The sequence below is a fragment of the Streptomyces sp. ISL-66 genome (assembly GCF_018614135.1).
Classification (GTDB): domain Bacteria; phylum Actinomycetota; class Actinomycetes; order Streptomycetales; family Streptomycetaceae; genus Streptomyces.
In genome coordinates this window covers 1-57,423 of the sequence record NZ_JAGGOW010000065.1, presented here as the reverse complement: position 1 = coordinate 57,423, position 57,423 = coordinate 1, and the positions used below count along the sequence as shown (strand labels likewise).

The window sequence follows — 57,423 nt, the reverse complement described above, 5'->3', positions numbered from 1 at the left end:
CGTCGTGGACGCAAGAGCGGGGCGTGGACCTGACCAAGCCGACGACGCTGAACGCGGCGCTGGGCGGTCAGATGAAGCGCGAACTGCGCCAGCAGATCATGAAGCGGATGTTCCGCAACCTGCCGAACCTGATGCCCTTCATGGTCGGCGCGGCCGTCGGCGCGGTCATGAACCGCCGCGACACCCGCAAACTCGCCGAGAAGGTGCGTGCGGACCTGCGCGGACGGGCCGTGCCCTGGGACGCGCTGCCGCAGCTCCCGCCCCTCGAGCAGCCCGCCGAAGGTCTTCCCGGGGCCGTCAGGGCAGCCATCGAGGGCCCCGGGGCCGACCCGCGCGCCTGAAGCCCCCCGGCCGCCTCCCCGCCAGGATCCGGCCGAGCGTGCCGAGAGGCCCGGCGCAGACGCCGGACGTCAGGCCTCGGCCTGCGCCGCGCGGATGGCCGCCGCGAGGGCCTGGGGCTCGCGCGTGGACACGTAGACGTAGGGGGTCGGGTCCGCCGGGTCGGTGACCTCGACGCGGACCGCCGTCGGCACGTAGCCGCGCATCAGCATGAAGGCGCGGGTGTCGGCCTTGTACGTCCGCCAGGCGCGCGCCTCCTCGGCGTCCAGGACCTCCGGATCGCCCAGGGCGGCCACCGGGATCCGCGCGTCCCCCGCGGCCAGCGCGCCGCCCACCACGCGCACGCGCTGGGAACCGTACGAACTCACCAGCAGCCCCGTCAGCGCGGTGCCGCCGACCAGCCCGGCCAGCAGCGGCATCGTCCCCAGCGGCAGCAGCATCAGCGCGCACGCGAGACCGGTCAATGCGGCGATGCCCCACCAGGAAGCGGGGGCGGTCAGGCGTTCGTCGTGGTGCGCGGGCGAGAGCTGCATGCCGTCAAGCCTCCCACGGGGCGACCGGCGGGTAGCCGCGCGGGTAAGGTCTGCGGCTGTGAGTGGACGAAAGACAGCGTTGACGCCCCCGGCCGATGCCACCGTGCCGGTGAGGCACCCCGAGGCCCCCGCGCCCGGCGAGCTCCTCGGGGCGCACTACGAGCACTGCTTCGGCTGCGGCGACGGCCAGCCCCACGGACTCCACCTGGAGGCCCGCGCGGGGGAGGGCGTGCGCGTCACCGCCGAGTTCACCGTCAAGCGCGCCCACCAGGGCGCGCCCGGCCTCGCCCACGGCGGCGTCCTCGCCACCGCGCTCGACGAGACCCTCGGCTCCCTGAACTGGCTGCTGCGCGTCATCGCCGTCACCGGCCGGCTGGAGACGGACTTCGTCCGGCCCGTGCCCGTGGACACCGTGCTGTACCTGGAGGCCGAGGTCACCGCCGTCGCCGGCCGGAAGATCTACTCCAGCGCGGTCGGTCGAATAGGCGGTCCGCAGGGGCCCGTCGCGCTGCGCGCGGACGCCCTCTTCATCGAGGTGAAGGTCGACCACTTCATCGACAACGGACGGCCCGAGGAGATCCGGGCGGCGATGGCCGACCCGGACCAGGTCAGGCGCGCACGCGCCTTCGAGGTGAACCCCTGATGTCTGACAACCACAGCGCCCGTGCCGACGTCGACGTGCTGATCAGGCGCATCGACCCGGAGGTGCCGGTCCCCGCCTACGGGCACCCCGGCGACGCCGGCTGCGATCTGGTCACCACCGTGGCCGCCGAACTGGAGCCCGGCGAGCGGACCGTGCTGCCCACCGGAGTCTCCATCGCGCTGCCCGACGGGTACGCGGCCTTCGTGCACCCGCGCTCCGGCCTGGCCGCCCGCTGCGGGCTCGCGCTCGTGAATGCCCCCGGGACGGTGGATGCCGGGTACCGTGGGGAGATCAAGGTGATCGTGGTCAATCTCGACCCGCGCGAGAGCGTCAGGTTCGAGCGTTTCGACCGCATTGCCCAGCTGGTTGTCCAGCGGGTCGAGAAGGTGCGCTTCCACGAGGTGGCGGAACTTCCCGACTCGGCGCGGGCCGAGGGGGGTTTCGGCTCCACCGGTGGTCATGCGGCCGTGGCCGGATCCGGCGCTGGTCAGCAGGGTGGGAATGGCTACGCTTCGGTCGTATCCGACCGGGAAGGACAGTGACGTGTTCGGACGTCGCAAGAAGAACGACTCCGTCAAGGACGGCGGCGCGGCCGAGCAGGTCGTCGACGGCGTCGGCGCCGATGAGCAGGACGGCACGCCGGAGAGCGACGGGGTACAGCCGCGCAGGGTGAACCTGCCGCCGGCCCCGCGGCCCGACGGCCCGTGGGACGTCGCGGAGGTCCCCGGCAACCCCGAGGACGGCCGGGTCGACCTCGGCGGCATCCTCGTACCGGGTGTCGACGGCATGGAGCTGCGCGTCGAGGTCGCCGGTGACGCGATCGTCGCCGCGACCGTGGTGCTCGGGGACAGCGCCGTGCAGCTGCAGGCCTTCGCCGCCCCCCGCAGGGAGGGCATCTGGGGCGAGGTCCGCGAGGAGATCGCCGAGGGCATCACCAAGCAGGGCGGCATCATCGACGAGGTCGAGGGTCCGCTGGGCTGGGAGCTGCGCGCGCAGGTGCCCGTACCGCTCCCGGACGGGCAGACCGGCGCCCAGCTGGTCCGCTTCGTCGGTGTGGACGGCCCGCGCTGGTTCCTGCGCGGTGTCATCTCCGGCCAGGGCGCGGTGCGTCCCGAGTCGGCCGGCGTGCTGGAGCGGATCTTCCTGGACACCGTCGTGGTCCGCGGCGACGGCCCGATGGCCCCGCGCGACCCGATCGTCCTGAAGCTGCCGAACGACGCGCAGATGGTGCCGGACGGCGTGCAGACCGAGGAGCAGGGCCCGGAAGGCTCCCGCTTCGGCGGTGGCATGGGCCAGCTGGAGCGCGGCCCGGAGATCACCGAGGTCCGCTGACCCCGGCGTGAACCCGTACGGCCGGCCGTGGGCCGCGCCCCTGCCGGGGTGCGGCCCACGGCCGTTTCCGGGGCGCCCGTCCGCGCGTGTCGGGCAAGGTGCCGGACAGGTGCCGGACAAGGGCGTCAGGGATCCGTCAGGATCGGCGCATACGCCCCGATCGGCGCGTGAACGGGGTGGACGTCCCGGAGAATGAGCGCATGGGACGCGGCAAGCTAAGGATCTATCTCGGCTCGGCACCCGGAGTGGGCAAGACGTACGCCATGCTCGCGGAGGGCCACCGCCGGGTGGAGCGCGGCGCCGATGTCGTCGTCGGATTCGTGGAGCACCACGGGCGGCCGCGCACCGAGGTCATGCTGCACGGTCTGGAACAGGTGGAGCGCCGCGAGCTCGCCTACCGGGGCGCCGCCTTCACCGAGATGGACGTGGACGCGCTCCTCGCCCGGGGGCCGGCCATAGCCCTGGTGGACGAGCTGGCGCACACCAACGTCCCCGGCTCGCGCAACGCCAAGCGCTGGCAGGACGTCGAGGAGCTGCTGCGGGCCGGGATCGACGTGATCACCACCGTGAACGTCCAGCACCTGGAGTCGCTCGGCGACGTGGTGGAGTCGATCACGGGCGTGCGGCAGCGGGAGACCGTCCCTGACGAGGTGGTGCGCCGCGCCGACCAGATCGAGCTGGTCGACATGTCCCCGCAGGCGCTGCGCCGCCGCATGGCGCACGGCAACATCTACACGTCGGACAAGGTCGACGCGGCCCTGTCCAAGTACTTCCGCCCCGGGAACCTGACCGCGCTGCGCGAGCTCGCGCTGCTCTGGGTCGCCGACCGGGCGGACGAGTACCTCCAGCAGTACCGGGGCGAGCACGACATCCGCTCCACCTGGCAGGCTCGCGAACGGATCGTCGTGGGCCTCACCGGCGGACCCGAGGGGCGCACCCTGATCCGGCGCGCGTCCCGGGTGGCCGCGAAGGGCTCCGGCAGCGAGATCCTGGCCGTCTACATCGCCCGCGGCGACGGGCTGACCGCGGCCTCGCCCAAGGAGCTCGCGGTCCAGCGGACGCTGGTCGAAGACCTCGGCGGAACGTTTCACCATGTGATCGGCGACAACGTCCCCGAAGCGCTCCTCGCCTTCGCCCGCGGGGTCAACGCCACCCAGATCGTGCTCGGCTCCAGCCGCCACCGCTCCTGGCGGAACGTCTTCGGTCCCGGGGTCGGGGCCACCGTCGCCCGCGACTCGGGGCCCGACCTCGACGTGCACATCGTCACGCACGAGGAGGTCGCCAAGGGGCGCGGCCTGCCCCTGGTCCGCTCGGCGGCCCGGCTCGGCCGGGCCAGGCGGGTGGCCGGCTGGGTGGCCGGGGTGGTGCTGCCGCTGGTGCTCGCGACGCTGCTCACCCACATCGACAACGACCCCGGCCTCGCCAACGAGATGCTGCTGTTCCTGGCGTTGACCGTGGCCTCCGCGCTGCTCGGCGGGCTCTACCCGGCGCTGGCCTCGGCCGCCGTCGGATCCCTGCTGCTGAACTACTACTTCGCCCCGCCCCTCCACCGCTTCACCATCTCGGACCCGAAGAACATCGTGGCCATCGCCGTCTTCTTCGGCGTCGCGGGCTCCGTGGCCTCGGTCGTCGACGCGGCCGCCCGCCGCACCCACCAGGCCGCCCGGCTGCGCGCCGAGTCCGAGATCCTCTCCTTCCTGGCCGGCAGCGTGCTGCGCGGCGAGACCACCCTGGACGCGCTGCTGGAGCGGATGCGCGAGACCTTCGCCATGGAGTCCGTGGCCCTGCTGGAGCGGGAGGGCGAGGTCGAGCCCTGGCAGTCCGCCGGCAGCGTCGGCCCCCACCCGGTCACCCGCCCCGAGGACGCCGACGTGGCACTGCCGATCAGCGACCACATGGCGCTGGCCCTGTCCGGGCGGGTGCTGCCCGCGGAGGACCGCCGGGTGCTCGGCGCCTTCGCCGCCCAGGCCGCCGTCGTGCTCGACCGCCAGCGGCTGGTCGGGGAGGCGGAGGAGGCCCGCCGGATGGCGGAGGGCAACCGGATCCGGACCGCGCTGCTGGCCGCCGTCAGCCACGACCTGCGGACGCCGCTGGCCTCGATCAAGGCCTCCGTCAGCTCCCTGCGCTCCGACGACGTGGAGTGGTCCGAGGAGGACCGGGCGGAGCTCCTCGAGGGCATCGAGGCCGGCGCCGACCGGCTCGACCACCTGGTGGGCAACCTGCTGGACATGTCACGGCTGCAGACCGGCACGGTGACCCCGCTGATCCGCGAGATCGACCTCGACGAGGTGGTCCCGATGGCGCTGGGCGGCGTACCCGAGGGAAGCGTGCTGCTGGACGTTCCGGAGACCCTGCCGATGGTGGCGGTGGATCCGGGGCTCCTGGAGCGGACCGTGGCCAACGTGGTCGAGAACGCCGTCAAGTACAGCCCGGCGGGGGAGCCGGTGCTGGTGGCGGCCAGCTTCCTGGGCGACCGGGTCGAGGTACGGGTCGTCGACCGTGGGCCGGGAGTGCCCGACGAGGCCAAGGAGCGGATCTTCGCCCCCTTCCAACGGCACGGCGACGCGCCGCGCGGAGCCGGCGTCGGGCTGGGGCTGGCGGTCGCGCGCGGCTTCGCCGAGGCCATGGACGGCACCCTCGCCGCCGAGGACACCCCCGGCGGCGGGCTGACCATGGTGCTCACCCTGAGGGCGGCGGCCGGCGGGCGGCCGCAGGTCCACGTGAGCGTGGACGGCGAGGGGCGCAGCGCGCCGTCGGGGCGGGCGGGGCCGTCGGGGCGGGCGGGGCCGGCCGGGCCGGCCGGGCCCGAGGGATCCGGAGACGGCCTCGCGCGGAGCCCCGTAGATCTTGATCTTGATTCGATACGGCAGAAGGCAGGACCTCGATGACCCGGGTGCTCGTGGTGGAAGACGAACCCCAGATCGTCCGAGCCCTCGTGATCAACCTGAAGGCGCGCAAGTACGAGGTCGACGCGGCCGGCGACGGGGCGAGCGCCCTGGAGCTGGCGGCCGCCCGCCACCCCGACGTCGTCGTCCTCGACCTCGGCCTGCCCGACATGGACGGGGTCGAGGTGATCAAGGGACTGCGCGGCTGGACCCGCGTCCCGATCCTCGTGCTGTCCGCCCGGCACAGCTCCGACGAGAAGGTCGAGGCCCTGGACGCGGGCGCCGACGACTACGTCACCAAGCCCTTCGGCATGGACGAGCTGATGGCCAGGCTGCGCGCGGCCGTCCGGCGGGCGGAACCCTCCGCCGGGGCCGGCGACGGCGAGGTGATCGTCGAGACCGAGGGCTTCACGGTCGACCTCGCGGCGAAGAAGGCGGTGCGCGAAGGACGCGACGTACGCCTCACACCCACGGAGTGGCACCTGCTGGAGGTCCTGGTCCGCAACGGCGGCAAGCTGGTCAGCCAGAAGCAGCTGCTGCGGGAGGTCTGGGGCCCCTCGTACGGGACCGAGACCAACTACTTGCGGGTCTACATGGCGCAGCTCCGCCGCAAGCTGGAGGCCGACCCCTCCCACCCGAGGCACTTCATCACCGAACCCGGCATGGGATACCGCTTCGAGAGGTAGTGGGCGCGCCGGTAGGCTTCCTGTATGAGTGCTGAACCGCGTCCCGAGAAGTCCGCCAAGCCGGCGAAACCCGCCAGGCCGGCGGGCCGGTTCCGCCGGATGATAGAGCGGCTGTCCACCTCGCAGGAGGACCTGCACTCGGCTGAGCTGCAGGAGGACGCGGAAGCCGCGGGGTGCACGCGGATCTACGACTGCCACGACCGGCAGATCGTCAAGGTGACCGGCACCCTGCGGACCGTCACCCTGCGGCCCCGCGCGGGCGTCCCCGCTCTGGAGGCCGAGCTGTTCGACGGCTCGGCCGCGCTGGACGTCGTATGGCTCGGGCGTCGCTCGATCGTGGGAATCGAACCCGGCCGTCGCATGATCGCCTCCGGGCGGATCTCGATGAGCCACGGCCGTCGGGTGCTCTTCAACCCGAAGTACGAACTCCGACCGCTCGGACAGGAGCACTGACGGTGACGTCACTCGACAAACCGACCACGCCGACCTCGCCGACCTCGCCGACCACGCCGAATTCGGCCGGCACGCCGGTTACGCCCAACACGCCGGTTACGCCCAACACGCCGGTTACGCCCAACACGCCGGTTACGCCCAACACGCCGGTTACGCCCAACACGCCGGGCACGCCCAACACGGCCGGCACGCCGACGACGCCGACCACGCCGGCCGTGGATCCCGCCGCCGAGCCGTCGGCGGACCAGAAGGCCGTGACGCAGGCGGCCCTCTTCGATGCCTTCGGCGGCATCCGGGGCACCGTGGAGACGATGCTTCCCGGGCTGCTCTTCGTCATGATCTACACGGTCAACAAGGACGTGAAGCTGTCCGCGATCGCCGCGGGCGCCGTCGCGGTCCTGCTGGTGATCGTGCGGCTGCTGCGCAAGGACACGGTCAAGCACGCCTTCAGCGGGGTCTTCGGCGTGGGCGTCGGCGTCGCCTTCGCCCTGTTCACGGGCAGCGCCAAGGGCTTCTACCTGCCGGGCATGATCTACGGGGCCGGGCTGGGCGTGGCCTTCACGCTGTCCGCGCTGGTGGGCTTCCCGCTGCTGGGCGTCGTACTGGGACCCGTGTTCAAGGAGAACCTGTCCTGGCGCACGCGCAACCCGGGGCGCAAGAAGGCGTACACCAAGGCCTCTCTGGCCTGGGGGATCATCTTCCTCGCGAAGTACGCGATCCTCTTCCCGCTGTACTGGTGGGGGGACGCCACGCAGCTGGGCTGGGTGCTGATCGCCCTGAAGCTGCCGCCGATGGTGCTGGCGGTGTACTTCACGTGGGTCTTCCTGGCGAAGGCGCCGCCGCCGATCGACGTGATCGCGGAATGGGAGGCGGCGGAAGCCGCCGAGAAGGCGGCCAAGGCCGCCGCCAAGGGCCACGGGGCCTGAGCACCCGCGTAGTACCCCTAGTACCCCCGCCTAGTACCCCGGAACGCACGAAGGGGCGGCCGACCAGGAATGGTCGGCCGCCCCTTCCACGCGTTCCGCGCTCCGGGGTACTACGGGTCAGTCCGCGGCCTGGAGGAGGTCCTCCAGCTGCTCCTCGCGGGCCTGGGCGGAGACGAAGAGGAGCTCGTCGCCCGGCTCCAGGGTCTCCTCGCCGTGCGGGGTGAGCACCCGGTTGCCGCGGATGATCGTGACCAGCGAGGTGTCCTCGGGCCAGGTGATCTCGCTGATCTGCTTGCCGGCGACCTGGGAGTCGGCGGGCAGGGTCAGCTCGACCAGGTTGGCGTCGCCGTGGCTGAAGCGCAGCAGCCGTACGAGGTCGCCGACGCTGACGGCCTCCTCGACGAGTGCCGACATCAGGCGCGGCGTGGAGACGGCGACGTCCACGCCCCAGGACTCGTTGAAGAGCCACTCGTTCTTCGGGTTGTTCACGCGGGCGACGACCCGGGGGACCCCGTACTCGGTCTTGGCCAGCAGCGAGACGACGAGGTTGACCTTGTCGTCACCCGTCGCGGCGATGACCACGTTGCACCGCTGCAGCGCCGCCTCGTCGAGCGAGGTGATCTCGCACGCGTCGGCCAGCAGCCACTCGGCCTGCGGCACCCGCTCGACCGAGATGGCGGTCGGCGCCTTGTCCACGAGGAGCACCTCGTGGCCGTTCTCCAAGAGCTCGCCCGCGATGGAGCGGCCCACCGCACCGGCTCCGGCGATCGCGACCCTCATGCGTGTGCCTCCTCAGGACCCTCGGCGAAGGACGCCTCCACCTTGTCGATCTCGTCCGTGCGCATCATCACGTGGACGAGGTCGCCCTCCTGGAGGACGGTCGCCGACGTCGGCAGCATGGCCTCGCCCAGCCGGGTGAGGAAGGCGACGCGGACGCCGGTCTCCTCCTGCAAATGGCTGACCTTGTGGCCGATCCAGGCGGCGGAGGTGTGCACCTCGGCGAGCTGGACACCGCCGCTCGGGTCGCGCCACAGCGGCTCGGCGCCCGACGGCAGCAGCCGGCGGAGCATCTGGTCGGCGGTCCACCGCACGGTCGCGACGGTGGGGATGCCCAGACGCTGGTAGACCTCGGCGCGCTTGGGGTCGTAGATGCGGGCGGCGACGTTCTCGACGCCGAACATCTCACGGGCCACGCGGGCGGCGATGATGTTGGAATTGTCACCGCTGCTGACCGCCGCGAAGGCGCCCGCCTCCTCGATGCCGGCCTCGCGAAGGGTGTCCTGGTCGAAGCCGACTCCGGTGACGCGGCGGCCGCCGAAGGATGCCCCCAGCCGGCGGAAGGCGGTGGGGTCCTGGTCGATGACGGCGACCGTATGCCCCTGCTGTTCCAGGGTCTGTGCGAGAGCGGAGCCCACTCTTCCGCAGCCCATGATGACGATGTGCACGGCCGTCCTTCCGGCTGTCAGCGGCTCGCTGGTTTCCAGCCTCTTTGCTGCTCTGGCTTAACAGGGTCTCAGACCATGGCCCAAGCTACACACGGGCGGTCACCAGTGTGACCATTTGCGCCGGAGGGGGTGTCTCTTTGCCCTGGATGCGGAGGGACTTCATGCGAGATGGGGGTGGGGGGTTCGTCAGTCTGATTTCGAACGCTTACGATCCTCTGCGTGTCCAAACTGACCGACGTGCCCAAACGGATCCTGATCGGCAGGGCGCTACGCAGCGACCGCCTCGGAGAAACACTCCTTCCCAAGCGGATCGCCCTTCCTGTCTTCGCATCCGACCCGCTCTCCTCGGTGGCGTACGCCCCCGGCGAGGTACTGCTGGTCCTGTCGATCGCGGGTGTGTCGGCGTACCACTTCAGCCCTTGGATCGCCGTCGCGGTCGTGGTGCTGATGTTCACGGTGGTCGCCTCCTACCGGCAGAACGTCCATGCCTATCCGAGCGGCGGCGGTGACTACGAGGTCGCCAACACCAATCTCGGGCCCAAGGCCGGTCTGACCGTCGCGAGCGCCCTGCTCGTCGACTACGTCCTCACGGTCGCCGTTTCGATCTCCTCCGGAGTGGAAAACCTCGGCTCCGCCGTCGATTTCGTCATCGAGCACAAGGTGCTCTCGGCGATGATCATGATCATTCTCCTCACGCTGATGAATCTGCGCGGCGTGAAGGAATCCGGGAATCTCTTCGCCATCCCCACCTACGTGTTCGTCGGCGCGGTATTCGTGATGATCGCCTGGGGCGCCTGGCGCGGCCTCGTCATGGACGACACGATGCGTGCCCCGACGGCCGATCTGGAGATCAAGCCCGAACACCAGGGCCTGGCCGGTTTCGCACTGGTCTTCCTGCTGCTGCGGGCCTTCTCCTCCGGCTGCGCCGCCCTGACCGGCGTCGAGGCCATCAGCAACGGCGTCCCGGCCTTCCGCAAGCCCAAGAGCAAGAACGCGGCCACCACCCTCGCCCTCATGGGCGCCCTGGCCGTCACGATGTTCTGCGGGATCATCGGCCTGGCCATGGCCACCGACGTCAAGATGGCGGAGAAGCCCGCCACGGACCTCCTGGAGAACGGCGTCCCGGTCGGCACGGACTTCGTCCAGCACCCGGTCATCTCCCAGGTCGCCGAGGCCGTCTTCGGCAACGGCAGCTTCCTCTTCATCGTGCTCGCCGCGGCCACCGCGCTCGTCCTCTTCCTCGCCGCCAACACCGCGTACAACGGCTTCCCGCTGCTCGGCTCGATCCTCGCCCAGGACCGCTACCTGCCGCGCCAGCTGCACACGCGCGGCGACCGGCTCGCCTTCTCCAACGGCATCGTGCTGCTCGCGGGCGCCGCGATGCTGCTGGTGTGGGTCTACGACGCGGACTCCACGAAGCTGATCCAGCTCTACATCGTCGGCGTCTTCGTCTCCTTCACCCTGAGCCAGATCGGCATGGTCCGGCACTGGAACCGCCACCTGCGCTCCGAGCGCGACCCCGCCGCCCGCCGCCGGATGCACCGCTCACGGGCGATCAACACCTTCGGCGCCTTCTTCACCGGCATGGTGCTGGTCGTCGTACTGGCCACCAAGTTCATCCACGGCGCCTGGGTCGCCCTGCTGGGCATGGTCATCTTCTACGGAACGATGACCGCGATCCGCAAGCACTACGACCGCGTCTCCAGCGAGATCGCGGCCGCCGAGGGCCCCAGCGAGGACAGCGTGCGCCCCTCACGGGTCCACTCCATCGTCCTGGTCTCCAAGGTCCACAAACCCACCCTGCGGGCCCTGGCCTTCGCCAAGCTGACCCGGTCGGACACCCTGGAGGCGCTCAGCATCAGCGTCGACCCGGTCGAGACCAAGGCGCTGCGCGAGGAGTGGGAGCGGCGCGGGATCAACGTCCCGCTGAAGATCCTCGACTCGCCGTACCGGGAGATCACCCGCCCCGTCGTGGAGTACGTGAAGGGCCTGCGCAGCGAGAACCCGCGCGACGCGGTCAGCGTGTACATCCCCGAGTACGTCGTCGGGCGCTGGTACGAGCACCTGCTGCACAATCAGAGCGCCCTGCGGCTCAAGGGGCGGCTGCTGTTCACTCCCGGTGTGATGGTCACATCGGTGCCGTACCAGCTGGAGTCCTCGGAGCTCGCGAAGAAGCGGGCGAAGAAGCGGGCGGAGTGGAACGCCCCGGGCGCGGTGCGCCGCGGCCCGGTCGACACTCCGCGTACGCGGCCGAAGGACCCCGCGGGGAAGTAGTCCCCGTACAGAAGTAGTCCCCGTACAGGGGTGGCGAACGGCCGGACGAGATCCACGTAAACTGGTGGGTCGGTCGTCCGGCCGTTCCGCATTTTGCCTTCCTTACTTAGCCTTGGAGCTTTCCCACCATGACGGAGCAGAACGAGAAGCAGTCACTGGTCGGGGAGGAGTACGAGGTCGAGGTCGGCCCCGTCGCACACGGCGGGCACTGCATCGCCCGGACCGCCGAGGGCCGCGTCCTGTTCGTCCGCCACACCCTGCCCGGCGAGAAGGTCGTGGCCCGCGTGACCGAGGGCGACGCGGACTCCCGCTTCCTGCGCGCCGACGCCGTCACCGTCCTGGACCCCTCCAAGGACCGCACCCCGGCCCCGTGCCCGTACGCCGGCCCCGGCAAGTGCGGCGGCTGCGACTGGCAGCACGCCAAGCCGGGCGCCCAGCGCCGGCTCAAGGGCGAGGTCATCGCCGAACAGCTGCTGCGGCTCGCCGGGCTCACCCCGGAGCAGGCCGGCTGGGACGGCACCGTCATGCCGGCCGAGGGCGACAAGGTGCCCGCCGGCGAGGTCCCGCAGTGGCGCACGCGCGTACAGTTCGCCATCGACGAGGACGGCCGCGTCGGCCTGCGCAAGCACCGCTCGCACGACATCGAGCCGATCGACCACTGCATGATCGCGGCGCCGGGCGTCAGCGAGCTCGGCATCGAGCAGCAGGACTGGCCCCAGATGGCCACCGTCGAGGCCATCGCCGCGTCCGGCTCGGGCGACCGCCAGGTCGTCCTCACTCCCCGCCCCGGCGGCCGCCTTCCGCTCGTGGAGCTGGACAAGCCGGTCTCCGTCCTGCGCGTCGAGGAGAAGGACGGCGGCGTCCACCGCGTCCACGGCCGCCCCTTCGTCCGCGAGCGTGCGGACGGCCGCACCTACCGCGTCGGCATGGGCGGCTTCTGGCAGGTCCACCCGCAGGCCGCGGACACCCTGATCAAGGCCGTCATGCAGGGCCTGATGCCGCGCAAGGGCGAGATGGCCCTCGACCTCTACTGCGGCGTCGGCATCTTCGCGGGCGCCCTCGCCGAGCGCCTCGGCGACACCGGCGCGGTGCTCGGCATCGAGTCGACGAAGCGCGCGGTCGAGGACGCCCGGCACAACCTGGCCGACTTCCCGCGGGTGCGCATCGAGCAGGGCAAGGTCGAGCAGATCCTCCCCAAGACGGGCATCACCGAGTGCGACCTCGTCGTCCTCGACCCGCCCCGCGCGGGCGCCGGCAAGCAGACGGTCCGCCACGTGGCGGGCCTCAACCCGCGCCGCATCGCCTACGTGGCATGCGACCCGGCGGCCCTGGCCCGCGACCTCGCCTACTTCCAGGAGAACGGCTACAAGGTCCGCACCCTGCGCGCCTTCGACCTGTTCCCGATGACGCACCACGTGGAGTGCGTGGCCATCCTGGAGCGGGTGGCCAAGGACGCCTGACCTGCGGGTCAGGGCGGTGTGCATGACGTGCGGTGTGTGCGTTACGGGCGATGTCTTGGCGCCCGTGATGCACGTTTGACGGACGCCCGACGCGCTTTCCTGATGGTGCGTCAGAAGGAAAAGCCGCCTTCCGCACGAGGACGAACCCTCGTGCGGAAGGCGGCATTGATCTGCGCGCTGGACTTGGTGGGGCCCGATTCCGGCCAAGCTCTCGAACTCCTCGCCTGAACACGTACGGTGACGGCCGGGAGAAGGTTCCAACTCCCCTTGCGTCTACGCGAACTTCAACGACTGGTCGGTCCGCGACTTGCAGTCCGCCGAGATGAAGGTGGGACTGGGGCCCCTGCAAGGGCAAGGACCCGGCCGTGCCGTGACACGGCTCGCCGGAGAGGTCGTGGTCGTCACCGGCACGAGGGGAGGTCGGCATCGCGGCAGGGCGAACAGCGGGGAGGCGAGGGGGAGTCAGGCCGCCGGGCTGTCGACTCCCGCATCCTGCCGCTCCAGCCGCCGGACGCGTTCGGCGTCGGATGTGCGCGGGCAGGTGACGCAGGCCTCGGCGGGGCGGATGGCGTAGTACAGGCAGCAGCCGAGCCGTGTGCGGGTCTGGTGGGTACGGCCGTCCGTGCCCGGCAGGCGACGGAACGACGCGGCGCCGGGGAAGGGCGGGGTATCGCCCGGCAGTACGGCGCCGGCCGCGCGGACGGCGGCATCCTCCTCGCAGAGCATGCGCCCCAGATGCCAGATGCCGGATACCAGGTCGTCGGTGACCATGCCCCACAGGGCACGCGGGCCGCGCTTCAACGCGCTCTGGAAGACGGCGAGTAGGGGTGTGACGTGTTCGGCGACGACGGCCCGCAGTTCGGCCCGGAGCTCGTCCTCCCCGGCGAGGACCCGGACGCCGGGCAGGCCGGCCGCGAGGTCGCCGGCCAGGCATGCGAAATCGCCGGGGCGAAGCGCGAGGTCACCGGTACGGGAGTCGATCCACACGTCCTCGGGCCGGATCCGGGGCACCCTGCGGTCCAGATACCAGGGGCCGCTGACCAGCAGACAGAGCGACCACAGGTAATGGTGCAGCAGTCGGGAGGCCGCCACGTGTCGGCGGGGAACGCAGTCGTATCCGGCCTGGATGCGGGCCGTCTCCTCGGCGATCAGCCGCTCGTGGCAGCGGTCGAGGTCGGCCACGCTGATCCAGTCGCGCCCGGCTTCCGCGGGCGGCTCCGTGGTGGTCAATTCGACGTGCAGGCCGGGGGATCGCTCCGTGAGACGCCGGTAGGTTCCGCCCGGCAGATCGACGGCGCACGGCCGGATCAGCTGCGTCTCGGGCATGACGGCTCCAAACCTTGACCAACATCGACTAAGGTGAGGCTCACCTTATAGTTACGGGCAGATCGATGCGCGCACCGACTTCTCGGTACGGAACAGGACTTGACGAACTTAGGTAAACCTACCCTAATATTACGTCTCGTGCTGAAACTCGATCTACCGGCTTCCACAGCGCCGACGGCGCAGGGGTCCTCAGCGGTACGGCGGCTCCTGCTGCTGACCGCGGGCCTTTGCGCGCTCGTGCTGTGCACGGCCATGAGCCTCGCCCTCGGAACGCGTCCGATCCCGCTGCCCACCGTGCTCGACGCACTGTTCGGCGGCGGGCGCGGCGGCGACGCCGATGTGGTGACGGGGCTTCGGGTTCCGCGCACCCTCATCGGTCTGGTGGTCGGGGGCGCTCTCGGGGTGGCCGGGGCCGTCGCGCAGGGCGTCACCCGCAACCCGCTGGCCTCGCCCGTCACCCTCGGCATCAACGCCGGCGCGAGCTTCGCGGTGGTCACCGCCATCTTCACGCTGGGCCTCGACCGGCCGATCGAGTACCTGTGGTTCGCCTTCGCCGGCGCGGCCGCCGCCGCCCTCGCCGCCTTCGCGATGTCACGCCGGGGCGGCGACCTCGACCCGGTCCGCCTCGCCCTCAGCGGCACCGTACTGACCGTGGTGCTGACCTCCTGGACGTCCGCGCTGATGCTCGCCAGCCACCGCACCCTCGATGAGGCCCGGTTCTGGCTGGCGGGCTCGATCGGCGGCCGCAACCTGGACGTACTCACCCCTGTCCTCGGCTTCGTCGCGCTCGGCCTGCTGGCCTCCTTCGCCATTGCCCCCGCGCTCAACGCGCTCGCCCTCGGCGACGAGACGGCGCAGTCGCTCGGCGTACCGGTCGCCCGGATCCGGCTGATCGGCGGACTCGCCGTGGTGCTGCTGGCCGGCTGCGCGGTGGCGGTCGCCGGGCCGGTGGCCTTCATCGGCCTGGCCGCACCGCACCTGGTCCGCCCGATGCTCGGGGGCGACCACCGCTGGCTGGTGCCCGGCTGCCTGATCGCCGGTCCCGTCCTGCTGCTCGCCGCCGACGTGCTCGGCCGCGTGGCGGCCCGCCCGTCCGAGATCGAGGTCGGCATCGTGACGGCCTTCCTCGGTGCGCCCCTGCTCGCCGTACTGGCCCGGAAGGTGGCGCGATGACCGCCCTCCTCGCCACCCCCGAGACGGCGCCGGCCCCCCGCCGCCGCAGCGCCCGGTCCAGGGCGCGCAACCGCACGCTGGTCTGGTGCGCGATCGCGGCCGTCGTTCTGGTGGCGCTGACGGGCATCGCGCTGGGCACCGGCCAGGTGAAGATGTCCGTCTGGGACGCGCTGCGTGCGCTGGCCGGCCTGGGCGACCCCGGCGACGTACTGGTCGTCCGTCAGTTCCGGGCGCCCCGGGTGGTTTCGGCGCTGATCGCGGGCGCGGGTCTGGCGGTGGCCGGCTCGATGCTGCAGCGGTTGTTCCGCAACCCGCTCGCGTCCCCCGACACCATCGGCGTCACCGGCGGCGCCTCGTTCGGCGCGACGCTCATGCTGGCCACCGGCGCCTCGCAGGCGATGATCCCGCTGGCCGCACTGGGCGGCGGACTGCTCGCCGCCCTGCTGCTCGGGGGCTTCGCCTGGCGCTCGCGGATGGCCGTCACCCGGCTGGTACTGGTCGGCCTGGCGGTGCAGCAAGGCCTGGCGGCGGCCGTCAACCTGATGATCGTGCGCTTCCCCGCGGAACTCGCCACCTCGGCGATGCAGTGGACCACCGGCTCGCTGTACGGACGCAACTGGCCGGAGGTGTGGGCGGCCGGTGGTGCCATCGCGCTGACCGCCGCCGGAGCCTTCCTGATGAACCGCCGGGTCTCCGTGCTCGACCTCGGCGACGACTCCGCCGGAGGCCTCGGCCTCAACCCGAACCGGGACCGGCTCTGGCTGCTGCTGCTCACCATCGCGCTCGCCTCGCTGGCGGCCGCGCTCACCGGCCCCGTCGCCTTCGTGGCGCTCGCCGTACCCCACCTGGTCCGGCTGCTGGCCGGCCCGCCCACCGTCGCGACGCTGGCACTGACCGCGCTGGTCGGCTCCGTCCTGCTGCTCTCCTCCGACCTCCTGGTCCTGCACGTACTGCCCGTCCACGGCCTGCCGGTCGGCGCCGTCACCGCGACCCTCGGCGCGCCGTGGCTGCTGTGGCTGATGATCCGACAGGGCCGGCTCCCCCAGAGGAACGACTCATGACCGCCAACCAGCTGGCCACCCAGAACCTCACCTTGCGTTACGGCAGCCGGGAGATCATCGGAGGCCTCGACCTGACGCTTCCGGGCAACGCGGTGACGGCGATCGTCGGCCCGAACGCGTGCGGAAAGTCCACCCTGCTGCGCGGCCTGGTCCGGCTGCTCGACCCGGCGTCCGGGACGGTCACGCTGGACGGCGCCGACGTCCACCGGATGTCCGCGCGGGCACTGGCCCGCCGGATGGGCCTGCTGCCCCAGCAGCCCGTCACGCCCGAGGCGATCACCGTCGAGTCGCTGGTGAGGCTCGGCCGCTTCCCCCACCAGCGGATGCTCAGCCCCTGGTCGAAGGCCGACCAGGCGGCGGTCGAGGAGGCGCTGGAGCGCACCGGCACCGCCGAACTGCGCGACCAGCCGGTGGACCAGCTCTCCGGCGGCCAGCGCCAACGCGCCTGGATCGCCCTCGCCCTGGCCCAGGACACCGAACTCCTGCTGCTCGACGAGCCGACCACCTTCCTGGACCTGCGCCACCAGCTCGACGTACTGAACCTGGTCGCCGACCTGCACGCGGAGGCCGGCCGCACGGTCGTGATGGTGCTGCACGACCTCGGCCAGGCAGCCCGTTACGCCGACCACCTCGTGGTCCTCCACGCCGGAAGGCTCGCGGCCGCGGGACCGCCGGCCGAGGTGCTGACGGCGGAACTCGTCGAATCCGTGTTCCAGGTGCCCTGTCAGGTCGTCCCCGACCCCGAGACCGGCACGCCGCTGGTCATCCCGTGCGCCCGTATCCCCGCCGGCGCCCGTAGCCCGCGGACCGCCACCGTCTGATCCTCCCCGATCGCCGGCCCCCCCCTTCGGGTCCCGCTCTCACCGCGGGCTCCCGCTCTGCCCGAAACAGCCCTGCCCGAAACACAGTCAGGAATCCTCATGGCTCGCACCGCCCTCGCCCGTAGACTGCCCGTCGCCGTCCTCTCCCTCGCCCTGTCCACCACCCTGCTCACCGCCTGCGGCAACAGCGACAGCCCGGACGCCGCGAAGCCCGCCGCCGGCCAGAGCGCCGCCGGATCCGCCGCCACCTTCCCGCGTAGCGTCAAGCACGCCGCCGGCACCGCCGAGATCAAGGCGCAGCCCAAGCGCGTGGTGGTCCTGGACAGCGGTGAGCTGGACGACGTCACGCTGCTGGGCATCACGCCGGTCGGCGCCGTCTCCCCGCACATGAAGACCGAGGGCGGCTTCCCGAACTACCTCAAGGACAAGATCAAGGACACCAAGGACGTCGGCCCGATGACGGAGCCGAACCTGGAGCTGATCGCCTCCCTGAAGCCGGACGTCATCCTCTCCTCGAAGGTCCGGCACGGGAAGGTCTTCGACAAGCTCAACGCCATCGCCCCGACTGTCCTCGCCGAGACCACCGGCCTGCCCTGGAAGGAGAACCTCGCGCTGTACGCCCAGGCCCTGGGCAAGGAGACCGAGGCGAAGAAGGCGCTGGACGACTACCAGGCCCGCGCGACCAAGCTCGGCCAGGCCATCAAGGAGAAGAACGCCGGCACCGCCCCGACCGCCTCGGTCGTGCGCTTCGTGGCCGGCCCGACCCGCCTCTACCAGAAGGCCTCCTTCAGCGGCACCGTGCTCAAGGACGTCGGCCTCGCCCGTCCCGCCTCGCAGGATGTCGACGCCGCGATGCTGGACGTCAGCGCCGAGGAGATCAACAAGGCCGACGCCGACCTGGTCTTCGTGACCGTCGCCGACGACCCGACCAAGACCAAGCAGAACGAGGTCCAGAGCACCGCCGTCTGGCAGGGCCTGAACGCCGTCAAGAACGGCAAGGTCTTCAACGTCCCGGACGAGACCTGGATGTCCGGCATCGGCGTGCAGGCCGCCGACCAGATGCTGGGCGACATCGCCAAGGCCGCCGGCGTCGACGCCCCGAAGTAGCACCGGTGCGGGGGCGGGCCGGCCTGGCCCGCCCCCACCGCGCCACCGCTGCCACCACCCCAGGAGAGGACCGTTTCCCCATGCGGCTGTACCTGCTCGCGCTCAACCCCACCGATTCCGTCACCGAAGGCTTCCTGCCGGCCGCCGCGGAGCTGGGCCTCGACGTCACCGTCCTCTCCGACTCCGCCGACCCGCACCGCCTCGCCTACGCCGCACTGCCCTTTGCGCCCGAGGTGCTGGAGTGCGACGTCCGGGACTTCCGCGAGGTCGTCAGCCGCATCTCCCGCCATCACGCACCGGACGCGGTCTTCACCAACAGCGACCACCTGCAGACGCAGGCCGCCCTCGCCGCGCAGTACTTCGAGCTGCCGGCCAAGGACTGGAAGGCCACCCTGCGGACCAAGAACAAGGCCGAGCTGCGCCGCCACCTGACGGCCCGCGGGCTGGACGCCGTCCGGTCGGCGGAACTGGCCCCCGGCCAGGACCCGTCCGTACTCGGCGAGCTGGGCATCCCCTTCCCCTGCATCGTCAAGCCCAGGGAGGGCGTGGCGAGCGAGGACGTGGCGCTGGCCGAGGACCTGGAGCACCTGATCCGGCTCGCCAAGGAAATCCAGCAGCGCCGTACGGGCACCGCCCTCGTCGTCGAGGAGTTCCTGGACGGCGAACTGCGGACGCTGGAGACCCTCGGCGACGCAAGCCGGCGGCACGTGCTCGGCGGCTTCCGGACCCAGCTCTCCGGGCCGCCCGGCTTCATCGAGGAGGTGATGGAGTTCGCCCACGAGCACCCGCGGCCCGTGGTGGACCAGATCCTCGCCCAGCTGGACGCGCTCGGAGTCGGCTTCGGCGCCTGCCACACCGAGTTCGTCGTCCAGGCCGACGGCCGCGCCCGGATCATCGAGGTGAACTACCGTGCCATAGGCGACCGGACGGACCTGGCGATGGCCCGGATCCTGGGCATCCCCTACTTCGAGCACGTGCTGCGCACGCACCTCGGCGAGCCGCTTCCCGCCGACCTCGGCGCCCGCACGGACATCCAGGCCCACAACCTGGCCGTCTGCGCCGACCGCGCCGGCACCCTGAACGCCGCCCCCGAGGCGTACGACCAGGTGATCGACGGCATCGAACTCTCCTACCGCCCCCTGCGGGCCGTCGGTGAGCGCCACCCGCACTACCGCACCAACCGCGACTACCTCGGCATGATCTGGGCCCTCGGTCCCGACCTGGACGAACTGCGCCGGGTGACGGCCGAGTTCGCCGCCGCACACCAGTGGGAGATCACCCCGTGAGCGCCGAACGGATACTGACGCTGCGGGTGCTGTCCGCGCTGCTGCGGGAGGACCTGCTCGGTCTGCGCACCCTCAGCGTCCCCGTACGCCGCACGGACGGGTCGTGGCTGCGCCTGGACCGGGACGGCAGCAGCACACTGCTGCTGCCGGTGGCCGAGGACGGCTTCCAGTGCGAGTACGCCGCGCGGCTGCCGCTCCTGGAGGTGGACGGCGTCCAACTGGAGACCCTCGACGGTGTGCTGGCCGCGCTGCGCGAGCTGGCCGAACCCGAGGACCGCGGCGGCCACGACGCCTTCGCCGAGGAATGCCGGCAGACACTCGCCACCATGGAGTTGCACGACAAGGTGCGGCCCGAGGTGCTGGCCGCACTCGCGGCCCGCTACGGCGGCGACCCCGCCCAGTGGTCGGGGCTGGGCGCCTCGCTCGCCCAGGACACCCTGGCCGCCTACCTGGACCACCCGGTCTACCCGACGGCACGCGGCCGGGCCGACCTGACGGAGGATCAACTCTCCGCCTACGCGCCGGAGTTCCACCCGTCGTTCCTGCTGCGATGGTTCGCCGTACCCGTCGGCACGTTCGACCTGCACACCGAGGAGCCGCTGCCCGACTGGTGGCCCACGCCGGAAGCGATCGGCCTGCCCGAACTGGCCGAAGGCCACCTCACCGTGCCCGTCCACCCGCTGACCGCCGGCGCCCCGCTGACGGACGCGCTGCGCGAGGCGGGCCTGGAGGGCGTGGCCGTACCGGGCCCCACGCCGTACCTGGAGGTCGTACCCACCCTGTCGATGCGGACCGTGGCCGTGGCCCGCGACCCTCGCTGCCACCTCAAGCTCCCGCTGGCCACCGCCACGCTCGGCATGCGCAACCGCCGTACCATCAAGGCCGGAGTACTGCCGGACGGCGCCGCCGGACAGCGCCTACTGGAGACGGTGATCGGCCTGGAGCCGCGCTTCACCGCGACGATCCTGCACGCGGACGAGCAGAGCTACGGGGAAGGCGGCCACGAGCTGCTGGCCGTGCTGCTGCGCCGCTATCCCGAAGGCATGGAGGATGCGGTGACCGTCCCGCTGGCCTCACTCGCGGCCACGGCGCCCGGCGGCCGACTGGTCGTGGACCACCTCGCCGACCGCTTCTACGACGGTGACCACCTCGCCCTCTACGACGCCTTCCTGACCCTGCTCCTCGACTGGCAGACCACCCTCTTCCGCTACGGCATCGCCCTGGAGTCGCACCAGCAGAACACCTCGCTGGTGTTCGACCGGGCCGACGGCGCCACCAGGCTCCGGCTGCTCTACAAGGACAACGACGGCCTGCGCATCAACGGGTCCCGCCTGAACGCCGCCCTGGGCGAATTCGCTCCGGCACCCAAGGAGTTCGACGACGCCCGGATCTTCGCCGACAGCGACCGCCCGCTCACCGACCTGTTCACCACCATCACCGGCCACCTGTGCGCGGCCTCACTCGCCTTCGCCCTGTCCGCCCAGGACCGGATCCCGCTGGAGACCTCCCTCGGGTTGCTCCGCGAGCGGCTGAGCCAGGCCGTCGACCGCCTCCGCGGCGACGGCGCCGCGCTGCGCGCCGACCTGCTGGACGCCGACCGGCTGCCGGTCAAGGCCATGGTCACCGCGGGCACCCTGCTCAGCAAGCAGAGATCCGGCGCCGCCGACATCAACAAGCACTACACCAGCGGCCCCAACTACCTCCGGCCGGCGAAGGTCGCGCGATGACCACCGACACCCTGGTGGGCTCCGTCGCAGCCGGGCGGCACTCGGACGGGCTGGACCGCCGGCAGGTGCACGCCATCGCCGCGTGCTACTTCGTCGCCTCGTTCGCCGCCCTCGGCCTGCCCCCGTACCTCACCGCGATCCTGCCCGCGCTCGGCGACCCGACCGGCAGCTGGGCCGGCGTGCTCTACATCGTGCCGACCGTGTTCAGCGCGCTGGGCGCACCGCTCTGGGGCCGGCTGGCCGACCGTTTCGGCCGCAAGCGGCTCCTGCTGCGCGCCCAGCTCGGCCTCACCGTCTCCTTCCTGCTGGCGGGCGCCGCGCAAAGCCTGCCGGCCTTCACGGTCGCCCTCGTACTGCAGGGCTTCCTCGGGGGCACCTTCGCCGCCACCAACGGCTACCTCGCCGCCGCCCTCGAAGGCCCCCGGCTGTCGAAGGCCCTCACCCTGATGCAGGGCAGTGCCCGGGCCTCGCTGGTCGCCGCGCCGATCCTGGTCGGGGCGCTGACCCCGTGGATCTCACCGCACCGGCAGTACCTGGTGATGGCCGTCCTTCCACTGGCCGCCGCCGCCCTGCTGGCCCTGCTGCCCGAACCGGCCCGGCCCGCACCGCGTGCCGAGGAAGCCGACGCGACCGGGTCCGTACCGGCGGCGGGACCGCTGCGCCTGCTCTACGCCTTCGAGTTCGTGTTCGTCTTCTCCACCGTCATCTCCTTTCCCTATCTGATAGCCCTGGTCGAGGAACGGCTGCCCGGCGTCTGCGGAACCGTCTCCGGGGTGCTGTTCGCCCTGCCGCACCTGTGCTACTTGGTGTTCGCCGCCCGGGTGCACACCGCGTTCCTCGACCGCCCCCGGGCCGGAATCGCACTGGGCTTCGGCTTCGTCGCCCTGGGCCTGGCCGGCCATGCCGTCACCCACTCGCTGCTCACTTTCGTGCTGGTGCGCCTGCTGCTCGGCGCCGGGCTCACCCTCGGCCTCGTCTGCCTCTCGGTGCTCGCCGCCGAGGCAGCGCGCGGCCGCGCCCCCGGCCGGATGTTCGGCACCCTCGAATTCGTCTCCAAGGGCGGCGCGGTAGCCGCCGGCGCCGTCGCGGCCCTCGCCAACAGCACGCTCGGCGCCTCCGCGCCCGTGTTGATCGGCACCGCCGCCGCGCTGGCCGCCGCGCTCGGCGCCGCCGCGCTCGCCCGTTTCCCCCGTAGCCGATGGAGTCATTGATGCCTCTGCCCGTACAGCCGCTGGCCTCACCCGCGCTCGACCTGCCCGCCGCCGACCATGCGGTGGCGCACACCCTGCTCAACTGCCTGCTGCGTGAGGTGTCCGGCCCCGAGCACCAGAGCGCCGTCGTCGACGGCCGGCTGCTGATCCGCCTCCCCCGGCGCGGGGTACTGCTCCGCGTCGCGCTGCGGCGGACCTCGCTGATCGGCGCCCACCGTTTCACCGGCCCCGCCTTCGAGGAACGCGCGGACGGCTGGGCCGAGCTGAGCTGGCGCGAGCTGGCCGAGCACCTCGGGCAGGAGCTGACCCTGCGCAGCGGAGTCGGCAACGAAGAGTTCATCGAGCAGGTGGCCTCCAGCCACCAGGGCATCGCCAGCGCACTGACCGGCCGGGGCGAGCCCGACGGCGACCGCTACCTCGAGTCCGAGCAGGCACTCCTGTTCGGCCACCGCTTCCACCCCGCCCCCAAATCGCGCTCCGAGGACCGGACCGCCTGGGCCGCGTACGCGCCGGAGGCCCGCGCCTCCTTCCCGCTGCGCCACCTCGCGGTACGTGCGGACCTCCTCGCCGAGGAGAGCCTCGACCCGGCCGTGACCGCCATGATCGACGGGCTGCGCGAGGTCCCCGCCGGATACCGGCTGCTGCCCGCACACCCCTGGCAGTACGAGCTGCTGCGCGACAACCCCGCCCTGCGGGCGGCCATCGCGCGCGGTGACGTCCTGGACCTGGGCCCCGGCGGCGACCCGTTCACCGCGACCGCCTCCGTGCGCACCCTCTACGGCGAGGACGCCTTCCTGAAGTTCAGCCTGAACGTTCGGATCACCAACTGCCTGCGCAAGAACGCCGCGTACGAGCTGACCGGCGCGGTCGCACTCACCAGGCTGCTGGCCCCGGCACTCGGCGAACTGGCCGAAAGGTTCCCGGACGCGACGATGCTGCGCGAGCCCGCCTTCCGCACCCTGGCCCTGCCGGGCCCCGACGGAAACGCCGACCTCGCCCTGTTCGAGGGCTTCGGGCTGATCGTCCGCGACGGCCTGGCCGGCGCCGTGCGCCCGGGTGTCACCGCGCTGCTCGCGGCGGCCGTGGCCGACGAGTACCCGACCAGCTCCGCCCACATCTCCCACCTGCTCGACGGCGCCGAGCCGCAGGAGGCCTTGCGCTGGTGGGCGACGTACCTGCGGCTGCTGCTGCCGCCCGTGCTGGCCGCCTACTTCGACCACGGAGTGGTCCTGGAGCCGCACCTGCAGAACGTGCTGATCGGCGTGGACGGCGACGGGCACCCCGCCCAGGTCCTCTTCCGCGACCTGGAGGGCACCAAGCTCGTCCCCGAGCAGAACGCCTCGCTCCTCGCCCAGCTGCCCCCCCAGGTCGCGGGGCCGATGGCCTACGACGCGCAGCGCGGCTGGGACCGGGTCGTCTACTGCCTCCTCGTCAACCACGTCTCCGAGCTGCTCGCGGCGCTGGCCGACCAGTACCCCGAGCTGGAGGGCGCCCTGTGGGAGGAGGTCCGCTCCGCCCTGCAGTCCTACGCCGACGAGCACGGCTGCCCGCCCCGGCTCAGCGCCCTGCTGGCCGGCGTGCCGCTTCCCGCCAAGGCCAATCTGCTGACCCGCTGGGAACGCAAGGCCGACCGTGCGGCCGACTACGTGCGGCTGTCGTCCCCGATCGCCGAGTCCGTGCTGGCCGAAGCCGCCCACCCCTCCGTCTGGAGCACCCGATGACCGTCACCCCCCTGGTATTCGGCCACGTCGCCGCGCTCCCCGCGGACGATCTCCCGGCGTACGTGTACGACCTGGACGCGCTGCGCACGCACGCGGCGGCCGTCCGGGCCGCGCTGCCCGCCGGCGTCGAGCTGTACTACGCGGCCAAGGCCAACCCGGAGCCGGCCGTCCTCGCCGCGCTGCGCGGGTCGGTCGACGGCTACGAGGTCTCCAGCGGGGGCGAGCTGGCACACGTGCGCCGGGCCGTGCCGGACGCGCCGCTGGCCTTCGGTGGTCCCGGCAAGACGGAGGCCGAGATCACCGAAGCCGTCCGCGTCGGGGTGCACCGCTGGCACGTGGAAGGAGTACAGGAGCTGCACCGGCTGGCGGACGTACTGGCGGCCACGCCGCAGGCCTCGGTCGACGTCATGCTGCGGGTGAACCTGCCGGTCACCTCGGGATCACTGGACTCCGTCGCCCTCGCGATGGGCGGCCGGCCCACCCCGTTCGGCATGGACCCCGACGGCGCCGAGGCGTGCGTACGCCTGCTGGCCGGCCCGCTGGGCAGCCGCCTGCGGCTGCGCGGTATCCACGCGCACCTGGCCAGCGGCTTGGACGCCTCCGCCCAGCTGGCGGTCGCCGAGCACATCACCGACTGGTCCGCCGAACTCGCCGAGCGCCACGCCGTCACGTTCGAGGAGATCAACATCGGTGGCGGGATGGCCGTCGACTACACCGATCCGGCCGCGCGCTTCGACTGGACCGCCTTCGGCGCCGGGCTGGAGAAGCTGCTCGCCCGCCACCCCGGGCTGACCCTGCGCATCGAGCCCGGGCGGGCTCTGACCGCGTACTGCGGCTGGTACGCCACCGAGGTGATCGACGTGAAGCAGAGCTACGGCGAGGACTTCGCGGTGCTTCGCGGCGGTACCCACCACCTGCGCACCCCCGCCACCCGGGGCCACGACCAGCCGTTCACCGTCCTGCCCGTCGAGGACTGGCCGCACCCCTGGGCCCGCCCGGCCACCACCACCGGCCGCGCCACCCTGGCCGGCCAGCTCTGCACCCCCAAGGACGTCCTCGCCCACCGCGCCCCCGTGGACGGTCTGCGCACCGCGGACCGGGTGGTCTTCGCACTCGCGGGCGCCTACGCCTGGAACATCTCGCACCACGAGTTCCTGATGCACCCGCGCCCCGGCTTCCACTTCCTCGGCTCGGACGACGCCTGACGGCCCCGGAAGCCGGCGGCGGCCACACAGGGCCCCTGCGCGCCGCCGCCGGTCACCGTCACCGCGAGTCCACCCATGTGTGGGCTGTGGCAGCGGCTGCGGCAGCGGCAGTGGCCGGGATCGGGATCTCGAAGTGGACCGTTCCGAAGCCCCCGTGCTCGCCCGTCGTGCGGGCGTCGTAGACCTCCGTCGCGAGACCGCGCCAGAACGCCTCCGCGCCGGGGATGTCCACATTCGTGTGCAGGTAGATGCTCTCGTAGCCGGGGATCCGCGCGGCGAACTCGCAGGCCATCAGCACCATGGCACGGGCCAGTCCGTTCCGGCGGTGGCCGGGACGCACGTACACGCGCAGCAGTTGGGCGGTGCGGCCGGACGGGTAGCGCTCGGTGAGCCACCGCGGGTGTGGCGGGTGGGCGGGGCCGCGGGAGTGCAGCGCGGTGGTGCCCACGACCTCGCCGCCGCGCACCGCCACGACGAGGGTGTGGCGCGGATGGGCGAGGTAGGTGGCGTCGATGTCGACGACGTCGGAGTGCCAGCGGGGGACGTATCCGTAGTCGAACTCCCGGTAGAACGTGTCGAGCATGACGCTCCGCGCGCCCGGGACGTCCTGCGGTACGGCGTGCCGCACCAGGTACGGGCCGATCGCCCGATCACTCATCAGCTCTCCCATGGGTCGATGGGGTCGATGACTCCCCTCCGGTTCACGAGCGGCAGGCTACCGGAAAACCTCTCTATTGGAAATGAAAACGATTTCCGATAGCTTCTCTTCGGTCCGGTGCGGCCCCCTGCTGTCAGGTGGGCCGTGCCGCTCGTATGCCCGAGAGCTGTGACGGCGGTCTGAGAGGAAGTCCCGTGGGACATCTGCTGGTTATCGAAAGCTGGGTGGGGTCGATGAGCAGGCTCCTGCCCAGGGCGGTCGGCGAAGGCGGCCACGAGTTCACCTTCGTCACCCGGGACCTCCACCACTACCTGCGTGCCGCCTCCGCCGACGGACCGCATCCGCTGCTCGCGGCGCGCAACATCGTCACCGCGGACACCAACGACATGGACGCGCTCCTGGCGCACCTGGAGCGGCTGCACGCCGTGCTCGCCTTCGACGGGGTGGTCTCCTCCTGCGACTACTACCTGCCGGCGGTCGCGCGCACGGCCGAGCGGCTGGGTCTTCCCGGCCCCGCCCCCGAAGCGGTCGAGAGCGCCTGCCGCAAGGACCTGACCCGCCGGGTGCTGGCCGACGCCGCGGTGCCCGGCCCCCGCTTCGCGCTCTGCACGGACGTGGTGCGGGCGGCGGCCGCCGCCCGGGAGATCGGCTATCCGCTGGTCGTCAAGCCCGTGGACCTGTGCGCCGGGATGCTGGTACGAGAGGTCCGCGACGAGCGGGAACTGGAGGCGGCCTGCCGGGCGCTGGAGGAGTTCCCGGTCAACGCGCGGGGCCAGGACCGCAGTCCGGTCCTCCTCCTCGAAGAGCTCCTCACCGGCCCCGAAGTCAGTGTCGAGACCGTCTCCTCCAGCGGAGTCACGCGTGTGGTCGGAGTCACCGACAAGAGCATCAAGGGGGCTCCGGCCTTCATCGAAACGGGCCACATGTTCCCGGCGGGCATCGAGCCGGAGCTGGAGCGGGAGGCGACCGAGACCGCCGTGGCGGCGATCAAGGCCCTCGGGCTGGACCAGGTGGTCTGCCACACCGAGATCAAACTGACCCCCGACGGGCCCAGGGTGGTCGAGGTGAACCCCCGCCCGGCCGGCAACCAGATCACCGAGCTGGTACGCCGGGTCACGGGCATCGACCTCGCCGCCGCCTGCGTGGACGTCGCCCTCGGCCGCGACCCGGACCTCACCCCGCGAGCGACCGGCGTACGCAGCGCCGCCATCGCCTTCCTGCTGCCGGACACCACCGGCGTCCTCACCGGCATCCAGGGTGCGGACAGCGTCCGGGAAGTGCCGGAGGTGCTGGAGCTCACCCTCGCCGAGCCGGGCCGCCCCGTACGCCCCGCGACCAGCAACAACGAGTACCTCGGGCACATCATGACCACCGACACCCACGGTGGCGGCGCCCGCCGGAACGCCGAGCGACTGCTCGGCCTCCTGCGCCCCACCTACGAAGAGTGTCCGGCCGAGCCGTCGTCGGCGGTGTCCGCATGAGCGCACCCACCCCGCACGAGCCCCGCGTCCGCACGGTCGACGAGCTCATCGAACGCGTCCGCACCGGCGACTACGGCACCGACCCGGCCCAGGAGCACATCGCGGTCGCCTTCACCACCGCCCAGGCGGTCCGCCACGAAGGCCGCAGCAGCGGCTACCGCAACGAGGTCCTCAGCCTGCGCCTGGCCGGGGCCGTCGGATCCTGCGCCGTGGAGCCGCGAGCGCTGCCCGCGACCGCGCTCGACGACTGCGTCGGCGCCACCGTGGCCGACCTGCTCGACCACCCGCTCCTGCCCGTGCGGATCGCCGCGCTGGACGCCTACCTGATGCACGTGCGTCCGCACACCCCCGCACACGGGGCCCGCCCCTACGCACTGCCCGCGGGCAGCTCCCTGCACCGCTCCAGGGCCCGGGCCCGCGCGGTCGTCGACCTCCTGCCCGCCGCCGGGACCCGGCAGGTCCTCGTCGTGGGTGTCGTGAACTCCCTGCTGGAGCGGCTGCGCGAGCGCGGGACGGCGTACACGCCCTGCGACCTCAAGGGCGGCACCACCGAATGGGGCGAGCCGGTCCGCGTCGACGCCCTCGCGCAGCTGGAGCACTGCGACGCGATCCTCGCCTCCGGCATGACCGTCGGGAACGGCACCTTCCAGCCACTGCTCGACCACGCCGCCGCCACCCGGAAACCGCTCGTCATGTTCGCGCAGACCGCGAGCGCCGTCCTGCCGCGCTTCCTCGGAGTCGGGGTGAGCGCGGTGTCCGCCGAGCCCTACCCGTTCTTCTGGCTCGACGGCGGTCCCGGAGTCATCCACCGCTACGGAGGCACCCGGTGACCACCGCACCCCTGCTGCACCGCGCGCCCGGCACCTTCTCCAACCCCGACCTGCTGCCGCTCGTAGGCCGCACCCCGCTCGCCCGGATCCGTACCGAACTCCCTTACCCGCACCCCGGTTTCTGGGCGAAGCTCGAATGCCTCGGCGCCGGCGGCATGAAAGCCCGGGCGGCGGTCTCCATGCTGCGCGGCGCCCGGCGGCGCGGGGAACTGCTCCCCGGCGCCCCCGTGGTCGAATCGACCTCCGGCACGCTCGGCATCGGTCTCGCCTTCGCCGGACAGGCCCTCGGCCACCCGGTCGTCCTCGTCGGCGACAGCGAACTCGAACCGTCGATGCGCCAGTTGCTGCGCACGTACGGCGCCCAGCTGGAGCTCGTCGACCGCCCGGCGGCCGAAGGCGGCTGGCAGGCCGCCCGGATCGCCCGGCTGCGCGAGGTCCTGACCCGGATGCCGGACGCCTACTGGCCCGACCAGTACAACAACCCCGACAACGCGGCCGGCTACCAGTCGATGGCCGCCGAACTGTGCGGTCAGCTGGACCACCTGGACGTCCTGGTGTGCAGCGTCGGCACCGGCGGGCACAGCGCCGGACTCGTCGGCGCGCTGCGCCGCCGCTGGCCGCGCCTGAAGGTGATCGGCGTCGACTCCGTCGGCTCGGCCATCTTCGGCCAGCCCGCCCGGCCCCGCCTGATGCGCGGACTCGGCAGTAGCATCCACCCGCGCAACGTCGCCCACCACGCCTTCGACGAAGTGCACTGGGTCGGCCCGGCCGAGGCGGTCGACGCCTGCCGCAGGCTCGCCCGTACCAGCTTCGTCAGCGGCGGATGGAGTACCGGAGCCGTCGCCCTGGTCTCCGCCTGGGCGGCCCGGGTGGAAGCCGGCGCGGTCGTCGCGACCGTCTTCCCGGACGGCCCGCACCGCTACCTCGGCACCGTCTACGACGACGACTTCTGCCACGTCCACGGCCTCGACCGGGCCGAACTCTCCGTCCGGCCGCTGGAGATCCCGCACCCACGGGCGGTCGAGGCCGTCGGCTGGGCCCGCTGCCGCACCGTCCTCGACCCGGTGGCGCTCCGCCGTCCCCAGGTGCCCGAGCCCGTGCGGGGAGGCGCCGCGTGAACCTCACCTGGAGCACCGCGGAACTGGAACTCGCCGAGCCGCTGCGCATCTCCCGCTCGGTGATGGCCCGCCGCGACGCCGTCTGGGTCACCATCGAACACGGCGGTCTGCGCGGCTGGGGCGAGGCCGTCAGCAGCGACTACCTCGGCCTGCCCGCCGACCGGATCCTGCGGCACCTCGCCGCCGCGCGCCCGGGCATCGAACGCATCCCCGACCCCGAGACCGCGTGGGACGAACCCGCCGCTTGGACCCGCCCGGAGATGCCGGCCGGTGTGCTCGCCGCGATCGAGGCGGCCCTGCTCGACCTGACCGGCAAGCGGGCCGGCCGGCCCGCACACCAGCTGCTGGGCTCGGACACCGCCCCCGCCGTGGCGACCGCCCGTACCGTCGGCATCGTGCCGCCCGTGGCGGCGGCCGCGCAGGCCGCCCGCCTCGCGATGAGCGGCTTCACCGTCCTGAAGGTCAAGGCGGGATCCCCCGATCCGGCGGACGACCTCGCCCGGGTGGAGGCCGTACACACTGGAGCCCCCCGCGCGAGCCTGCTGCTCGACCCCAACGGGGCGTGGAGCGAACGCCGGGCCCTCGACCTGCTGCCCCGTTTCGCCGCGCTCGGCGTCGAAGCCGTGGAGCAGCCGATCGCACCGGGCCGCCCCGACGCCCTGGCCCGGGTGGCCAAGGAATCCCCGGTCCCGGTCATCGCCGACGAGGACGCCGTCTCGTACGAGGACGCCGTCGCCCTGGCCGGTCTGGTGCACGGCGTCAACGTCAAACTCGCCAAATGCGGCGGGGTGCGGGCCGCCCTGCGCATCCACGAAGCCCTGCGCGGCAGCGGCACCGAGCTGATGCTCGGCTGCCTCACCGCCAGCTCGCTCGGCATCGCCCCCGCCGTGCACCTCGCCGACCGGGCCCGCTGGGTGGACCTCGACGGACACCTGCTGCTCGCCGACGACCCGTGGACGGGCATCGGCGGAGCCGACGGCACCGTACGGGCCGCGGACCGGGCCGGTCTGGGCGTCAGCCGGACCCAGGAGCGGGCCGGTCCGGCTGTCAGCCGCGCCCAGGACCGGGCCGGTCCGGAGGTCAGCCGCGCCCAGGACCGTGCCGTTCCGGGCCCCGGACGCGCCCGCGGGGAGGCCGAACGGTGAGAACCCTTGCCGCCGTACGGAGCTTCCCCCTCCCCGTACGCCTGCTCCTCGTCAACCAGCTCGGCGTCAACACCGGCTTCTACCTGCTCATCCCGTACCTCGCCATCCACCTGACCGACGACCTCGGCATGTCGGCGGCCGTCGTCGGCGTGGTCCTGGGCCTGCGCAACCTCAGCCAGCAGGGGCTGTTCCCCATCGGAGGCTCGGCCGCCGACCGGCTCGGCGCCCGCGGGGTGATCATCGCGGGCTGCGCCCTGCGCACCCTCGGCTTCGCCCTGTTCGCCCTCGGCGACGCGCTGCCGCTGCTGATCGGCGCCTCCATACTCAGCGGGCTCGCGGGGGCCCTCTTCAACCCCGCCGTCCGGACGTACGTCGCCCAGGAGGCGGGCGGGCGCAAAGCCGAGGCCTTCGCCCTGTTCAACGTCTTCGCGACCACCGGCGCGCTGCTCGGCCCGCTGCTCGGCAGCCTCCTGCTCCTGGTGGACTTCCGGGCCGCCGCCGTCACCGCGGCAGCCGTGTTCGCCGTACTCACCCTCGCGCAGCTCCTCGTCCTGCCCGCCCGCGCGGCCCCCGCACCCGACACCGGGGTGCTCGGCGACTGGCGGGAGGTGAGCGGCAATCGCCGGTTCCTCGCCTTCTCGCTCGCCATGGTCGGCATGTACGGCCTGGAGAACCAGCTGTACCTGCTGCTGCCCCACGCGGTGGCGCGGGCGTCGGGCTGGGACGGTTCGACCGGTCTGCTCTTCCTCGCGGGAACCGTCGCCCATCTGTGCTTCCAGCTGCGCATCACCCGCGGGCTCGCGGCCCGCGGGAGTCGCGCCCGCTGGATCGCCACCGGCCTGGCGGTCATGGCTCTGGGCTTCGTCCCGCCGATGCTCGTCTCGGGCGCCGCGGCCCCGCACCCGGCGTACCTGCTGCTGGTGCTGGCCGGCGCCCTGCTCCTCCACCTCGGCGTGATGATCGCCCAGCCGTTCGTGATGGAGCTGATCCCCGCCTTCGGCCGCGAGAACCTCACCGGCACCTACTACGGCCTCTTCTACGCGGTGTCGGGCATCGCCGCCGCCGTCGGCAACGCCGGGATCGGCTGGGCCATGGACACCGCCGGACACACCGGCCTGACCTGGCTGCCCCACGCCTGCTGCCTCGCCCTCGGTCTCGCCTCGGCCGCGGCCGTCGCACGGCTGCACCGGCGGCGCGCGCTGCCCCCCGACTCCGTACCGGACGACCCCCTGCCCCCACGTGCCGACGTACGCACCCGAAGCGAGACGAAGTGACCAGCGGCAACCTCCTCAGCGACCACCCCGAACTCTATGAAGAGCGCTTCCCCGACCCGGAACACCTGGCGGCCCGCTGGGTCGAGGACGTGCTCGTGCGCCACGGCGCCGGCCCCCGCCTCCTCGACGTAGGCTGCGGCACCGGCCGCGACGCCGCCTGGCTGCACCACCGGGCCGGCCGCGAGGTGACCGGCATCGACACCTCGGACGCCATGCTGGCGCACGCCCGCAGCCGCCACCCCGGCCCCGGCTACCACCGCGCCGACATGCGGGACTTCGGCCTCGGAGCCGTCTTCGACGCGATCGTCTGCCTGGACAGCGCCTTCCTGTACTGCCACACCAACGACGAACTCGCCGCCTTCCTCGCCCGCTGCCGCGCCCACCTCACCCCGGGTGGACTGCTGGTCGCCGAGATGCGCAACGGCGCCTTCTTCCTCGGCAACACCGAACTGCTGGACGGGCCCCGTACCGCGACCGCCGCCTGGCGGGGAGTCACGTACACCTCCCGCACCACCCTCCACGTCGACCACGCGGCGCAACTGCTGCGCCGCCGCAGGATCTGGACGGCCGACGACGGATCGCCCCGGACCGAGCAGCACTCCGCCTGGCGCCTGCTCTTCCCGCAGGAGCTCCGGTACTTCCTCACCACGGCCGGCTTCGAGGTCCTCGACCTCTACGACCGGCCCGGCCCGCGCACCGAACCGTCCTGGAGCGAAGGACAGGCCCCCCAACGGAGCGCGAGTTCCGACCGCCTTCACCTGATCGCCCGGCTCGAGCCCGGTCACAGCAACGGAGACAGCACCTCATGAACGACCAGCCCAGCGGCCTCGCCCGAAGGGGTTTCATCATCGCCGGCAGCGCCACCGCGATGGCCCTCACCGCGGGATGCGGCAGCGGCGGATCCGCCGAGCCGGACGCCAAGAACGCCGCGGCCGGTCCCGCGAAGCAGGGCGGCCGGCTGCGCGCCGCCTTTGCCGGCGGCGGAGCCAACGAGACCCTCGACCCACACCAGGCCAACCTGTTCGTCGACGCCGCCCGCGCCAAGGCCCTGTTCGACAAGCTCGCCGACTTCGGCGCGGACCTCGCGCCGGTGGCGAGGCTCGCCGAACGATGGGAGCCGAACGAGGCCCTCGACACCTGGCGGATCACCCTGCGCGAGGCCGCCTTCCACAACGGCGAGCCGGTCACCGCCGAAGACGTCCTCCACAGCTACGCCAGGATCGCCGACCCCAAGGGCACCTTCCGGGCCAAGGCCTCGCTGGAGCCCATCGACCTCGCCGCGAGCCGCGCCGTGGACGCGACCACCGTCGAGTTCAAGCTCAAGCGCCCGTACGCGGAGTTCCCCAACGTCCTCGCGGCCTTCGGCGCGTACATCGTCCCCAAGGACGCGACCTCCTTCGACGAGCCCGTCGGATCCGGGCCGTTCAGCTTCGTCTCCTTCAAACCCGGCAGCTCTCTCGTCGTCAAGCGCAACGACGCCTACTGGGAGGGCGCCCCCCACCTCGACGAGCTCGAATTCGTCGTCGCGACGGAGGAATCGGCCCGCGTGAGCGCCTTGCTGGGCGGCCAGGTCGAGTACGCCCACGAACTCAACCCGGCCACCGCCCGCGCCCACGAGGGCAAGGGCAAGATCGACGTCGTACGCCTGCCGGGCAGCGCCATGCAGGGCTTCGTGATGAAGACGGACAGGGCGCCGTTCGACGACAAGCGGGTCCGCCAGGCCTTCTTCCTCATCGCCGACCGCAAGGAACTCCTCGACGGAGCTCTCTCCGGCGCGGGCGAGGTCGGCAACGACCTCTTCGGCAAGGGCTACCAGTACTACGCGTCCGGTCTGCCGCAGCGCACCCAGGACCTGGAGAAGGCCCGCGCGCTGCTGGCGGAGGCCGGCGTCGCGGGGCTCAAGGTCACCCTCGACACCGCCCCCGCCGCCACCGGCCTCATCGAGGCCGCCGGCATCTTCAAGGAGCAGGCGGCCAAGGCCGGCGTCACGGTCGAGGTCAAGGTCGGCAACAAGGACACCTACTGGAAGGACATCCTGAACTCCGGAACCTTCGCCTCCTACCGGTCCGGCGCCATGCCCATCGAGTCCCACATCTCGCAGCGGCTGCTGACCGGCTCCACCACCAACGCCACCAAGTGGCAGCACAAGGACTTCGACGACCTGTACCAGCAGGCCCAGTCCACCCGCGACGCCACCCAGCGCGCGGCGCTGTACGAGCGGATGCAGCGTCGGCTCCACGACGAGGGCGGCTTCCTGATCTGGGGGTTCGCCGACTGGATCGTCGCCACGGCCCCCAAGGTGCGCGGGGTGTCCAAGGAAGCCCCCGCCAACACCCTCGACTGGGCCCGCTTCGACAAGATCTGGCTCGCGTGACGCTCCACCTGTCCTGGGCGAGCCACCGCTTGCTCCTCGGTCTGGGGCAGACGGCGGCCGTCGTCCTGTTCGTCTTCGTGCTCACCGAGGCCCTGCCCGGTGACGCCGCCGTCGCCCTCGCCGGGGACCAGCCCGACCCCGAGCGCATCGCCCGCATCCGTGAGGCCATGGGCCTGGACCGGCCGGCGGCCGAACGGCTCCTGGAGTGGGTCACCGGCATGCTGCACGGCGACCTCGGCACCTCCCTGGTCACCGGCCGTCCCGTCACCGGCTACCTGGCCTCGGGCCTCGCCCCCACCCTCGTCCTCGCCACCGTCACCCTCGGGCTCCTCGTCCCGCTCTCCGTCGGGCTCGGGGTCCTGGCGGCCCGCCGGGAAGGCGGCCCGCTGGACCGGACCGTCAGCGCGCTGACCCTCGCCGTGCACGCCGTACCCGAATTCGCCTTCGGGGTGCTCCTGGCCACCCTGTTCGGACTATGGCTCGGCTGGCTGCCACCCACCGCCGTGGGCGCGGACGTCTTCTCCGAGCCCGCCGTCCTCGTGCTGCCGGTGATCGTCCTGCTGTCGCGGCCGGTGTGCACCATCAGCCGCCTGGTGCGCGCCGGGATGATCGACGCCATGGCCTCGCCGTACGTCGCCCAGGCGCGACGCTACGGGGTCCGCGCTTCCCGCATCCGCTGGACGCACGCCCTGCCCAACGCCCTCGCCCCGGCGACGCAGCAACTGGCGCGCACCTGCGACTGGCTGCTGAGCGGAGTCATCGTCGTGGAGGCCCTCTTCGTCATCCGGGGCCTGGGCACCGTGCTCATCGAGGCCGTCGCCGCCCGGGACGTGCCCGTCGTGCAGGGCATGGCCGTCGTCTTCGGCGTCGTCACCGTCCTGGTCAACCTCGCGGCCGACCTGGTCGCCCGCCGCTTTGCCCCCCGTTCGCAGGTGGCGGCATGAAGCACACCCCGGCGAGGTACGCGCTCGCCGTCGGGCTGATCGCCGTACCGCTGCTGGTCGCCCTCCTGGGCCCGCTGGTGGCCGGTCCCCCCGGTCCGCGATCCGTCTCCTTCGTCACCGGCCCGGGTCACCGGCTCGGCACCGACTTCACCGGCCGCGACGTCTGGCACCAGGTGCTGCTCGGCGGCCGGTCCGTCGTCCTGGTGGCCCTCGCGGCGACCGCGCTCGCCTACCTCGTCGCCCTTCCCCTGGGCCTCGCCGCCGCCCTCACCCGCCGTACCTGGCTGGAGGAGGTGCTGATGCGGCCCCTGGACGTGGTGATCGCCGTCCCCTCGCTGCTCCTGGTGCTGCTGGTCGCGGCGACGCTCACCCCCGGTCCCGCCGGGCTGACGGCCCTGGTCGGGCTGGCCGCCGTGCCCGACGCGGCACGTGTCGTCCACGCGGCGGCCGTGGAGGTATCCGCGCGGCCCGCCGTCGAAGCGCTGCGGATGCAGGGAGAGTCCTGGTGGCGCACCGCGACGGGCTACGTGGCGCGCTCCATGCGCCGCACCCTCGCCGCCGACGCCGGGATCCGGCTGACCGGCGCCCTGTACCTGGTCGCCACGGCGGCCTTCCTCGGTGTGGGCGTCCAGCCGGACGCCGCCGACTGGGCGGTGATGGTCGACCGCAACCGCACCGGCCTCTTCCTCCAGCCGTGGGCCGTAGTGGTTCCCGCCCTCCTCATCGCCGCCCTGTCCATGGGCACCAACCTGCTGTTCGACGCGGTCCTCCACCGACCGGACCACACGAAGGGAACGCAGCCATGAGCCCCGTCGCAGAGGTGCGAGACCTTCGGGTGGAGATCGGCGGGCGGGCGATCGTCGACGGCGTGAGCCTCGAGGCCCACGCGGGCAAGGTCACGGCCGTCATCGGCCCGTCCGGCAGCGGCAAGACCACCACGGGTCTCGCCCTGCTCGGCGAATACCCCCGGGGCGCCACGGTCGAAGGCACGGTCACCACGGCGGGGGACGCGGTGGGCTACGTACCCCAGCACCCCGCCGCCGTCCTCAATCCCGCCCGCCGCGTGGGAGCCCTGCTGCGGGACATCGCCGCCCGCCGGGGAGGAGACCGGGGCGAGATCCGAGGGCGTGTCGAGCGGGCCCTGCGCCTCGCGCAGATCCCGGACCCCGCCGCCGTGCTGCGCAGGTTCCCCCACCAACTCTCCGGCGGGCAGCAGCAGCGGGTCGTCCTGGCGCAGGCACTGCTGCTGGGCCCCCGCGTCATCGTCGCCGACGAACCCACCACCGGGCAGGACGTCCTCACCAAACAGGGCATCGTCGCGGAACTGGCGGCGGTGGCGCGCCGGGGCATCGCCGTCGTCCTGCTCAGCCACGACCTGGACGTGGTGCGGGAGCTGGCCGACGAGGTCGTGGTCATGCGGGAAGGCCGCGTCGTGGACCGAGGGCCGGCATCGTCGGTCCTCACCGACCTTCCGGCCGACCTCCCGCGGGAGGCGTCCGGCGCAGCGCGAACAGCCCGCCCGCGCGGGCCCGTACGCCTTGAGGCGCAAGGCCTGACCGCGCGGCACCGCGCGGCCCGGGGCGCCGTCGACGTGCTGAGCGACATCGGGTTCTCGGTGGCGGTGGGGGAGTGCCTGGCGCTCGTCGGCCGCTCCGGCAGCGGCAAGACCACCCTGGGACGCTGCCTGGCCGGCCTGCACTGCGCGTACGACGGTACGGTCCTGTTCGAGGGCACCCCGCTGCCGCGCAGCCTGCGATCGCGCACGAGGGCCGAACTGGCCGCAGTGCAGTACGTGTTCCAGGACGCGAAGGCCGCCTTCGACGAGCACCGGCCCGTCCTCGACCAGGTCGCCCGCAGCGCGGTGCGGCTGCGGGGGGCGGGCCGGCCGGGCGCGCGCCGGGCGGCCGCGGCGACCCTTGAGGAACTGGGCCTGACCGCGAGCCTCGCCGAGCGCCGGCCCGGCGGGCTCTCGGGCGGTGAACTCCAGCGGGCCGCACTCGCCCGGGCCCTGCTGGCGGAGCCGCGAGTCCTCATCTGCGACGAGATCACCTCCGGTCTCGACCCCGTCACGCGCCGCGCCATCGTCGACGTACTGAACCGACTGCGCGAACGCACGGAACTCACCCTGGTGTTCATCACCCACGACCTCGAGGCCGCGGCCCGCCTGGCCGACCGGTTCGCGGTCCTGGACGCGGGACGCATCGTCGGGGAGGGGCCGGCCGACCGGCTGAGCGCACCGCGGAGGAGTCACGGCGCCCGGGCGGTTATGCCCGACGCGCTGCTCGGCGGTCCGTGATCTCGGCGGCGGCGGCGTCGGCGGCGTCGGCGGCCGTGTCGTGGAGTCCCAGGCGCAGGTGCTCGACGTGGAAGAGGGCCTGGTCGAGCAGCTCGGCGACGTGGTGGTCGTAGAGGGAGTAGACGATCGAGCGGCCCTGGCGTGCGCCGGCGACCAGGCCGAGGTTGCGCAGCAGGCGCAGCTGGTGGGAGCAGGCGGACGGTTCCATGCCGACGGCCTCGGCGAGGTCGCCGACCGCGCACGGGCCTTCCTGGAGGCGGGCGAGGATGTACAGCCGCGAGGGGGTCGCGAGGGCCTGGAGGGTCGCGGCGACGTCCGCGGTGCCCACGGCGTCCAGGCGTTCGCGCGTGGTGGCGGAGTTCTTGTCGTCCATTGCGTGGCCCATGGTGGCCATCTTAGCGGCGATATCTGAAGACCTGTTCAGATGTTCCTGTATGTTGGAGGCGTAGTCGTCCCTCGTTCGCCCGCCCGTCCGTGAAGGGTTGATTTGTCATGCCTTCTGTCCTGCTCCAACGCCCTCAACGGGCCGGGGAAGCCGCTTCGGCGCCACAGCGGCGCCGCACGCGCGTGCTCGCGCTCACGGAGGTCCGCTGGGCCGCGGCCGCTCTGGCGCTCTTCCTGCTCGCGCTGCCCCTCCAACCGACCGGCGCACCGGCGTGGGCGTGGGGCCCGCTGTACGCCGCTGTCTACGTCACCGGCGGCTGGGAGCCGGCCTGGACCGGGTTGCGGGCCCTGCGGGACAAGACCCTGGACGTGGACCTGCTGATGATCGTCGCCGCGATCGGCGCGGCGTCGATCGGACAGGTGAGGGACGGCGCGCTGCTGATCGTCATCTTCGCCACCTCCGGTGCGCTGGAGGCACTGGCCACGGCACGCACCCAGGACGCGGTGCGCGGCCTGCTCGACGCCGCGCCCCCCGCCGCCACCCGTCTGACCGCGGGCGGCCGGGAGGAGGCGGTCGCCGCCGAGGACCTCAAGGTCGGGGACATCATCCTGATCCGCCCCGGCGAACGCGTCGCCGCCGACGGCCGGGTGCTGGACGGCGTCAGCGAGGTCGACCAGGCAGCCGTCACCGGAGAGCCCCTGCCGGTGGTGAAGGAGATCGGCGACGAGGTGTTCGCGGGGACGGTCAACGCCGCCGGTGCCCTGCGGGTCGCGGTGGAGCGCGAGGCCTCCGACTCAGTGATCGCCCGGATCGTGGCCATGGTCGAGGAGGCATCCGCGACCAAGGCACCCACCCAGCTCTTCATCGAGAAGGTCGAACAGCGCTACTCACTCGGCATGGTCGCCGCCACCCTGACCGTCTTCGCCGTCCCGTTGGCTTTCGGCACGGACCTCACCGGCTCTCTCCTGAGGGCCATGACGTTCATGATCGTCGCATCGCCGTGCGCCGTCGTCCTGGCCACCATGCCGCCGCTGCTGTCCGCCATCGCCACCGCCGGACGCCACGGCGTGCTGGTGAAGTCCGCCGTCGTCATGGAACGCCTCGGACAGGTCGACGCGGTCGCACTCGACAAGACCGGCACGCTGACCGAGGGCACCCCGCGCGTCACCGAGATCCGCCCGCTGGCCGGCAGCGGCCTCGACGAAGACGGACTGCTCGCCCTGGCCGCGGCCGCGGAACACCCCAGCGAACACCCCCTGGCCCGGGCCGTGGTGGCCGCAGCCCGCGAACGGCGTCTGCGCCTGGCCGACGTACGCGACTTCACCTCCGTCCCCGGCATCGGAGTGACGGCCGTCGTGAACGGTCACACCCTCCAGGTCGGAACCCCGGCGCGGCTGCTGGACGCAGCTTCGGCGGCGGCCTCGGCGCACGCCGCACCGGTGGCGGACGAACTGGAGGCCGGCGGGCGCAGCGCCGTCCTCGTCCAGCGCGACGGGATCCCGGTCGGCGTGCTCGGCATCGCCGACCGGCTGCGCCCCGACGCCGCGGGCACCGTAAAGGCCTTGCACGCGCTGACCGGCACCACGCCGATGCTTCTGACCGGCGACAACGCGCGGGCCGCCGCCCGCCTCGCCGGCGAAGTCGGCATCACCGACGTCAGGGCCGGGCTGCTGCCCCAGGACAAGGTCGCCGCCGTGCGCGAGCAGGAGGCGGCCGGGCGCAAGCTGCTGGTCATCGGCGACGGGGTCAACGACGCCCCCGCGCTGGCCGCCGCTCACGTCGGCATCGCCATGGGCCGCGCCGGCTCCGACCTCGCCCTGGAAACGGCGGACGCGGTCATCGTCCGGGACGAGCTGGCCACCACACCGGCCGTGATCGCCCTCTCCCGCGCCGCGCGCCGCCTGGTGACGCAGAACCTGATCATCGCCGGCGCATTCATCTCGGCCCTGGTCGTCTGGGACCTGGCCGGACACCTCCCGCTGCCGCTGGGCGTGCTGGGCCACGAGGGATCGACCGTCATCGTCGGCCTCAACGGTCTGCGCCTGCTGCGCGATGCCGCCTGGAAGCGGGCCGTCCGTCCGCCCGGGAACGCCTGAGGAGTCGTCACGCCAAGGGGCTGCGATGAAGCGGGCAGCGGCGCTCCTGGTCGCACGGCCGGCGCGATTCGGCCACCTTGCCTGGGGTTCTGGCCGGGGGACGCTGCGGCGTTTCCCGGTAGACGAACCCTTTCCCTAAGATCATCGAAACCGATTGCGGCCCGACGGGCTTCCCCGCGAGGACATGCCCCCACCCGCACGAGCTACTCGTGCCCTGGGGGAACCACCCGTGTCCATGCTTCTGCTGAAGCTTTCCGCGCAGGACCTGCTCACTCTGCATTCGCGTCGGCACATGGTGCCGCACCTCGCTGCGCGCTGGCGGTACTTCCGGGGCTCGGACGCCTCGGTTACGGAGCGCTCCGCCTGGGCGGAGAGCTTGATCAGTCTGGCGAACGACCTGGTCGCCGCCCGTCGTGGGAACGTGGAAATGGTGGTCGAGTGCGCCGCCACGCTCGACGAAGCGGACCGTCCGGATCCCCGGCTCGTCGACGTCGTCTTGGTGGGCCGGCATCCGTACGAGGACCGGCCGTCCGTGCAACTCGTCGAATTGAAGCGCTGGTCGACGGTGACCAGGATCGAACGGGCCACCGCGGACCTGGTGCACGTGCCGGGCATGGGCGACAAGAAGCATCCGGCGCTGCAGCTGCGTGAGTACTACGAGGCGTTCACGAGTGACAGGGGCCCTTTCGAAGGCTCCGCTTTCGAGTGTGGGGGCTTCGCCTACCTCCACAACGCCACGGAAGACTCAGTACGCCCGTTGATCGGTGTGGACGCGCCGACGGGTGCGTACGCCCGGGTCTACACGGCCGACCGGCGCGCTCGGTTCCTCGACGACCTCAGAGAGAACTTCGCCGCGGTGGGAGGGGCCTCGGAGGCCGCGACCATGCTGCGGACCATGGGGCTGCGCAACACACCGCTGCTCGACGCCATGAACTGGTCACGAGGTGACGACACCGTCTTCACCCTGCGCGGAAGGCAGAAGTTGGTTGCCGCCCAGATTCTGGACGCGGCCTCCAAGGTCCTTCCCGACCTCGAACAGCCGGCTCTGGTTCCGGATGAGAGGCGCGTGATCTTCCTGGTGACGGGTGGCGCAGGGACGGGCAAGAGCGCCATCGGCCTGCAGGTCAAGGCAAAGCTCGAGGCCCAGGGGCGGACAGTGAAGTACGCCAGCGGAAGCAGGGCCTTCAATGCGGCCGTTCAGGAGCACGTCGGTTACGGCGACAGGCAGTTCAGGGAGACGTTCACCTATTTCAGCAGTTTCGTCGACACTCCGGAGCCCCCGCTGGACGTGCTGATCTGCGACGAGGCGCATCGCCTGCGCGACCACTCGACCAATCAGTACTGGACGCCGGAGCAACGTGAGAAGTGGGGGAAGGGCCCACAGGTCGACGAGCTCCTCGACGCCTCACGCCTGACGGTGTTCTTCCTGGACGAAGGACAGTCCGTGCGGCCGAACGAAGTCGGCACCGTCGAGCTGATCAAGGACGCGACCGAGCGGTACGGGGCTGACCTGCTCGAATACCGTCTGCGCGAGCAGTTCCGGTGTGGTGGCAGCAGCGCCTACATCCACTGGGTACGCACCGTGCTCGGCGTCACGGACGACGTGCCGGAGCTCTGGCGGCCGGACGGCCTGATGCACGTCGAGGTCGCGGACACCCCGGAGGAGCTCGAACGGATCATCCGGACGGAGGCCCGGGCCGGCGCGTCCGCGCGCATGGTCGCCGGCTACTGCTGGCCTTGGACCGAGCCGGTGGGTGAGGAGAAGCGCCTGGAAGCCGATGTCCGGATCGGTGACTGGCACCGGCCGTGGAACGCGAAGAGCGAAGGCTACTGCGCGGACGGGGTACCGCCGTCGGACATCTGGTCCGTCCACCCCAACGGCCTCGGCCAGATCGGGTGCATCTACACGGCACAAGGCCTGGAATGGGACTGGTGTGGTGTGATCATGGGCGAGGACATGGTGCGCCGTGGCGATCAGTGGGTGTTCCGTCGGGGCAAGGATCGTAAGGAAGGGCCGGATTCGGGCATCAAGCGTGTCCATCTGCCCGGTTCGCTCGACCCGGTGGTCAGCGCCTCCGGCGTGGACGACGCCGACTTCGCGCGGCTCGTCCGCCAGGCCTACCACGTGCTGCTGACACGGGCGAGCCGGGCGACGGTCCTGTACTCCACGGACGAGGAGACCCGCGCCTACCTGAAGGACTGGGCAGGTCAGGTGGAGATCCACGGACTACGGCCCACTTACGACAACCTCCCGAAGGAGGCCCGTCCCCCGCACCTGCCGCGGGCGAACGGGAGGCGTAACCGCAAGCGGCGAAAGGCAGGACCCGACCTTCGACTCTTCTGATACGGAGAATCGGAACCGGGCAGTGGAGTGGCGGGCTCTCCGGGCCCGCCACGTGCCTGCGTCAGAAGAGCAGGTCTGCCACCGCGGTCAAGGCCGTCACCAGAAGACTGGAGACGACTCCGACAGCGACGTCGGTGAGGATCTCGCGAATCCGTTCACGACGCGCAGGCTTGTACTCGACAGTGTTCATGTCGGCCTTTCAGGTGGTGAGATCTGAATGGCAGGGGGCGCCCTGCGGGCAGCCACGCTCACGTCGTGTGTCACCACACGACGGGCACAACCATTCGTCCTTCACAGCCTGTTCGGCCTCATGCATGAACCACAGCCTCGTACCCTCCGGGAAGGTGCGCAGCGAGATCATGCTATCGGCCGACCGGTGCCATGACTCAGGAAATGAGCGAGCGGAGCTTCTCGCGTGTCTCGGCGTCCGTCGAGTAGACAACCGTTCCGACCATGCCGCGGGTCAGCAGCACCTTGTACGTGTTGCGGATGAGGCGGTCGATCTCTTCGTCCGGCGTCGCCTTGGTGAACGAGGGGTCCTTCGAAGCCGTGCGGTCGACCACCCATCGGTCGGTCCGCCAGACCAGGTCCGGGCCCATGATCACGCCCGACCAGTCGTACTCGAAGCCCTGCGCCGTATACACACACCCGACTTGGCCGAAGCCCGCCGGATCGGTGGCCCAGAGCGGTGCCGGCGGCGCGCCCAGAAGGGACCGGTCCCCGAACAGGTTCCACGGCTTCGACCAGCCTCCGATCACCACGTCTGCGGGCAGTGTCGTCATCGCCGGAGTGATCTTCTTGGTCCACCTCCAGCAGTAGCCGGCGGAAAGCCGGGCGCCGTACCCCTCAGCACGTTTGTCGTCGAGGAAGCCCTCCAGCGCCCGCGGACTGTCGACCGTGACCAGCTGCACCTTGCCGTCCGGTTCCCATCCGATCGGCCCGTCGTCCTCCAGTGCCAGGAGACCGGTAACCCAGCGCAGGTAGGCGTCGCTGCCTCCGCATCGGAACTGGCTGTCCAACTCCACCAGGGTGAAGTCCACTTCCTGTTCTTCCGCAGCTTGCCGGATCTGCTCGACCGTCCCCATCTCGCCCGGACGCACCACTTGGTGTTGGTCGAGCAGGAACACCGGCACCCGGGCTGCGTCGATCAGCTCTGCCACCTGTGGCCGACCGGTACGCAGCGCGGCTGCGGTGTAACGGTTGGCGGAATTCTTACGGAGCCGGTGTGCCTCGTCGCAGATGAGCACGTCGATGTCGTTCGGCTCGGCGTCCATGAAGCTATTGAAGTATTGGAACAAGCGCTGGACCTCGGGTTTCCGTGCCCCCGCGACCTTGCGCATCGTCTTGGTGAACGACTGCGACCCGGTGGCGTGGAGGGCCGGCACACCTCGTCGGTACAGATCGCCGAGCAGGGACAGGGCGATCACGCTCTTGCCGGATCCGGGCCCGCCGGTCACGACGACCACCTGCTTGCGCTTGGATCGCCGTGCCTTGCGGACCGCTGCCATCACCGTTTCGTAGGCGAGCCGCTGCTCGTCCAGCAGCACGAACTGCTCTCGGTCGCGGACTTCTTCGGCGGCTACGGCCATCAGCTGCATGGACGGCTTCACTCTGGCCTGCAGGAGGTCGTCCGCTGCGGCGGCACCCGGCTTGGGGGCCAGCCTCGCGCGCAGGTAGTCCAGGAACGCGCCGCGCTGGTCGCCAGTGAACATCCGGCCCCGGTCGTCCTCCTCGACCTCGCGTAGTCCCGCGACCCCGAACTCGGTCGCGTTGTGCAGGAAGGCGACTCCGGTGACGGATTCAGGGTTTCGCTCGAGCGCCCCATTGAACGAAACCAGGTAGTCGCAGTAGCCCCGAACCTGCTCGATGGGGTTGAGGACGGGATCCTGGTAGGAGGGCACGCGGCACCGCAGTGGATCGTCCTCCTCGGGGTGGGCTTCGCTCCACTGCTTGAGTTCCACGACGACGTACGACGGCTCGCCCGAGGCCGGATGCACGCCGGCCAGTATCGCGTCCGCGCGCTTGCTGGTCAGCGGCAGCCCGTACTCCAGCAGCATCTCGACCTCGCCGAGCCCCGCTTCGACCAAGGCGTTCGTGAGGGCAGGGATGCTGCGCTCCCATGACCGGATCTCCGAGGACCGGGGCCGGTGACCGTGCCTGTGGAGGAAGTTCTCGGCCAGGAGTTCCGCCAGCCGTCCCTCGACACGGGTGCGATTGGCCAAGGATGCCGCGGACTCACGGAACAGCAAGAAATCGCCCCCAGGCAGCACGGAATAGCTCGTGCGGGTGGGGGCATGTCCTTCGGTTCCACCGTGGTGGAACGGAAGCCCGGCGGGCCGCTGAGATTGTCTCCGTCATCCTATGACAGCGAGTGGATCACGCAGCAGGGCGTTCACCGGATCCGTGTTGACGTCAGCTTGCGGTCGACCCGTGGCGCGTGGGGAGGGGCTTGCCGGCGGTCAGACCGGGAGGCCCGTGGGTTCCTTGATGCGCTTCATGATGATCTGGGAGTTGACCTCCGTGACGCCCGAGAGGGCTGTCAGTTTTTCGATCCAGAGGCGTTCGTAGGCGCGCAGGTCCGCCACCGCGATGCGCAGGAGGCAGCCGGGGCTGCCGAAGAGGCGGTGGGCCTCGACGACGTCGGGGATGTCCTGGAGGGCCGCTTCGAAGGCTTCGACGGCCTCGCGGTCGCGGCGGACCTCGACGGAGACCAGGACCTCGAAGCCGCGGCCCACGGCTTCGGGGGAGATCACCGCGCGGTAGCCCTGGATGATCCCGTCCTGTTCGAGCTGGCGCACCCGGCGCATGCAGGGGGAGGGGGTCAGGCCCACGCGCTGGGCCAGCTCCTGGTTGCTGAGCCGGCCGTCGGCCTGGAGCTCGCGCAAGATTTCACGATCGATGGCGTCCATGACGCAATTATCAGGCATCCAGTGTTGCGTGGGGGGTGGAATTGGCAATCGCATTGCGCGTAGATCGGCCTAGCATTGCCCTTCGGAGTTATAGCAAATTTGTGCGGGTTTTGTGGGAGAGGGAAGGGCCGTTGCCATGGGACGCATCGTCGTCATCAGTACCGGTGGGACGATAGCCAGTCGCTGGCAGGGTTCCGGCTTCGCGGCCGATGCCGACGGGGCCGAGGTCATGGCGACCGCGCCGCTGCCGGAAGGCGTCACCATCGAGGTCGTCGATCTTTTCAGTGTGAACAGTCCTCGGTTGACCACCGCCCATCAGCTGACCTTGCTGCGGACCGTGCACGAGGTGCTCGCCGACCCCGGGGTGGAAGGCGTCGTCGTCACGCACGGCACGGACACGCTGGAGGAGTCGGCGTTCCTGGTGGACCTGCACCACCACGACGCGCGGTCCGTCGTCTTCACCGGTTCGCAGCGCCCCATGGGGACGGCGGACGGGGACGGTCCCGGCAATCTCTACGATGCCCTGCTGACCGCGGCGACCACGCGCGGGCTCGGCGTCCTGATCGCGTTCGCGGGGCGGGTGCACGCGGCGCGCGGGACCGTGAAGACGCAGGCGGTGGCGTTGGACGCCTTTGCCGACCCGTCGAAGGAGCTGTTGGGGAAGGTCGGTTTCGGGAAGGTCACCGTGCTGCGGACGCCGGTGCGGCCCGAACCGCTGCCGCTGCCGGCGATGCCGGAGGCTCCGCCGAGGGTGGACGTCGTGATGCACCACGCCAGCGGGGACCCGGTGCTGCTGAACGCCGCCGTCGCGGCGGGCGCGCGGGGCATCGTGCTGGTCGGCACGGGCGCGGGGAACGCGACGCCGGAGATCGTGGACGCGGTGAAGGCGGCGATCGCCGGGGGCGTGCTGGTGGCGTTGACCACGCGGGTGGCCGCCGGGCCGGTGACGGAGATCTACACCCACGGGGGTGCGGTGGACCTCGTCGCGGCCGGGGCGGTGCCCACGGGGACGCTGCGGGCGCCTCAGGTGCGGATCGCCGTGCTGGCGGCGCTGCTGGCCGGGGGCGGCGTGGCGGAGCAGGCCGGGGTGCTGCGGCAGGCGTTGGCCGCGGGCGGGCCGGTGCTGGTCGCCGCCTGACCCTGACGGGTCGCCCGGGGGCTACGCCCCAGACCCCCCAGGGCTACGCCCCAGACCCCTCGGGGCTCGCCCCCGCCCCCGGCCTGTGTCCCCGCCTCGAACGCCGGCCGGCCTTGATCGTTCAGGCGTCCGTGAAAGCCGTCAGGAGGCGGGTCGCCGCCAGGGTGGGCGTGAGGGTGCCCGCTCGGACGGCTGATTCCAGGGCGGGGGCCAGGTCTCGTACGGCGGGGCTGGAGCGCAGGCGCTCCAGGAGTTCGTCGCGGACCATCGACCAGGTCCACTCCACCTGTTGGGCCGCGCGCTTGGTCTTCAGGCGGCCGTCCGCGTCCAGCAGCTTGCGGTGTTGCTCCAGGCGGTTCCAGACCTCGTCCAGGCCCGTGGATTCGCGGGCGCTGCACGTCAGGACCGGCGGGGTCCACGCCGCGTCGACCGGGTGCATCAGCCGCAGGGCGCCCGACAGTTCGCGCGCCGCCGACTTCGCGTCGCGTTCGTGCGGGCCGTCCGCCTTGTTGACGGCGAGGACGTCGGCGAGTTCCAGGACGCCCTTCTTGATGCCCTGGAGCTGGTCGCCGGTGCGGGCCAGCGAGAGGAGGAGGAAGGAGTCGACCATCCCGGCGACCGTGGTCTCCGACTGGCCCACTCCCACCGTTTCCACCAGGACCACGTCGTAGCCCGCCGCCTCCATCACGATCATCGACTCGCGGGTCGCCTTCGCGACCCCGCCGAGCGTGCCCGCCGAGGGGGAGGGGCGGACGAAGGCCGCCGGGTCGACGGCGAGGCGTTCCATACGGGTCTTGTCGCCGAGGATGGAACCGCCCGTGCGGGTGGACGAAGGGTCCACGGCCAGGACCGCGACCTTGTGGCCCAGGCCCGTCAGCATCGTGCCGAACGCGTCGATGAACGTGGACTTGCCCACGCCCGGCACCCCGCTGATACCGATCCGGCGCGCCCGCCCCGCGTGGGGGAGCAGCTCCGTCAACAGCTGCTGGGCCAGCGAGCGGTGCGCGGGCAGGGTGGACTCGACGAGGGTGATGGCGCGCGCGACGAACGCGCGCTTCCCGTCGAGAACGCCCTTGGCGTAGGCCTCGATGTCGATCTTCGGCACCCGCGTCCGCCTACAGTTCGTGGCCCAGGTCCGCGGCCAGCCGCGTCACCAGGTCGTGCGCCGCGTCCGGGATGACCGTGCCCGGCGGGAAGACCGCCGTCGCCCCCATCTCCAGGAGCGTGGGAACGTCCGCCGGCGGGATCACCCCGCCCACCACGATCATGATGTCCTCGCGGCCCTCCTCCGCCAGCTGCTCGCGCAGCGCCGGTACGAGGGTGAGGTGGCCGGCGGCCAGCGAGGAGACGCCCACCACGTGGACGTCCGCCTCGACGGCCTGGCGGGCCACTTCCGCCGGGGTCTGGAACAGCGGGCCGACGTCCACGTCGAAGCCCAGGTCGGCGAAGGCGGTCGCGATCACCTTCTGGCCGCGGTCGTGCCCGTCCTGGCCCATCTTGCAGACCAGGATGCGCGGACGGCGGCCCTCCGCTTCCTCGAACCGGTCGATGAGCGCACGGGTGCGCTCCAGGGACGGGGACTCGCCTGCTTCGGTGCGGTACACACCGGAGATCGTACGGATCTGACTCGCGTGCCGCCCGTACACCTTCTCGAGGGCGTCCGAGATCTCGCCCACCGTGGCCTTGGCGCGCGCCGCGTCCACCGCCAGCGCGAGGAGGTTGCCCTCGCCGCTGCCGGCCGCGTTCGTCAGCGCCCGCAGGGTGTCCTGGGTGAGCGCCTCGTCGCGCTCCTCGCGCAGCCGCCGCAGCTTGGCGATCTGCTGGGTGCGCACCGAGGAGTTGTCGACCTTCAGGACGTCGATCCGCTCGTCCGTCGCCACCCGGTACTTATTGACGCCGATCACCGGCTGGCGGCCCGAGTCGATACGGGCCTGCGTGCGCGCGGCGGCCTCCTCGACCCGGAGCTTGGGGATGCCCGCGTCGATGGCCTGCGCCATGCCGCCGGCCGCCTCGACCTCCTGGATGTGCTGCCAGGCCCGGCGCGCCAGGTCGTAGGTCAGCTTCTCCACGTACGCGCTGCCGCCCCAGGGGTCGATGGTGCGGCAGGTGCCCGATTCCTGCTGGAGGAGGAGCTGGGTGTTGCGGGCGATGCGCGCGGAGAAGTCCGTCGGCAGGGCCAGCGCCTCGTCGAGGGCGTTGGTGTGCAGCGACTGGGTGTGGCCCTGGGTCGCGGCCATCGCCTCGACGCAGGTGCGGGTGACGTTGTTGAAGACGTCCTGTGCGGTGAGGGACCAGCCTGAGGTCTGCGAATGGGTGCGCAGGGAAAGGGACTTGGCGTTCTTCGGGTCGAACTGCTTGACCAGGCGCGCCCACAGCAGACGGGCGGCGCGCAGCTTCGCGACCTCCATGAAGAAGTTCATGCCGATCGCCCAGAAGAACGACAGGCGCGGCGCGAAGGCGTCCACGTCCAGCCCCACGGCCTGACCCGCCCGCAGGTACTCCACGCCGTCCGCGAGGGTGTACGCCAGCTCCAGGTCGGCCGTGGCCCCGGCTTCCTGGATGTGGTAGCCCGAGATGGAGATCGAGTTGTAGCGCGGCATCTTCTGCGAGGTGAAGGAGAAGATGTCGGAGATGATCCGCATCGAGGGCTTCGGCGGATAGATGTAGGTGTTGCGGACCATGAACTCTTTGAGGATGTCGTTCTGGATGGTCCCGGCGAGCTTGTCGGGGGAGACGCCCTGCTCCTCCGCCGCCACGATGTACAGGGCGAGGACCGGCAGCACCGCGCCGTTCATCGTCATCGACACCGACATCTCGTCCAGCGGGATCCCGTCGAACAGCTGCCGCATGTCGTAGATCGAGTCGATCGCCACGCCCGCCATGCCGACGTCGCCGGTGACGCGCGGGTGATCGCTGTCGTAGCCGCGGTGCGTCGGCAGGTCGAAGGCGACCGACAGGCCCTTCTGGCCGGAGGCCAGGTTGCGCCGGTAGAAGGCGTTGGACTCCTCGGCCGTGGAGAAGCCCGCGTACTGCCGGATCGTCCAGGGCTGGTTGACGTACATCGTCGGGTACGGGCCGCGCAGGTACGGGGCCACGCCCGGGTACGTCCGCAGGAAGTCCAGGCCCTCCAGGTCGCGTCCCGTGTACAGCGGCTGGACGCCGATGCCCTCGGGCGTCTCCCACAGCAGTTCGCCGGCGCCGGAGCCGGTCGACTCCTTCAGGGCCGTGCGCCACTGGTCCTCGGAACCGGACGCCGGGGCCCCGCCGGGCAGCGGGAGTTCGGAGAAATCGGGGATCCCGGTGCTGCTCAAGACGGCACTCCCATCCGGTCGAGTACGGAGGACAGCACGGCGACCGCGTCGCAGCCGGCGAAGACGTACTCGTCCACGGCGGCCGCGGCGGTGCCGGGCTTGCCCGCGAGGAACACGGTCGTCGCGCCAGCCGAGCGCAGGGCCGCGGCCACCGCCTCGGCCTGCTCCTCGTACAGCGCGTCGCTGGAGCACAGCACGGCCATGCCGTCCGCGCCGCTCGCCGCGTACGCCGCCGCGGCCGTCTGCGGGGTCACCGAGACGGGGTCGTGCACGGGGGTGACGCCGCCCGCCTGGAACAGGTTGGAGGCGAAGGTGGCGCGCCCGGTGTGCGCGGCCGCCGGGCCGAGTGCGGCCAGGAAGACCGTGGGCCGGGCGCCCGTCGCCGCGAGGTGGGCGTCACTGCGGGCGCGCAGGGCCTCGTAAGCCTCGTCGCGCCGGACGCGGGGGAGTCCGCCGGTGAGGGGGGCCGGCGCGGGCTCGCGCACCACCGGCTTCTCGGAGAGCAGCGGGAACTCGCTGACTCCGGTGATCGGTTCGCGGCGCGTGGCCAGCTTCTTCGAGCGCTCGGCCCAGGTGGCGGCGAGGCGTTCGGCGACCAGGCCGGAGCGCAGGGCGGCGGCCTGGCCGCCCGCCTTCTCCACGGTCTGGAAGAACTCCCAGGCGGCGTGGGCCAGTTCGTCCGTGAGCCGCTCGACGTAGTACGAGCCGCCCGCCGGGTCGATCACGCGGGCCAGGTGGGATTCCTCCAGCAGGATGGTGGAGGTGTTGCGGGAGACGCGGCGCGCGAACGCGTCGGGCAGGCCCAGTTCCTGGTCGAAGGGGAGCACGGTGACCGAGTCGGCGCCGCCCACGCCCGCGGCCATGCAGGCGACGGTGGTGCGCAGCATGTTCACCCACGGGTCGCGGCGGGTCATCATCACGGGCGAGGTGACGGCGTGCTGGCGCTGGGCGCCGGCCCGCGGGGCTCCGCAGACCTCGGCGATCCGCGCCCACAGGCGGCGGGCGGCACGCAGCTTGGCGATGGTGAGGAACTGGTCGGCGGTGGCGGAGTAGCGGAACTCCAGCTGCCCGAAGGCGGCTTCCGCGTCGAGGCCCGCCCCGGTGAGGGCGCGCAGGTACGCGACCCCGGTGGCCAGCGAGAGTCCCAGCTCCTCGGCGGCGCTGCCGCCCGCCTCGTGGTAGGGCAGGGCGTCGACCGTCAGGGCCCGTACGTGCGGCCAGGCGGCCGCCGTCTCCCGGGCGAGGGCGGCGGCTCCGGCCAGGTCCAGGGCCTCTCCGGTGCGGGCCTCGTGGCCCAGCGGGTCGGCGCCCAGGGAGGCGCGGGCGGCCTCGGAGGACACCCCGCGCTCGGTGTAGAGCGCCAGCAACGCCCGCGCGGCCTCGGCGTACTGGGCGCCGGGGTCGAGCGACACGGGGGCGAGGTCGAGGTAGACGCCGTCCAGTGCGCGGGCGAGGGCGTCCGCCGGGAGGCCGGCGTCGCCGACGGCCAGCCACAGCGAGGTGGTGCCGTTCTCGAGGTCCGCCAAGGCGGCTTCGTTCACCCGTACGGGGTCGGTGCCGGCGATGCGCTGGCGCACGTCCCAGCCCGAGGCGGCATTGCCCTCGGCCCGGCCGCCCCGTACGAAGGGCGCGAAACCGGGGAAGCCGGTGTCCGGCACGGTTTCGGGCGCGGTGTACAGCGGGCGGGTGGTGAGCCCGTCCTCAAGCTTCGTGGACAACGCGTCTTCCGCTGCCTCGCCGGATGCTTCCTTGCCCGACTTGCGTAGAACGCCCTCTACCAGGCGCTGCCACTGCTCATGCGTCGCGTCAGGGAACTCGGCGGCCAGGGAGAGCCCGTCATCAGGCAGGACCGTCATGGCTCGAATGGTAGGGGGGTCCTCAGGGAGCGCCTATAACCACCGGATGTGATCTCCCCCTCTCATGTGAGACGGGAGGGGGCACGAAAGAGCGGACCGAGGAGGACGGTCGCGGCGGTTACCGGGAGTACGGCGGGCCCCCGCGTGCGGGGCGACGATCCGGCGGGCCGTAGCGCTCGGGGCCCGCACACCCGGCTCCCCGGCTCCTCGGCTTCCCGGCCTCCCCGCCCCGGCCCCGAGTCTCCCGGGCGGGGGCTACCAGCGGACGGGCAACTGGGCGACCCCGCGGATGAGGGTGCCTTCGATCCACTGCGGCGGGCCGGCGGCCGGCTCGGCGGCGAGGTCCGGGAAGCGCTCCAGCAGGGACCGGATGGCGATCCGGGCTTCCATCCGGGCCAGCGGCGCGCCGAGGCAGAAGTGGATTCCGTGGCCGAAGGCCAGGTGTCCCTGTGTCGCGCGCCGGATGTCGAAGGTGTCGGGCCGCGGGAACCGCTCCCCGTCACGGTCGCCGGAAGCCAGCGAGACGACGACCGAGGCGCCGGCCTCGATGGCGACGCCGCCCAGCACCAGGTCCTCGGCCGCGAAGCGGATGGTCGCGTTCTCCACCGGGCCGTCGTAGCGGAGCATCTCCTCTATGGCCCCGTCGAGCAGTCCGTCGAAGTCGGCCCGCAGGTCGGCGAGTTGCTCGGGGTGCGCGAGCAGCGCACGCACTCCGTTGGAGATCAGGTTGACGGTGGTCTCGTGGCCCGCGACCAGCAGGAGGTAGGCCATGCCGACCAACTCGTCGGAGGAGAGGGAGTCGCCGTCCTCGTCCCGGGTCCGGATCAGGGCGCTGAGCAGGTCGTCGCCGGGCTCCTCGGTCTTGTCGGCCAGCAGGCCGATCAAGTACGTGGTCATGGCCTCGAGCACCGGCCCGAGCTGCTCCAGGCTCCCGATGGGCGCGGACACGATCTGGCTCGACCAGTCGTGGAACCGGTCGCGGTCGAGCCCGGGAACCCCGAGCAGTTCGCAGATGACCGTCATCGGGACCGGGAGGGCCAGAGCCGGGATCAGGTCGCAGGACCGGCCGGGACCGGCCTCCATGGCGTCGAGGAGCCGGTCGGTGACCTCCTGGACGCGGGGGCGCAGCGCTTCGACGCGGCGCGGGGTGAACTCCCGCGAGACCAGCTTGCGCAGCCGGGTGTGGTGGGGCGGGTCCGATTCGAGCATGTTGGTGCTGGTCGCCCCGAGCAGGGCCTTGTCGAAGTCGCCGTAGACGCTCGGGTTCTTGCACAGCAGCGGGTGCCCGAGCGCCTGCCGGGCCTCCTCGTAGCCGACGACCAGCCAGAGCGGTCGCCCGTCGGCTCCCTTGATCCGGTGGACCGGGCCGGCGGCGCGCAGTTCGGAGTACGTGGGATAGGGATCCGCGTTGAACTCGCCTGTGGGGGCGCTGAAGTCGACAAGAGCCATTCGGCCAGCCTACGACCGGTCTTGATCCCCGTGTCGACTGAAACCGGCCACTCGCTGCCGCGGTGCGTCCGGAGGCGGCGGTCCGTGGCGGGTGCGTTGCGGACACGTGAAATCAGGCCACGGTTTCCGGCCACGACCGGGGCGGCCGGTTCCGGTGAAAGCCCAGGTCACCCTGGGTGTGGCCAGCACACCGGAGGTGCCGGGGTGGGTCGCTGGCCGGGGTTGACCGGGGGCGGGGGCGCTGGCAGTCTCCGGGACATGTCCGCGATCGAGTTCCTCGCCCCGCGGCTCCACACCCCCGGCCCCTGTACCGCGCCGGGCGAGTGTCAGGGCCGCTGTCCGGCCCCGCGTCGTTCCTGAGCGCACTCCGGCCGTCACCGCGCCCTTCCGGACGGCGTTCCCGCCGTGGGGCGTTCCCGGTCACTGACCGCTTGCCGCGCCCGGCCTCTGTCCGCCGCAGCGTGTCGACGTTCCGCAGCGTGCCGACGTTCCGCGGCGCGCAGATCTCCGCCCGTTACTGGTCGCCGGTCGCCGGTCGCCGGCCGCCCGTAGCCCATAGCCTGGAGCACGCCCGGCTCTACGAGCGCGCCCACGAGTTCCTCGACGTGGCCACCAAGCTCTGGGACAGCTGGGAGGACGACGCGGTCGTCCTCGACAAGGAGCACGGCATCTACGCCGACACCGACAAGCTGCACCCCGCCGCCCACCGGGGCGAGTACTTCGGCGTCGCCGGACCGCTCAACGTCCCGCGTTCGCCCCAGGGGCACCCGCTCCTCGTCCAGGCCGGTTCCTCCGAGGACGGCAAGGAGTTCGCCGCGCGGTACGCCGAGGCCGTCTTCACCGCGCAGCAGACCCTCGCCGACGGCCAGACCTTCTACAAGGACCTCAAGTCCCGCCTCGCCAAGTACGGCCGCGCCGAGAGCGACCTCCTGGTCCTCCCCGGCATCGCCCCCGTCATCGGCTCCACCGAGGCCGAGGCCAAGGCCCTGGAGCAGCAGCTCACCGACCTGCAGGTGCCGGAGTACGGGCTCGCCCAGCTCTCCGGGATGCTCGGCACCGACCTCACCGGCCTCCCCCTCGACGGCCCGCTGCCCGAGCTCCCCGAGGAGCGGGACATCAACGGCAACAAGAGCCGCTTCACGCTCGTCGCCGAGCTCGCCCGCCGCGACGGCCTCACCCTGCGCGAGCTGATCGCCCGCCTCGGCGCGGGCCGGGGCCACCGGGTCTTCGCCGGGACACCCGAGCAGATCGCCGACCAGCTGGAGGAATGGTTCACGCGGGGCGCCGCCGACGGCTTCAACATCATGGCGCCCGTCCTGCCCACCGGCCTCACCGACTTCGTCGACCACGTCGTGCCGATCCTCCAGCGGCGCGGCCTCTTCCGCACCGAGTACACCGGCCGGACCCTGCGCGAGAACTACGGGCTGGCCCGCCCCGCCAACCGCTACGCCGGGACCCCCGCGTGAGCCACCACGGCGAATCACCTCGCCGACCTGCTTTTCCGAGCGGCTGTCCTGCCGAGCCGTCGGCCCGCCGGTCACCGCCGACGGGCCCGCTGCCGGTCACCGCCGACGGGCCCGGCCGGTCTCAGACGGTGAGGACGATCTTGCCGCGCGTGCGGCCGGCCGCGCTCAGCTTCCAGGCCTTCGCCGCCTCCGCGAGCGGCAGCGCGTGTTCCACGTTCACCGTGAGGGCGCCCTCGTCCGCGAGTTTGGCGAGGAAGGCCAGATCGGTGGCGTCCGCGCGGACCCACAGCTGGTGCGCGCCCTGGGCGGCCGCCGTGTAGTCGGCGATGGAGGCCACCCGGTGGCGCTCCTTGACCAGCGACTGGAGGGTCGCGACGACATCGTCCCCGAAGAAGTCGAGGGCGGCGTCCACCCCGTCGGGGGCCAGCGCGCGGACCCGGTCGGCCAGTCCTTCGCCGTACAGGACCGGTTCGGCGCCGAGCGAGCGCAGGTAGTCGTGGTTGTGCTCGCCCGCCGTGCCGATGACGCGCAGGCCCAGGGCGACGGCGATCTGCACGCCGAACGAGCCGGTGCCGCCGGCGGCTGAGTGGATGAGGACGGTCTCGCCGGCCTTGAGGCCCACGCGGGTGAGCGACTGGTACGCGGTGAGTCCGGCCAGCGGGATCCCGGCGGCCTGCTCGAAGGTGAGCTCGCGCGGCTTGCGCGCGAGGGTGCGGACGGGGGCGCTGACCAATTCGGCGTACGTGCCGAGCTCGACCCACTCCTTGCGGACGTAGCCGTACACCTCGTCGCCGACGGCGTAGTCGAAGGTGTCCGGGCCGACCGCCTCGACGACGCCGGCCACGTCCCAGCCGGGTATGACCGGGTAGCGGACTTCGAGGATGGAGTCGAGGTACCCGGTGGCGAGTTTCCAGTCCACCGGGTTGACCCCGGCGGCCTTGACGCGTACGAGGACTTCGCCCGGACCGACCTTGGGCTCCGGCACGTCAACGAGCCCCAGTACGTCGGAGGTTCCGTATGCGCTGTATGCGATTGCCTTCATGATCGACCCCAACCGGGGGGCGCGGGCCGGTATTCCGGCCTCGGGCGCCCTTCTTCCGGAGTCTTCCGATCAGGCGGGGAGGCTATTGCGGTGCGATCGGCGGCGGGCCGCGCTGAACAGGGCTTGGATCTGCGCCCCGGACTGCTCGACGTCGTCGAGCGGGGAGGGGAAGGGCAGCCGGACGTCGCGGTGGCCGCGCCGTTCCTCCAGGCGCAGGGTGATCCCGTAGCGGTCCATGGCGAGGGGCAGTGCGCGCACCACGGCCGCCTGGGGGACCTGGGGGTGGACCAGTCGCAGCAGGAGGGTGACGAGTTCGGCGTGATCGTCGAGGAGGTGGGTGAGCATGCCGGCCTCGTACGGGGCGAGCGGGTCCGGGCGGGCCGCGTCCAGCTCCTCCAGGGCGATGGAGGAGCGGGCGCCGTCGGAGGCTTCGAGGAGGGCCCGGCCGAATTCCACGCAGGTGGAGTCCTGGGCCTCGTCGGAGTACGGGGTGAGCAGGCGCCCCGTCAGCGTGACGCGGGCGCGCACGCGGTCCCGTACGGGGGTGGGGGCCACGTCGGTGAACTCCATCCGGATCGCGGGCCGGTGCTCGGCGTGGCCGCCCGGTTCGGCGGGGTGCAGGTGCAGCCGGCCGAGGGGGTCGCTGCCGTCGAGGTGGCGGATCTCCGTGCGCAGCCCGTCGGTGACGACGGTCATGGAGTGGGCGGCGGCCAGGACGGACCGGACGCGCTCGGCGTCGGTGGGCAAGGGCCCGGGCGTGGGCGTGGGCACGTGCATGTGGATCTCCGTGGTCCCGAGGGGCGATGCGGTGCGTACTCAGGTATGCCTAACCTAACTTATCCGGAGGGTGAGGAACAGGCGGCGGGGTGCGACAGCTGCCACGTGTCGGTGTTGGGCTGAACGGGTGAAGCACGAGAGGATGGGGGGATGCACATGAAGCGCAGGGCCGGGGCGGCCCGGTGAGCAGGTACGACGTCACCGACGAGCAGTGGGAAGGCCTCGCGCAGGTGGTTCCGCTGCGCAGTCGCAACGAGTGGCCCTCCCGGGTGGACCACCGCACGATCCCCACGGTGCCCGGGGCCTCCGCGGCGGAGCAGCGGCGCTTCGTGGTGATCCGGGTCCAGGTCTTCGCGGACGCGCGGGAGGTGGCGGAGTACCTGATCGCGCAGATCCCGGTGCTCCTGGACCTCACGGGCGCGGACGGCGAAGTGGCCAAGCGGATCCTGGACTTCAGCAGCGGCGTGGTCTTCGGGTTGGGCAGCGGGATGCACCGGGTCGACCGGAACGTCTTCCTGCTGGCGCCCGTCGGGACCGAGGTGGAGGGGATCGCGGCCGCGGTCGTCCCCCGATCGTAGGAAGGTCCCCCTGGCGGAACGGTTCGCCGGACCCGCGGGGGGTCCGGCGGCCCGTACCGTCCCGCGCATGACCCCGCCCGCCACCTCACCGACCTCCGCGGTCCAGGCCTTGATCCCGGACCCGCGCATCGCCGTGTCGCTGCCCGCCGCCCCGCCCTCGGCCGCCGCTCTCCCTTCGCCCGCCGCCACGCCTCGGACTGACGGGCTGCCTTCGTCTGAAGCGACGCCTCGGGCTGACGGCGCGCCTTCGTCCGCCGCGGCGCCCCGGGCCGACGGTCTGCCTTCGTCCGGAGCCCTGCCCGCGCCTGCGGCCGCTCCGCGGCCCGCATCCGGCGCCG

At 72.0% G+C, this 57,423-nt stretch carries 48 protein-coding genes and 1 pseudogene (1 of these 49 only partly in view); 34 read left to right on the top strand and 15 right to left on the bottom strand.

What is annotated here, in order from left to right; translation table 11 throughout:
* Positions 1-341: the end of an EcsC family protein gene (locus J7E97_RS13520; protein ID WP_215026441.1), read on the top strand. The gene continues 577 nt to the left of window position 1, outside the view; 341 of the gene's 918 nt are visible here — the last part of the coding sequence; its start codon lies beyond the left edge, outside the window; its stop codon occupies positions 339-341.
* Positions 342-410: 69 nt separating this feature from the next.
* Here the strand turns inward: J7E97_RS13520 and J7E97_RS13515 are convergent, their stop codons facing one another.
* Positions 411-872: a DUF3093 domain-containing protein gene (locus tag J7E97_RS13515; protein WP_215026438.1), complete on the bottom strand. Its 462-nt coding sequence runs from the start codon at positions 870-872 to the stop codon at positions 411-413.
* Between the two features lie 58 nt (positions 873-930).
* Between J7E97_RS13515 and J7E97_RS13510 the strand changes: the two genes are divergently transcribed.
* From J7E97_RS13510 to J7E97_RS13480, 7 genes are all read left to right on the top strand, one after another.
* Positions 931-1,515, top strand: coding sequence for a PaaI family thioesterase (locus J7E97_RS13510; RefSeq protein WP_215026433.1), 585 nt, complete (start codon positions 931-933; stop codon positions 1,513-1,515).
* Complete coding sequence (gene dut / locus J7E97_RS13505; protein WP_215026430.1) at positions 1,515-2,057, top strand: dUTP diphosphatase; 543 nt, start codon at positions 1,515-1,517, stop codon at positions 2,055-2,057. The genes J7E97_RS13510 and dut overlap by 1 nt, the downstream gene beginning before the upstream one ends.
* Position 2,058: 1 nt before the next feature.
* Positions 2,059-2,847 (top strand): DUF3710 domain-containing protein, encoded by a 789-nt coding sequence (locus tag J7E97_RS13500; RefSeq protein WP_215026426.1) that lies wholly within the window; start codon positions 2,059-2,061, stop codon positions 2,845-2,847.
* Positions 2,848-3,047: 200 nt separating this feature from the next.
* Entirely contained in the window at positions 3,048-5,735 is a 2,688-nt protein-coding gene (locus J7E97_RS13495) for a sensor histidine kinase KdpD (RefSeq protein WP_215026413.1), read from the top strand.
* Positions 5,732-6,418: a response regulator gene (locus J7E97_RS13490; protein ID WP_215026411.1), complete on the top strand. Its 687-nt coding sequence runs from the start codon at positions 5,732-5,734 to the stop codon at positions 6,416-6,418. Before J7E97_RS13495 ends, J7E97_RS13490 begins: the two co-directional genes overlap by 4 nt.
* Positions 6,419-6,442: 24 nt before the next feature.
* Positions 6,443-6,871, top strand: a complete 429-nt coding sequence (locus J7E97_RS13485) for an OB-fold nucleic acid binding domain-containing protein (RefSeq protein WP_215026410.1) — start codon at positions 6,443-6,445, stop codon at positions 6,869-6,871.
* 215 nt (positions 6,872-7,086) lie between these two features.
* Complete coding sequence (locus J7E97_RS13480) at positions 7,087-7,797, top strand: DUF3159 domain-containing protein (RefSeq protein WP_215026408.1); 711 nt, start codon at positions 7,087-7,089, stop codon at positions 7,795-7,797.
* Positions 7,798-7,914: 117 nt separating this feature from the next.
* On the opposite strand, the gene J7E97_RS13475 is transcribed toward J7E97_RS13480, so the two are convergent.
* Together J7E97_RS13475 and J7E97_RS13470 are read right to left on the bottom strand one after the other, a co-directional pair.
* Positions 7,915-8,577: a TrkA family potassium uptake protein gene (locus tag J7E97_RS13475; protein ID WP_215026406.1), complete on the bottom strand. Its 663-nt coding sequence runs from the start codon at positions 8,575-8,577 to the stop codon at positions 7,915-7,917.
* Positions 8,574-9,242 (bottom strand): TrkA family potassium uptake protein, encoded by a 669-nt coding sequence (locus tag J7E97_RS13470; protein WP_215026403.1) that lies wholly within the window; start codon positions 9,240-9,242, stop codon positions 8,574-8,576. The genes J7E97_RS13475 and J7E97_RS13470 overlap by 4 nt, the downstream gene beginning before the upstream one ends.
* Before the next feature lie 219 nt (positions 9,243-9,461).
* On the opposite strand from J7E97_RS13470, the gene J7E97_RS13465 reads away from it, so the two are divergent.
* Positions 9,462-11,516 (top strand): APC family permease, encoded by a 2,055-nt coding sequence (locus J7E97_RS13465; RefSeq protein ID WP_215026400.1) that lies wholly within the window; start codon positions 9,462-9,464, stop codon positions 11,514-11,516.
* 128 nt (positions 11,517-11,644) lie between these two features.
* Positions 11,645-12,976 carry a class I SAM-dependent RNA methyltransferase gene (locus J7E97_RS13460; protein ID WP_215026397.1) on the top strand — a complete coding sequence of 444 codons (1,332 nt, stop codon included), beginning with the start codon at positions 11,645-11,647 and terminating at the stop codon, positions 12,974-12,976.
* Positions 12,977-13,438: 462 nt separating this feature from the next.
* On the opposite strand, the gene J7E97_RS13455 is transcribed toward J7E97_RS13460, so the two are convergent.
* On the bottom strand, positions 13,439-14,302 hold the full coding sequence (locus J7E97_RS13455) for a (2Fe-2S)-binding protein (protein WP_215026394.1): 864 nt from the start codon (positions 14,300-14,302) through the stop codon (positions 13,439-13,441).
* 207 nt (positions 14,303-14,509) lie between these two features.
* Here J7E97_RS13455 and J7E97_RS13450 point away from each other — a divergent pair, with 207 nt between their 5' ends.
* The 9 genes from J7E97_RS13450 (at position 14,510) to J7E97_RS13410 (ending at position 25,614) form a co-directional block, all read left to right on the top strand.
* The gene (locus tag J7E97_RS13450; RefSeq protein WP_374224152.1) at positions 14,510-15,475 is read left to right on the top strand and encodes a FecCD family ABC transporter permease; all 966 of its coding nucleotides are present in this window, start codon (positions 14,510-14,512) and stop codon (positions 15,473-15,475) included.
* Positions 15,472-16,536: an iron chelate uptake ABC transporter family permease subunit gene (locus tag J7E97_RS13445; RefSeq protein WP_215026391.1), complete on the top strand. Its 1,065-nt coding sequence runs from the start codon at positions 15,472-15,474 to the stop codon at positions 16,534-16,536. Before J7E97_RS13450 ends, J7E97_RS13445 begins: the two co-directional genes overlap by 4 nt.
* Complete coding sequence (locus J7E97_RS13440) at positions 16,533-17,357, top strand: ABC transporter ATP-binding protein (protein ID WP_215026389.1); 825 nt, start codon at positions 16,533-16,535, stop codon at positions 17,355-17,357. The genes J7E97_RS13445 and J7E97_RS13440 overlap by 4 nt, the downstream gene beginning before the upstream one ends.
* Before the next feature lie 99 nt (positions 17,358-17,456).
* Positions 17,457-18,464: an ABC transporter substrate-binding protein gene (locus J7E97_RS13435; protein ID WP_215026385.1), complete on the top strand. Its 1,008-nt coding sequence runs from the start codon at positions 17,457-17,459 to the stop codon at positions 18,462-18,464.
* Between the two features lie 80 nt (positions 18,465-18,544).
* Positions 18,545-19,750: an acetyl-CoA carboxylase biotin carboxylase subunit family protein gene (locus J7E97_RS13430; protein WP_215026382.1), complete on the top strand. Its 1,206-nt coding sequence runs from the start codon at positions 18,545-18,547 to the stop codon at positions 19,748-19,750.
* The gene (locus J7E97_RS13425) at positions 19,747-21,477 is read left to right on the top strand and encodes an IucA/IucC family protein (RefSeq protein ID WP_308346488.1); all 1,731 of its coding nucleotides are present in this window, start codon (positions 19,747-19,749) and stop codon (positions 21,475-21,477) included. The genes J7E97_RS13430 and J7E97_RS13425 overlap by 4 nt, the downstream gene beginning before the upstream one ends.
* Entirely contained in the window at positions 21,474-22,688 is a 1,215-nt protein-coding gene (locus J7E97_RS13420) for an MFS transporter (RefSeq protein WP_215026376.1), read from the top strand. Before J7E97_RS13425 ends, J7E97_RS13420 begins: the two co-directional genes overlap by 4 nt.
* Positions 22,688-24,409, top strand: a complete 1,722-nt coding sequence (locus tag J7E97_RS13415; RefSeq protein WP_215026373.1) for an IucA/IucC family siderophore biosynthesis protein — start codon at positions 22,688-22,690, stop codon at positions 24,407-24,409. The genes J7E97_RS13420 and J7E97_RS13415 overlap by 1 nt, the downstream gene beginning before the upstream one ends.
* Complete coding sequence (locus J7E97_RS13410; protein WP_215026370.1) at positions 24,406-25,614, top strand: type III PLP-dependent enzyme; 1,209 nt, start codon at positions 24,406-24,408, stop codon at positions 25,612-25,614. The genes J7E97_RS13415 and J7E97_RS13410 overlap by 4 nt, the downstream gene beginning before the upstream one ends.
* A 58-nt stretch (positions 25,615-25,672) precedes the next feature.
* Here the strand turns inward: J7E97_RS13410 and J7E97_RS13405 are convergent, their stop codons facing one another.
* Complete coding sequence (locus J7E97_RS13405) at positions 25,673-26,272, bottom strand: GNAT family N-acetyltransferase (RefSeq protein ID WP_215026368.1); 600 nt, start codon at positions 26,270-26,272, stop codon at positions 25,673-25,675.
* A gap of 194 nt (positions 26,273-26,466) precedes the next feature.
* Between J7E97_RS13405 and J7E97_RS13400 the strand changes: the two genes are divergently transcribed.
* From J7E97_RS13400 to J7E97_RS13355, 10 genes are read left to right on the top strand one after another with little or no spacing between them, the layout of a single operon-like run.
* Positions 26,467-27,753, top strand: a complete 1,287-nt coding sequence (locus J7E97_RS13400) for an ATP-grasp domain-containing protein (RefSeq protein ID WP_215026365.1) — start codon at positions 26,467-26,469, stop codon at positions 27,751-27,753.
* On the top strand, positions 27,750-28,583 hold the full coding sequence (locus J7E97_RS13395) for a Rossmann-like domain-containing protein (protein WP_215026362.1): 834 nt from the start codon (positions 27,750-27,752) through the stop codon (positions 28,581-28,583). The genes J7E97_RS13400 and J7E97_RS13395 overlap by 4 nt, the downstream gene beginning before the upstream one ends.
* Complete coding sequence (locus tag J7E97_RS13390; RefSeq protein WP_215026358.1) at positions 28,580-29,701, top strand: PLP-dependent cysteine synthase family protein; 1,122 nt, start codon at positions 28,580-28,582, stop codon at positions 29,699-29,701. Before J7E97_RS13395 ends, J7E97_RS13390 begins: the two co-directional genes overlap by 4 nt.
* Entirely contained in the window at positions 29,698-30,846 is a 1,149-nt protein-coding gene (locus tag J7E97_RS13385) for a dipeptide epimerase (protein ID WP_215026355.1), read from the top strand. Before J7E97_RS13390 ends, J7E97_RS13385 begins: the two co-directional genes overlap by 4 nt.
* Entirely contained in the window at positions 30,843-32,120 is a 1,278-nt protein-coding gene (locus J7E97_RS13380) for an MFS transporter (RefSeq protein ID WP_215026352.1), read from the top strand. The genes J7E97_RS13385 and J7E97_RS13380 overlap by 4 nt, the downstream gene beginning before the upstream one ends.
* Entirely contained in the window at positions 32,117-32,929 is an 813-nt protein-coding gene (locus J7E97_RS13375; protein WP_215026350.1) for a trans-aconitate 2-methyltransferase, read from the top strand. Before J7E97_RS13380 ends, J7E97_RS13375 begins: the two co-directional genes overlap by 4 nt.
* Positions 32,926-34,494 carry an ABC transporter substrate-binding protein gene (locus J7E97_RS13370; RefSeq protein ID WP_215026347.1) on the top strand — a complete coding sequence of 523 codons (1,569 nt, stop codon included), beginning with the start codon at positions 32,926-32,928 and terminating at the stop codon, positions 34,492-34,494. Before J7E97_RS13375 ends, J7E97_RS13370 begins: the two co-directional genes overlap by 4 nt.
* Entirely contained in the window at positions 34,491-35,438 is a 948-nt protein-coding gene (locus J7E97_RS13365) for an ABC transporter permease (RefSeq protein ID WP_215026344.1), read from the top strand. The genes J7E97_RS13370 and J7E97_RS13365 overlap by 4 nt, the downstream gene beginning before the upstream one ends.
* Entirely contained in the window at positions 35,435-36,244 is an 810-nt protein-coding gene (locus tag J7E97_RS13360) for an ABC transporter permease subunit (protein ID WP_215026342.1), read from the top strand. Before J7E97_RS13365 ends, J7E97_RS13360 begins: the two co-directional genes overlap by 4 nt.
* A complete protein-coding gene (locus J7E97_RS13355) occupies positions 36,241-37,734 on the top strand; it encodes an ABC transporter ATP-binding protein (protein WP_215026340.1) in 1,494 nt (497 codons plus the stop codon). Before J7E97_RS13360 ends, J7E97_RS13355 begins: the two co-directional genes overlap by 4 nt.
* Here the strand turns inward: J7E97_RS13355 and J7E97_RS13350 are convergent.
* Positions 37,703-38,119, bottom strand: coding sequence for a metalloregulator ArsR/SmtB family transcription factor (locus J7E97_RS13350; RefSeq protein WP_215026338.1), 417 nt, complete (start codon positions 38,117-38,119; stop codon positions 37,703-37,705). The two genes, J7E97_RS13355 and J7E97_RS13350, sit on opposite strands and share 32 nt — an antisense overlap.
* Before the next feature lie 107 nt (positions 38,120-38,226).
* Here J7E97_RS13350 and J7E97_RS13345 point away from each other — a divergent pair, with 107 nt between their 5' ends.
* Together J7E97_RS13345 and J7E97_RS13340 are read left to right on the top strand one after the other, a co-directional pair.
* Positions 38,227-40,215, top strand: coding sequence for a heavy metal translocating P-type ATPase (locus J7E97_RS13345; RefSeq protein WP_215026336.1), 1,989 nt, complete (start codon positions 38,227-38,229; stop codon positions 40,213-40,215).
* A 235-nt stretch (positions 40,216-40,450) separates the two neighbouring features.
* Entirely contained in the window at positions 40,451-42,559 is a 2,109-nt protein-coding gene (locus tag J7E97_RS13340) for a DUF2075 domain-containing protein (protein WP_215026581.1), read from the top strand.
* Positions 42,560-42,620: 61 nt separating this feature from the next.
* Here the strand turns inward: J7E97_RS13340 and J7E97_RS35770 are convergent, their stop codons facing one another.
* From J7E97_RS35770 to J7E97_RS13330, 3 genes are all read right to left on the bottom strand, one after another.
* Positions 42,621-42,749: a DUF6408 family protein gene (locus J7E97_RS35770; RefSeq protein ID WP_251054411.1), complete on the bottom strand. Its 129-nt coding sequence runs from the start codon at positions 42,747-42,749 to the stop codon at positions 42,621-42,623.
* A gap of 196 nt (positions 42,750-42,945) precedes the next feature.
* Positions 42,946-44,808 carry a DUF2075 domain-containing protein gene (locus J7E97_RS13335; protein WP_215026334.1) on the bottom strand — a complete coding sequence of 621 codons (1,863 nt, stop codon included), beginning with the start codon at positions 44,806-44,808 and terminating at the stop codon, positions 42,946-42,948.
* A gap of 210 nt (positions 44,809-45,018) precedes the next feature.
* Entirely contained in the window at positions 45,019-45,468 is a 450-nt protein-coding gene (locus J7E97_RS13330; RefSeq protein WP_215026332.1) for an Lrp/AsnC family transcriptional regulator, read from the bottom strand.
* A 136-nt stretch (positions 45,469-45,604) separates the two neighbouring features.
* Between J7E97_RS13330 and J7E97_RS13325 the strand changes: the two genes are divergently transcribed.
* Entirely contained in the window at positions 45,605-46,606 is a 1,002-nt protein-coding gene (locus J7E97_RS13325) for an asparaginase (protein WP_215026329.1), read from the top strand.
* A gap of 121 nt (positions 46,607-46,727) precedes the next feature.
* Here the strand turns inward: J7E97_RS13325 and meaB are convergent, their stop codons facing one another.
* The 4 genes from meaB to J7E97_RS13305 form a co-directional block, all read right to left on the bottom strand.
* A complete protein-coding gene (gene meaB, locus J7E97_RS13320; RefSeq protein ID WP_215026326.1) occupies positions 46,728-47,711 on the bottom strand; it encodes a methylmalonyl Co-A mutase-associated GTPase MeaB in 984 nt (327 codons plus the stop codon).
* Between the two features lie 10 nt (positions 47,712-47,721).
* Positions 47,722-49,917: a methylmalonyl-CoA mutase gene (scpA, locus tag J7E97_RS13315; RefSeq protein ID WP_215026323.1), complete on the bottom strand. Its 2,196-nt coding sequence runs from the start codon at positions 49,915-49,917 to the stop codon at positions 47,722-47,724.
* Positions 49,914-51,773: a methylmalonyl-CoA mutase family protein gene (locus J7E97_RS13310; protein ID WP_215026321.1), complete on the bottom strand. Its 1,860-nt coding sequence runs from the start codon at positions 51,771-51,773 to the stop codon at positions 49,914-49,916. The genes scpA and J7E97_RS13310 overlap by 4 nt, the downstream gene beginning before the upstream one ends.
* Before the next feature lie 255 nt (positions 51,774-52,028).
* Positions 52,029-53,222: a cytochrome P450 gene (locus J7E97_RS13305; protein WP_215026319.1), complete on the bottom strand. Its 1,194-nt coding sequence runs from the start codon at positions 53,220-53,222 to the stop codon at positions 52,029-52,031.
* 560 nt (positions 53,223-53,782) lie between these two features.
* Between J7E97_RS13305 and J7E97_RS13300 the strand changes: the two are divergent.
* Positions 53,783-54,688, top strand: a pseudogene (locus J7E97_RS13300) (NtaA/DmoA family FMN-dependent monooxygenase); the annotation flags it as partial.
* 121 nt (positions 54,689-54,809) lie between these two features.
* Here J7E97_RS13300 and J7E97_RS13295 read toward each other — a convergent pair.
* Together J7E97_RS13295 and J7E97_RS13290 are read right to left on the bottom strand one after the other, a co-directional pair.
* Positions 54,810-55,730, bottom strand: a complete 921-nt coding sequence (locus J7E97_RS13295) for an NADP-dependent oxidoreductase (RefSeq protein WP_215026316.1) — start codon at positions 55,728-55,730, stop codon at positions 54,810-54,812.
* A 69-nt stretch (positions 55,731-55,799) separates the two neighbouring features.
* Positions 55,800-56,507, bottom strand: coding sequence for a DUF2470 domain-containing protein (locus J7E97_RS13290; protein WP_215026313.1), 708 nt, complete (start codon positions 56,505-56,507; stop codon positions 55,800-55,802).
* Between the two features lie 182 nt (positions 56,508-56,689).
* On the opposite strand from J7E97_RS13290, the gene J7E97_RS13285 reads away from it, so the two are divergent.
* On the top strand, positions 56,690-57,085 hold the full coding sequence (locus J7E97_RS13285) for a cell division protein SepF (RefSeq protein ID WP_215026310.1): 396 nt from the start codon (positions 56,690-56,692) through the stop codon (positions 57,083-57,085).
* Positions 57,086-57,423 lie beyond the last annotated feature (338 nt).

What these genes read in the sequence shown, in the direction of transcription:
- J7E97_RS13515 (WP_215026438.1), bottom strand. Translation starts at nt 872, where the DNA reads ATGCAGCTCTCGCCCGCGCACCACGACGAACGCCTGACCGCCCCCGCT.
- dut (WP_215026430.1), top strand. Translation starts at nt 1,515, where the DNA reads ATGTCTGACAACCACAGCGCCCGTGCCGACGTCGACGTGCTGATCAGG.
- J7E97_RS13495 (WP_215026413.1), top strand. Translation starts at nt 3,048, where the DNA reads ATGGGACGCGGCAAGCTAAGGATCTATCTCGGCTCGGCACCCGGAGTG.
- J7E97_RS13490 (WP_215026411.1), top strand. Translation starts at nt 5,732, where the DNA reads ATGACCCGGGTGCTCGTGGTGGAAGACGAACCCCAGATCGTCCGAGCC.
- J7E97_RS13485 (WP_215026410.1), top strand. Translation starts at nt 6,443, where the DNA reads ATGAGTGCTGAACCGCGTCCCGAGAAGTCCGCCAAGCCGGCGAAACCC.
- J7E97_RS13475 (WP_215026406.1), bottom strand. Translation starts at nt 8,577, where the DNA reads ATGAGGGTCGCGATCGCCGGAGCCGGTGCGGTGGGCCGCTCCATCGCG.
- J7E97_RS13460 (WP_215026397.1), top strand. Translation starts at nt 11,645, where the DNA reads ATGACGGAGCAGAACGAGAAGCAGTCACTGGTCGGGGAGGAGTACGAG.
- J7E97_RS13455 (WP_215026394.1), bottom strand. Translation starts at nt 14,302, where the DNA reads ATGCCCGAGACGCAGCTGATCCGGCCGTGCGCCGTCGATCTGCCGGGC.
- J7E97_RS13445 (WP_215026391.1), top strand. Translation starts at nt 15,472, where the DNA reads ATGACCGCCCTCCTCGCCACCCCCGAGACGGCGCCGGCCCCCCGCCGC.
- J7E97_RS13440 (WP_215026389.1), top strand. Translation starts at nt 16,533, where the DNA reads ATGACCGCCAACCAGCTGGCCACCCAGAACCTCACCTTGCGTTACGGC.
- J7E97_RS13435 (WP_215026385.1), top strand. Translation starts at nt 17,457, where the DNA reads ATGGCTCGCACCGCCCTCGCCCGTAGACTGCCCGTCGCCGTCCTCTCC.
- J7E97_RS13430 (WP_215026382.1), top strand. Translation starts at nt 18,545, where the DNA reads ATGCGGCTGTACCTGCTCGCGCTCAACCCCACCGATTCCGTCACCGAA.
- J7E97_RS13420 (WP_215026376.1), top strand. Translation starts at nt 21,474, where the DNA reads ATGACCACCGACACCCTGGTGGGCTCCGTCGCAGCCGGGCGGCACTCG.
- J7E97_RS13415 (WP_215026373.1), top strand. Translation starts at nt 22,688, where the DNA reads ATGCCTCTGCCCGTACAGCCGCTGGCCTCACCCGCGCTCGACCTGCCC.
- J7E97_RS13410 (WP_215026370.1), top strand. Translation starts at nt 24,406, where the DNA reads ATGACCGTCACCCCCCTGGTATTCGGCCACGTCGCCGCGCTCCCCGCG.
- J7E97_RS13405 (WP_215026368.1), bottom strand. Translation starts at nt 26,272, where the DNA reads ATGAGTGATCGGGCGATCGGCCCGTACCTGGTGCGGCACGCCGTACCG.
- J7E97_RS13395 (WP_215026362.1), top strand. Translation starts at nt 27,750, where the DNA reads ATGAGCGCACCCACCCCGCACGAGCCCCGCGTCCGCACGGTCGACGAG.
- J7E97_RS13370 (WP_215026347.1), top strand. Translation starts at nt 32,926, where the DNA reads ATGAACGACCAGCCCAGCGGCCTCGCCCGAAGGGGTTTCATCATCGCC.
- J7E97_RS13360 (WP_215026342.1), top strand. Translation starts at nt 35,435, where the DNA reads ATGAAGCACACCCCGGCGAGGTACGCGCTCGCCGTCGGGCTGATCGCC.
- J7E97_RS13355 (WP_215026340.1), top strand. Translation starts at nt 36,241, where the DNA reads ATGAGCCCCGTCGCAGAGGTGCGAGACCTTCGGGTGGAGATCGGCGGG.
- J7E97_RS13350 (WP_215026338.1), bottom strand. Translation starts at nt 38,119, where the DNA reads ATGGGCCACGCAATGGACGACAAGAACTCCGCCACCACGCGCGAACGC.
- J7E97_RS13345 (WP_215026336.1), top strand. Translation starts at nt 38,227, where the DNA reads ATGCCTTCTGTCCTGCTCCAACGCCCTCAACGGGCCGGGGAAGCCGCT.
- J7E97_RS13340 (WP_215026581.1), top strand. Translation starts at nt 40,451, where the DNA reads ATGCTTCTGCTGAAGCTTTCCGCGCAGGACCTGCTCACTCTGCATTCG.
- J7E97_RS35770 (WP_251054411.1), bottom strand. Translation starts at nt 42,749, where the DNA reads ATGAACACTGTCGAGTACAAGCCTGCGCGTCGTGAACGGATTCGCGAG.
- J7E97_RS13330 (WP_215026332.1), bottom strand. Translation starts at nt 45,468, where the DNA reads ATGGACGCCATCGATCGTGAAATCTTGCGCGAGCTCCAGGCCGACGGC.
- J7E97_RS13325 (WP_215026329.1), top strand. Translation starts at nt 45,605, where the DNA reads ATGGGACGCATCGTCGTCATCAGTACCGGTGGGACGATAGCCAGTCGC.
- J7E97_RS13310 (WP_215026321.1), bottom strand. Translation starts at nt 51,773, where the DNA reads ATGACGGTCCTGCCTGATGACGGGCTCTCCCTGGCCGCCGAGTTCCCT.
- J7E97_RS13305 (WP_215026319.1), bottom strand. Translation starts at nt 53,222, where the DNA reads ATGGCTCTTGTCGACTTCAGCGCCCCCACAGGCGAGTTCAACGCGGAT.
- J7E97_RS13295 (WP_215026316.1), bottom strand. Translation starts at nt 55,730, where the DNA reads ATGAAGGCAATCGCATACAGCGCATACGGAACCTCCGACGTACTGGGG.
- J7E97_RS13290 (WP_215026313.1), bottom strand. Translation starts at nt 56,507, where the DNA reads ATGCACGTGCCCACGCCCACGCCCGGGCCCTTGCCCACCGACGCCGAG.